Annotated in this window: 48 protein-coding genes and 1 pseudogene; 33 read left to right on the plus strand and 16 right to left on the minus strand. The window is 68.2% G+C overall.

Going from position 1 to position 57,671, the window contains the following annotated elements:
* The 21 genes and pseudogenes from QQK25_RS05595 to QQK25_RS05695 form a co-directional block, all read left to right on the plus strand.
* Positions 1 to 201, plus strand: a pseudogene (locus QQK25_RS05595) (TolC family protein); the annotation flags it as partial.
* Positions 198 to 1,349 carry an efflux RND transporter periplasmic adaptor subunit gene (locus QQK25_RS05600; protein WP_284187046.1) on the plus strand — a complete coding sequence of 384 codons (1,152 nt, stop codon included), beginning with the start codon at positions 198 to 200 and terminating at the stop codon, positions 1,347 to 1,349. The pseudogene QQK25_RS05595 and the gene QQK25_RS05600, both read left to right, overlap by 4 nt.
* Before the next feature lie 12 nt (positions 1,350 to 1,361).
* Positions 1,362 to 4,466 carry an efflux RND transporter permease subunit gene (locus QQK25_RS05605; RefSeq protein WP_284187047.1) on the plus strand — a complete coding sequence of 1,035 codons (3,105 nt, stop codon included), beginning with the start codon at positions 1,362 to 1,364 and terminating at the stop codon, positions 4,464 to 4,466.
* Positions 4,467 to 4,508: 42 nt separating this feature from the next.
* Positions 4,509 to 5,195, plus strand: a complete 687-nt coding sequence (locus tag QQK25_RS05610; RefSeq protein ID WP_153163164.1) for a response regulator — start codon at positions 4,509 to 4,511, stop codon at positions 5,193 to 5,195.
* Positions 5,176 to 6,567 (plus strand): sensor histidine kinase, encoded by a 1,392-nt coding sequence (locus tag QQK25_RS05615; protein WP_284187048.1) that lies wholly within the window; start codon positions 5,176 to 5,178, stop codon positions 6,565 to 6,567. Before QQK25_RS05610 ends, QQK25_RS05615 begins: the two co-directional genes overlap by 20 nt.
* A 42-nt stretch (positions 6,568 to 6,609) precedes the next feature.
* Positions 6,610 to 6,789, plus strand: coding sequence for a LiaI-LiaF-like domain-containing protein (locus tag QQK25_RS05620; RefSeq protein ID WP_284187049.1), 180 nt, complete (start codon positions 6,610 to 6,612; stop codon positions 6,787 to 6,789).
* A gap of 96 nt (positions 6,790 to 6,885) precedes the next feature.
* The gene (locus tag QQK25_RS05625; protein WP_284187050.1) at positions 6,886 to 8,715 is read left to right on the plus strand and encodes a sensor histidine kinase; all 1,830 of its coding nucleotides are present in this window, start codon (positions 6,886 to 6,888) and stop codon (positions 8,713 to 8,715) included.
* Positions 8,712 to 9,092, plus strand: a complete 381-nt coding sequence (locus QQK25_RS05630) for a response regulator (RefSeq protein WP_284187051.1) — start codon at positions 8,712 to 8,714, stop codon at positions 9,090 to 9,092. The genes QQK25_RS05625 and QQK25_RS05630 overlap by 4 nt, the downstream gene beginning before the upstream one ends.
* Positions 9,085 to 10,578 (plus strand): HD-GYP domain-containing protein, encoded by a 1,494-nt coding sequence (locus QQK25_RS05635; RefSeq protein ID WP_284187052.1) that lies wholly within the window; start codon positions 9,085 to 9,087, stop codon positions 10,576 to 10,578. The genes QQK25_RS05630 and QQK25_RS05635 overlap by 8 nt, the downstream gene beginning before the upstream one ends.
* 73 nt (positions 10,579 to 10,651) lie before the next feature.
* Positions 10,652 to 12,613 (plus strand): ATPase, T2SS/T4P/T4SS family, encoded by a 1,962-nt coding sequence (locus QQK25_RS05640; protein ID WP_284187053.1) that lies wholly within the window; start codon positions 10,652 to 10,654, stop codon positions 12,611 to 12,613.
* A gap of 4 nt (positions 12,614 to 12,617) precedes the next feature.
* The gene (locus QQK25_RS05645; protein ID WP_284187054.1) at positions 12,618 to 13,739 is read left to right on the plus strand and encodes a type II secretion system F family protein; all 1,122 of its coding nucleotides are present in this window, start codon (positions 12,618 to 12,620) and stop codon (positions 13,737 to 13,739) included.
* A gap of 128 nt (positions 13,740 to 13,867) precedes the next feature.
* The gene (locus QQK25_RS05650) at positions 13,868 to 14,380 is read left to right on the plus strand and encodes a prepilin-type N-terminal cleavage/methylation domain-containing protein (RefSeq protein ID WP_284187055.1); all 513 of its coding nucleotides are present in this window, start codon (positions 13,868 to 13,870) and stop codon (positions 14,378 to 14,380) included.
* Between the two features lie 10 nt (positions 14,381 to 14,390).
* Positions 14,391 to 14,963, plus strand: coding sequence for a pilus assembly FimT family protein (locus QQK25_RS05655; RefSeq protein WP_284187056.1), 573 nt, complete (start codon positions 14,391 to 14,393; stop codon positions 14,961 to 14,963).
* A 4-nt stretch (positions 14,964 to 14,967) separates the two neighbouring features.
* Entirely contained in the window at positions 14,968 to 15,381 is a 414-nt protein-coding gene (locus QQK25_RS05660) for a type II secretion system protein (protein ID WP_284187057.1), read from the plus strand.
* The gene (locus QQK25_RS05665) at positions 15,378 to 16,106 is read left to right on the plus strand and encodes a prepilin-type N-terminal cleavage/methylation domain-containing protein (protein WP_284187058.1); all 729 of its coding nucleotides are present in this window, start codon (positions 15,378 to 15,380) and stop codon (positions 16,104 to 16,106) included. The genes QQK25_RS05660 and QQK25_RS05665 overlap by 4 nt, the downstream gene beginning before the upstream one ends.
* On the plus strand, positions 16,103 to 18,265 hold the full coding sequence (locus QQK25_RS05670) for a DNRLRE domain-containing protein (protein ID WP_284187059.1): 2,163 nt from the start codon (positions 16,103 to 16,105) through the stop codon (positions 18,263 to 18,265). Before QQK25_RS05665 ends, QQK25_RS05670 begins: the two co-directional genes overlap by 4 nt.
* Positions 18,266 to 18,310: 45 nt before the next feature.
* Entirely contained in the window at positions 18,311 to 19,408 is a 1,098-nt protein-coding gene (pilM, locus tag QQK25_RS05675; protein WP_284187060.1) for a pilus assembly protein PilM, read from the plus strand.
* Between the two features lies 1 nt (position 19,409).
* On the plus strand, positions 19,410 to 20,006 hold the full coding sequence (locus tag QQK25_RS05680; RefSeq protein ID WP_284187061.1) for a DUF6752 domain-containing protein: 597 nt from the start codon (positions 19,410 to 19,412) through the stop codon (positions 20,004 to 20,006).
* Complete coding sequence (locus QQK25_RS05685; RefSeq protein WP_284187062.1) at positions 20,003 to 20,551, plus strand: hypothetical protein; 549 nt, start codon at positions 20,003 to 20,005, stop codon at positions 20,549 to 20,551. The genes QQK25_RS05680 and QQK25_RS05685 overlap by 4 nt, the downstream gene beginning before the upstream one ends.
* On the plus strand, positions 20,548 to 20,904 hold the full coding sequence (locus tag QQK25_RS05690) for a hypothetical protein (RefSeq protein ID WP_284187063.1): 357 nt from the start codon (positions 20,548 to 20,550) through the stop codon (positions 20,902 to 20,904). The genes QQK25_RS05685 and QQK25_RS05690 overlap by 4 nt, the downstream gene beginning before the upstream one ends.
* Positions 20,901 to 22,229 (plus strand): type II secretion system protein GspD, encoded by a 1,329-nt coding sequence (locus tag QQK25_RS05695; RefSeq protein ID WP_284187064.1) that lies wholly within the window; start codon positions 20,901 to 20,903, stop codon positions 22,227 to 22,229. The genes QQK25_RS05690 and QQK25_RS05695 overlap by 4 nt, the downstream gene beginning before the upstream one ends.
* A gap of 6 nt (positions 22,230 to 22,235) precedes the next feature.
* Here the strand turns inward: QQK25_RS05695 and QQK25_RS05700 are convergent, their stop codons facing one another.
* Together QQK25_RS05700 and QQK25_RS05705 are read right to left on the minus strand one after the other, a co-directional pair.
* Positions 22,236 to 24,266, minus strand: coding sequence for a ferrous iron transporter B (locus QQK25_RS05700; protein WP_284187065.1), 2,031 nt, complete (start codon positions 24,264 to 24,266; stop codon positions 22,236 to 22,238).
* Between the two features lie 164 nt (positions 24,267 to 24,430).
* Complete coding sequence (locus QQK25_RS05705; RefSeq protein WP_284187066.1) at positions 24,431 to 25,078, minus strand: response regulator transcription factor; 648 nt, start codon at positions 25,076 to 25,078, stop codon at positions 24,431 to 24,433.
* Positions 25,079 to 25,192: 114 nt separating this feature from the next.
* Between QQK25_RS05705 and QQK25_RS05710 the strand changes: the two genes are divergently transcribed.
* The 4 genes from QQK25_RS05710 (at position 25,193) to QQK25_RS05725 (ending at position 30,583) form a co-directional block, all read left to right on the plus strand.
* Complete coding sequence (locus tag QQK25_RS05710) at positions 25,193 to 27,286, plus strand: TonB-dependent receptor plug domain-containing protein (RefSeq protein ID WP_284187067.1); 2,094 nt, start codon at positions 25,193 to 25,195, stop codon at positions 27,284 to 27,286.
* A 6-nt stretch (positions 27,287 to 27,292) separates the two neighbouring features.
* Positions 27,293 to 28,222 (plus strand): ABC transporter substrate-binding protein, encoded by a 930-nt coding sequence (locus QQK25_RS05715; protein ID WP_284187068.1) that lies wholly within the window; start codon positions 27,293 to 27,295, stop codon positions 28,220 to 28,222.
* On the plus strand, positions 28,219 to 30,102 hold the full coding sequence (locus QQK25_RS05720) for a hybrid sensor histidine kinase/response regulator (RefSeq protein ID WP_284187069.1): 1,884 nt from the start codon (positions 28,219 to 28,221) through the stop codon (positions 30,100 to 30,102). Before QQK25_RS05715 ends, QQK25_RS05720 begins: the two co-directional genes overlap by 4 nt.
* Positions 30,103 to 30,169: 67 nt before the next feature.
* Positions 30,170 to 30,583 carry a PhaM family polyhydroxyalkanoate granule multifunctional regulatory protein gene (locus tag QQK25_RS05725; protein WP_284187070.1) on the plus strand — a complete coding sequence of 138 codons (414 nt, stop codon included), beginning with the start codon at positions 30,170 to 30,172 and terminating at the stop codon, positions 30,581 to 30,583.
* A gap of 44 nt (positions 30,584 to 30,627) precedes the next feature.
* Here the strand turns inward: QQK25_RS05725 and QQK25_RS05730 are convergent, their stop codons facing one another.
* From QQK25_RS05730 to QQK25_RS05785, 12 genes are all read right to left on the minus strand, one after another.
* Positions 30,628 to 31,527 carry an AEC family transporter gene (locus QQK25_RS05730; RefSeq protein ID WP_284187071.1) on the minus strand — a complete coding sequence of 300 codons (900 nt, stop codon included), beginning with the start codon at positions 31,525 to 31,527 and terminating at the stop codon, positions 30,628 to 30,630.
* Between the two features lie 113 nt (positions 31,528 to 31,640).
* Positions 31,641 to 32,876: a phenylacetate--CoA ligase family protein gene (locus QQK25_RS05735; protein WP_284187072.1), complete on the minus strand. Its 1,236-nt coding sequence runs from the start codon at positions 32,874 to 32,876 to the stop codon at positions 31,641 to 31,643.
* Positions 32,877 to 33,673: 797 nt separating this feature from the next.
* On the minus strand, positions 33,674 to 34,486 hold the full coding sequence (locus QQK25_RS05740; RefSeq protein WP_438696426.1) for an ABC transporter ATP-binding protein: 813 nt from the start codon (positions 34,484 to 34,486) through the stop codon (positions 33,674 to 33,676).
* Between the two features lie 181 nt (positions 34,487 to 34,667).
* Positions 34,668 to 35,990 (minus strand): ABC transporter substrate-binding protein, encoded by a 1,323-nt coding sequence (locus tag QQK25_RS05745; protein ID WP_284187074.1) that lies wholly within the window; start codon positions 35,988 to 35,990, stop codon positions 34,668 to 34,670.
* A 68-nt stretch (positions 35,991 to 36,058) separates the two neighbouring features.
* On the minus strand, positions 36,059 to 37,126 hold the full coding sequence (locus tag QQK25_RS05750; RefSeq protein ID WP_284187075.1) for a branched-chain amino acid ABC transporter permease: 1,068 nt from the start codon (positions 37,124 to 37,126) through the stop codon (positions 36,059 to 36,061).
* 20 nt (positions 37,127 to 37,146) lie between these two features.
* Complete coding sequence (locus tag QQK25_RS05755) at positions 37,147 to 37,572, minus strand: hypothetical protein (protein ID WP_284187076.1); 426 nt, start codon at positions 37,570 to 37,572, stop codon at positions 37,147 to 37,149.
* Between the two features lie 14 nt (positions 37,573 to 37,586).
* Entirely contained in the window at positions 37,587 to 38,513 is a 927-nt protein-coding gene (locus QQK25_RS05760; RefSeq protein WP_284187077.1) for a branched-chain amino acid ABC transporter permease, read from the minus strand.
* Positions 38,514 to 38,707: 194 nt separating this feature from the next.
* On the minus strand, positions 38,708 to 39,490 hold the full coding sequence (locus tag QQK25_RS05765) for an ABC transporter ATP-binding protein (RefSeq protein WP_284187078.1): 783 nt from the start codon (positions 39,488 to 39,490) through the stop codon (positions 38,708 to 38,710).
* A 12-nt stretch (positions 39,491 to 39,502) separates the two neighbouring features.
* Positions 39,503 to 41,473: an AMP-dependent synthetase/ligase gene (locus tag QQK25_RS05770; protein WP_284187079.1), complete on the minus strand. Its 1,971-nt coding sequence runs from the start codon at positions 41,471 to 41,473 to the stop codon at positions 39,503 to 39,505.
* Positions 41,474 to 41,649: 176 nt separating this feature from the next.
* On the minus strand, positions 41,650 to 42,429 hold the full coding sequence (gene blaOXA / locus QQK25_RS05775) for a class D beta-lactamase (RefSeq protein WP_284187080.1): 780 nt from the start codon (positions 42,427 to 42,429) through the stop codon (positions 41,650 to 41,652).
* A gap of 112 nt (positions 42,430 to 42,541) precedes the next feature.
* Complete coding sequence (locus tag QQK25_RS05780) at positions 42,542 to 42,883, minus strand: hypothetical protein (RefSeq protein ID WP_284187081.1); 342 nt, start codon at positions 42,881 to 42,883, stop codon at positions 42,542 to 42,544.
* Positions 42,884 to 43,101: 218 nt separating this feature from the next.
* The gene (locus QQK25_RS05785) at positions 43,102 to 44,067 is read right to left on the minus strand and encodes a hypothetical protein (RefSeq protein WP_284187082.1); all 966 of its coding nucleotides are present in this window, start codon (positions 44,065 to 44,067) and stop codon (positions 43,102 to 43,104) included.
* A gap of 198 nt (positions 44,068 to 44,265) precedes the next feature.
* Between QQK25_RS05785 and QQK25_RS05790 the strand changes: the two genes are divergently transcribed.
* From QQK25_RS05790 to QQK25_RS05805, 4 genes are all read left to right on the plus strand, one after another.
* The gene (locus tag QQK25_RS05790; protein ID WP_284187083.1) at positions 44,266 to 45,171 is read left to right on the plus strand and encodes a DUF2167 domain-containing protein; all 906 of its coding nucleotides are present in this window, start codon (positions 44,266 to 44,268) and stop codon (positions 45,169 to 45,171) included.
* A 130-nt stretch (positions 45,172 to 45,301) separates the two neighbouring features.
* Entirely contained in the window at positions 45,302 to 46,012 is a 711-nt protein-coding gene (locus QQK25_RS05795; protein ID WP_284187084.1) for a site-2 protease family protein, read from the plus strand.
* A gap of 87 nt (positions 46,013 to 46,099) precedes the next feature.
* Positions 46,100 to 46,426, plus strand: coding sequence for a hypothetical protein (locus QQK25_RS05800; protein WP_284187085.1), 327 nt, complete (start codon positions 46,100 to 46,102; stop codon positions 46,424 to 46,426).
* A complete protein-coding gene (locus QQK25_RS05805) occupies positions 46,423 to 47,073 on the plus strand; it encodes a hypothetical protein (RefSeq protein WP_284187086.1) in 651 nt (216 codons plus the stop codon). The genes QQK25_RS05800 and QQK25_RS05805 overlap by 4 nt, the downstream gene beginning before the upstream one ends.
* A 78-nt stretch (positions 47,074 to 47,151) precedes the next feature.
* Here the strand turns inward: QQK25_RS05805 and icmF are convergent, their stop codons facing one another.
* The gene (icmF, locus tag QQK25_RS05810) at positions 47,152 to 50,418 is read right to left on the minus strand and encodes a fused isobutyryl-CoA mutase/GTPase IcmF (RefSeq protein WP_284187087.1); all 3,267 of its coding nucleotides are present in this window, start codon (positions 50,416 to 50,418) and stop codon (positions 47,152 to 47,154) included.
* 190 nt (positions 50,419 to 50,608) lie between these two features.
* On the opposite strand from icmF, the gene QQK25_RS05815 reads away from it, so the two are divergent.
* Genes QQK25_RS05815 through QQK25_RS05830 form a run of 4 tightly spaced genes read left to right on the plus strand, consistent with a single transcriptional unit; the run spans position 50,609 to position 56,524 of the window.
* Positions 50,609 to 51,631, plus strand: a complete 1,023-nt coding sequence (locus QQK25_RS05815; RefSeq protein ID WP_438696427.1) for an AraC family transcriptional regulator — start codon at positions 50,609 to 50,611, stop codon at positions 51,629 to 51,631.
* A gap of 29 nt (positions 51,632 to 51,660) precedes the next feature.
* The gene (locus QQK25_RS05820) at positions 51,661 to 53,757 is read left to right on the plus strand and encodes a putative bifunctional diguanylate cyclase/phosphodiesterase (RefSeq protein ID WP_284187089.1); all 2,097 of its coding nucleotides are present in this window, start codon (positions 51,661 to 51,663) and stop codon (positions 53,755 to 53,757) included.
* Positions 53,754 to 55,805: a PAS-domain containing protein gene (locus tag QQK25_RS05825; RefSeq protein ID WP_284187090.1), complete on the plus strand. Its 2,052-nt coding sequence runs from the start codon at positions 53,754 to 53,756 to the stop codon at positions 55,803 to 55,805. The genes QQK25_RS05820 and QQK25_RS05825 overlap by 4 nt, the downstream gene beginning before the upstream one ends.
* Positions 55,802 to 56,524 carry a response regulator transcription factor gene (locus QQK25_RS05830; RefSeq protein WP_153160530.1) on the plus strand — a complete coding sequence of 241 codons (723 nt, stop codon included), beginning with the start codon at positions 55,802 to 55,804 and terminating at the stop codon, positions 56,522 to 56,524. Before QQK25_RS05825 ends, QQK25_RS05830 begins: the two co-directional genes overlap by 4 nt.
* 66 nt (positions 56,525 to 56,590) lie before the next feature.
* Here the strand turns inward: QQK25_RS05830 and QQK25_RS05835 are convergent, their stop codons facing one another.
* Positions 56,591 to 57,595: a cytochrome-c peroxidase gene (locus QQK25_RS05835; protein WP_284187091.1), complete on the minus strand. Its 1,005-nt coding sequence runs from the start codon at positions 57,593 to 57,595 to the stop codon at positions 56,591 to 56,593.
* Between the last annotated feature and the right edge of the window lie 76 nt (positions 57,596 to 57,671).

Raw genomic sequence — 57,671 nt, forward strand, 5'->3', positions numbered from 1 at the left:
CGCCTGCGCGACGTGGTGCTGCCCGCCGCCGAGCGGGCCGGCCGCGGCGCCGACGTCGCCATCCAGAAAGGCGGCATGAGCCTCACCGATTACCTCGACACCCAGCGCAACCTGCGCGCCGCGCGCATCGAAGCCGTCCAGGCCCGGGCCGATGTCGCCCGCGCCGCCCTGATGCTGCGTCTGGCCGGAGCCACCCCATGAAACGCACGCCCATCCTCATCGGCCTCGTGGCCGCCATCGCCGCCGGCGCCTGGTACCTGCGCCCGAGCGCCCCCGCCAAACCCGACGAGCCGGCCATCCAGCGCCCCTCCGCCGAACCCGGTGTGCTGCGCTTCCCCACCGCCGCGCCCCAGCTCGCCCAGATCAAGACCGAACGCGCCGCCCTCGCCCCGGTGCCGATGGACGAGCCCCTGGCCGCCCGCATCAGCTACGACGAGAACGCCACCGCCCGGCTGGTCGCCCCGATCGCCGGCCGGGTCGTCGAGATCCACGCCAACATCGGCGACACGGTGAAGGCCGGCACCGTGCTGGCCGTGCTCGACGCGCCTGAACTCGGCACCGCCGCCGCCGATCTGGCCAAGGCCCAGGCCGACGCCCAGCAGAAGAAATCCGCCCTCGACCGGGCCCGCAGCCTGTTCCAGGCCGAGGTCATCGCCCGCCGCGACCTGGAAGCCGCCCAGGCCGAGGCCCAGCAGTCCCAGGCCGAAGTGGAGCGCGCCCGGCTGCGCCTCGCCAACCTCAACCCCGGCGGCACCAGCGCAGCCGGCGGCCAGCGCTACCAGCTGCGTGCACCGATCAGCGGCGTGGTGGCCACCCGCAAGATCAACCCGGCGATGGAAGTGCGCCCCGACACCCCCGAGCCGCTCTTCGTCGTCACCGACATGAGCCGCCTGTCGGTGCTGGTGGATGTGCCCGAGCGCGACCTGCCCATCGTCACCGTCGGCAAATCGGCCCAGGTGGAAGTCTCCGCCTATCCCCACCGCAGCTTCACCGGCAAGGTGGTGCATGTGGCCCCGACCCTCGACCCCCAGACCCGCCGCATCCAGGCCCGCGTTGCCGTGGACAACCGGGAGGGCCTGCTCAAGCCCGAGATGTACGCCAAGGTCGGCATCCTCGCCGACGCCAAGGAAGAGCTGCCCAAGATCCCCACCGGCGCGCTGCTGGTCGAAGGGGTGAAGAACTACGTCTTCGTCGAGCGCGAAGCCGGCGTGTTTGAAAAGCGCGAAGTCACCCTGGCAGTGCAGACCCGCAGCTTCGCCTACGTGTGGAGCGGCGTGAAGGGCGGCGACAAGGTGGTCAGCGTCGGGGCCCTGCTCCTCAACGCCGAACTGGCCAGCAGTTCCCGCTGACGGGCCGCCGCCATGTTCGACACCCTCATCACCCTCGCCCTGCGCCAGCGGGCCTTCATCCTCATCGCCGCCGCGGTGCTGCTCGGCTACGGCCTGTACGCCGTCAACCAGATCTCCATCGAAGCCTTCCCGGACGTGCAGGACGTGCAGGTCCAGGTCGTCACCCAGGCCATCGGGATCGCCCCCGAAGAGGTCGAGCGCACCATCTCGCTCCCCATCGAGCGCGAGATGAGCGGCGTGCCGGGCATGACCCAGCTGCGCTCGGTGTCGATCACCGGCCTGTCGGTGGTCACCCTCACCTTCAACGAAAAGACCGCCGACTACTTCGCCCGCCAGCAGGTGCTCGAACGCCTGCAGAACGTCTCGCTGCCGCCCGGCTCCCAGCCGGTGCTGGCGCCGCTGACCACCGCCGTCGGCGAGATCTACCGCTACGTGCTCGACGCCCCGCCCACCGCCGACCGCGAGGAGATCCGCGCGATCCAGGACTGGACGGTACGCCCGGCCCTGCGCATGGTGCCGGGCATCGCCGACGTGGTGAGCTTCGGCGGCGCGATCCGCGAGGTGCAGGTGCGCATCGACCCCGAGCTCCTGCGCAAGTACGCGTTGAGCCTGGGCGATGTCACCCAGGCCCTCAACGCCGCCAGCGCCAACGGCAGCGGCGGCCTGCTCCCCCGCGGCGACGAAGCCCTGGTGGTGCGCACCCTCGGCCTGTTCCAGAGCCTCGACGACGTGCGCGACGTGGTGGTGGTGGCCCGGGAAGGCAAGCCGGTGCGCATCAGCGACGTGGCCGAAGTGGTGGCGGGTTTCCGCCCCCGCTCGGGGATCGTGGCCTTCAACGACCGGGACGACGTGATCGAGGGTATCGTCCAGATGACCAAGGGTGGCAACGCCGCCAAGATCGTCGAAGCCCTCAAGCTCAAGGTGGACGAGGTCAACGCCCGCCTGCCCGAAGGCTACCAGCTGCGCCCGATCTACCAGCGCACCGAACTCATCGGCCACACCGTGGCCACCGTGGCCGAGAACCTGCTGGTCGGCGCCGTGCTCGTCACCGCCATCCTGCTGGCCTTCCTGCGCAACCTGCGGGCAGCGATCATCGTCGCCGCGGTGATTCCCCTGTCGCTGCTGTTCGCCTTCATCCTGATGCACGCCATGGGCGTGTCGGCCAACCTGATCTCCCTGGGCGCGGTGGACTTCGGCGTCATCATCGACAGCGCGGTGGTGATGGTCGAGGCGCTGATGGTGCGCCTGGCGGTGGACGCCAACTCCGAACACCACGGGATCATCTCGCCGGTGGGCCGGCGCATCCACGCCCTCAAGCAGACCTGCGTCGAGCTGGGTTCGCCGATCATGTTCTCGAAGGCGATCATCATCGTCGCCTTCCTGCCGATCTTCACCTTCCAGCGCATGGAAGGACGGATCTTCACCCCGGTGGCGCTGACCCTCTCCTTCGCCCTGCTCGGCGGCCTGATCCTGACCCTCACCCTGGTGCCCACGCTGCTCTCCTACGCCCTCAACAAGGAGGACATGGCCGAGAAGGAAAGCCCCTGGCTGCACCGCCTGCAGGCGCGCTACCGGGATCTGCTGGTGAAGCTCCAGGCCCGCCGCCGGGCGGTGATCGCCGGTTCGCTGCTGTGCCTGGCTGCCGCCATGGGCATCGCCCCGCTGCTGGGCTCCGAGTTCCTGCCCAAGCTCGACGAAGGCAACATCTGGCTCACCATCAGCCTGCCCCAGTCGTCCGGCCTCACCAACACCAAGGAGGTGGAGCGCAAGGTGCGTGCGGTGCTGTCCACCTACCCCGAGGTGAAGGCGGTCATCACCCACGTGGGCCGCCCCGACGACGGCACCGACCCCAAGGGCCCCAACAACATCGAGATCCTGGTGGATCTCAAGCCCCGCAGCGAATGGCGCTTCGCCACCAAGGACGCGCTGGTGGACAGCATGTCGGGCCGTCTGGAAGCCATCCCCGGCCTGCCCACCAACTTCTCCCAGGTGATCCAGGACAGCGTCGAGGAATCCCTCTCCGGCGCCAAGGGCGAGATCGCGGTGAAGGTTTTCGGGCCCAACCTCGAGGTGCTCGAAGCCAAGGGCCGCCAGATCGCCGGGGTACTCAACCGCATCGAAGGCTCGGCCGACGTGGCCGCCCTGCCGGTGGGCGGCCAGAGCGAGGTGGACATCCGCCTGCGCCGCGAAGCCCTGGCCCGCTACGACATCAACGTCACCGACGTGAACGCGATGATCCAGACCGCCCTCGGCGGCAGCGCGGTCAACGCCTTCTACGAGGGCGAGCGCCGCTACGACGTCACCCTGCGTTTCGGGCCCCAGTTCCGCGACCAGGTGGACGACATCGCCAACCTGCCCGTGGCCCTGCCCGACGGGCATGGCAGCATCCCGCTGGGCGACCTGGCCGACGTGGAGCTGCGCCAGGGCGCCTCGCGCATCCAGCGCGAAGCCGGCAGCCGCAACGTGATCGTCAAGGCCAACCTGCGCGGCCGCGACCAGGGCAGCTTCGTCGCCGAAGCCCAGAAGAAGGTCGCCGCCGAAGTCAGCCTGCCGGCCGGTTACACCATCACCTGGGGCGGCCAGTTCGAGAACCAGCAGCGCGCCATGGCCCGCCTCAAGCTGATCGTGCCGATCACCCTCGGGCTGATCTTCTCGCTGCTGTTCTGGGCCTTCCGCGACATCCGCCCGGCCCTGCTGGTACTGTCGATGGTGCCCTTCACCCTGATCGGCGGCTTCGCCGGGCTGGGGCTGGCCGGGCTGCACCTGTCGGTGTCGGCGGCGGTGGGCTTCATCGCGGTGGCCGGCATCTCGGTGCAGAACGGCGTGATCATGGTCGAGCAGGTCATCGAGATCGCCCGGCGTGGCGCGACGCGCTCCGAGGCCATCCTCGACGGCGCCATGCTGCGCCTGCGCCCCATCGTGATGACCGCCCTGATGGCCGGCCTGGGCCTGCTGCCCGCCGCCCTGTCCCACGGCATCGGCTCCGAAACCCAGCGCCCCTTTGCCGTCGTGATCGTCGGCGGCATCGTCAGCGCGACCATCTTCACCCTGCTCCTGCTGCCGGTGCTGCTGTCCTACGGCGGCGCCAGGGAGCGGGTGAAGAAGGAAGACGTTTAAGCTAGCGTCCCCCTCAACCCAACCGCCCAGGCCCAACCGCCCATGCGCATCCTCATCGTCGAAGACGACCCCCTGCTTGCCGACGGCGTGGCCCAGCTGCTGCGCGGGGCCGGCTTCACTGCCGACTTCGTGGGCAGCGCCGAGCTGGCCGAGGCCGCCGTCGCGGCCGAGAAGTTCGACCTGATGGTGCTCGACATCGGCCTGCCCGGCATGGACGGGCTGGAGCTGCTGTCGCGCCTGCGGGCCCGCCACAACCCGATCCACGTGCTCATGCTCACCGCCCGCGACGCCCTGAACGAGCGGGTGCGCGGCCTCAACCTGGGCGCCGACGACTACCTCACCAAGCCCTTCGCGGCTGTCGAACTCCTCGCCCGGGTCAATGCCCTCGTGCGCCGCAGCCGTGGCCAGAGCGGCCAGCGCCGCGAGTTCGGCCCCCTTGTGCTCGACGAAGAAGCCCACCGGGCGTGGCTCTCCGGCCAGCCCCTGGAGCTGCCCCAGCGCGAATGGGCGATCCTCCAGTTCCTCCTCGACAACCTGGAGCGCGTCCTCAGCAAGGAGCGTATCGTGGCGGCCGTATGCAGCTGGGACAAGGACATGAGCGAGAACGCCGTCGAGGTGTACGTCTCGCGCCTGCGGGCCAAGCTCGAGCCCGCCGGCATCCGCATCCGCACCGTGCGCGGCCTGGGCTACATGCTCGAAGACCTGCCCCATGACGCGAAGCCTGCGTAAATCCCTGCTGCTGTGGCTGCTGCTGCCGGCAGCCCTGGCCATCATCACCTTCCTGCCGCTGGCCTACCACCTGGTCCACCAGCCGGCCATGGAGGCCCTCGACCAGGCACTCGCCGACGCCAGCCTGGCGCTGGTGCCGCACCTCGAGGTAGTGGACGGCGAACCCCGCTTCGTCTTTCCGCCCGCCGCCGAGCAGGTGCTGCGCACCGACCGGGTGGACGACATCTACTACCTCATCCTCGGCCCCAACGACCGCTTCATCGCCGGCGACGCCGGCCTGCCCCACGAAGCCGGCCCCGATGACGAGGTGCGGGGCGAGCGGACCAGCTTCGACTCCCACTTCCGCGGCCATCGGGTGCGCGTCACCGCCATCCACCGCACCATCGCCGAAGAACCCTTCATCTTCGTCACCGCCGAAACCACCCGCAAGCGCGACCAGCTCAAGCTCGACCTCGCCGTCGCCCTGCTGCTGCCGCTGATGTTCTTCGCGGTGGCCACCGGCATCACCATCTGGTTCGGCGTGCATCACGCCCTGCTGCCGGTCGAGGGCATCCGCCGCGCGCTGCACGGCATGGAACACCGGGCCCTCCAGCCCCTAGACGAGGGCGCCGCGCCCATCGAGATCCGCCCCCTGGTCACCGAATTCAACCAGGTGCTCGACCGCCTGGAAGAAGCCGCCGAAGCCCAGCAGCGCTTCGTGGCCAACGCCGCCCACCAGCTGCGCACGCCGCTGGCCGGCATCCGCACCCAGCTCGAGCTCCTCCAGCGCGAACCCGACGCCACCGAGCGCGACGCCCGCACCCGCCACTGCGTGGGCGCCATCGAACGCCTCGGCCACCTCATCAACCAGATGCTGGTGCTGCTCTCCGCCGAGCCCGGCGGCCGCCACACCAACCTCGCCGCCACCGTCGACCTGCCCGAACTGATCCGCGACCGCAGCCCCGAATGGATCCGCCTCGCCGAAGCCCGCAGCCTCGACCTGGGCTTCGAGCTGCAGGCCGCCCGCGTCAACGGCGACCGCCTGCTGCTGGGCGAGATGATCGCCAACCTGGTCGCCAACGCCCTCAACTACACCCCGGCGCCGGGCGAGGTGACCATCCGCTGCCGCACCGAAGGCAGCCACAGCCTGATCGAAGTCGAAGACACCGGCCCCGGCATCCCCGCCGCCGCCCGCCAGCAGGTCTTCGAGCGCTTCTTCCGCCTTCCCGCCGCCAGCCACCCGGGCAGCGGCCTGGGCCTCGCCATCGTCCGCGAGATCGCCCGCGGCGCCGGCGGCGAAGTGGACATCCTCGACACCGCCGACGGGCGTGGCGTGCTGTTGCGGGTAAGCCTGCCGGCCTTGATCGACACCCCCGACGAAGAACCCGCATAACGCGCTAAGATCGGCATCCCCGGTATTTCCACGGAATTTCCCATGCGCGGCCACTTCGCAGCCATCTCCCTCATCCTCATCGGCGTCGTCGCCCTGGGGATCAACCTCGACCTGTTCGAGCTCGACATCGTCCGCCTGGCCCGCACCTGGTGGCCGCTGGTGCTGATCGCCCTCGGCATCGGGCTGTTCCTCACCCCGGGCGAGGGGCGCAAACCCGACTGACCCGCCCAGCAGGCAGGGGAGGAATCCGCCCGGCCCGCTAAAGTACGCTGGCGTGAGACCGTTATCCGGGAATAACCCGCTCAGATAACGCGCCCCGTGATTCCCGCCCGCTCCAGTTCCGCCGATCGCGCCGGACTCTTCGTCCTCGTCGCCGGCCTCGCCGCTGCCCTGCTCGTCGCCTTCCTGGCGGTGCGCAACCAGACGGAGCAGCGCGCCACCGAGCTGGTCGACCAGGGCTCGCGCCTCGTCAAGGCGCTGGCCGCGATTCCCAAGGATGGCCTGGTGCCGTCCCCCGGCCGCCCCAATCCCCTCGCTGCGGTGCTCCGCGCCCACGGCAACGCCGATCTGGCCTACGGCCTCGTCACCGACCCCCAGGGCCAGCCCCTGTCCGAAGTCACCGCCCCAGGCCTCACCCCGAGCGTACTGCCGCTGGCCGCCGACAAGCCGGCCGAATGGTTCGGCCACCGCCCGGTCGATAGCGGCGCCGCCGGGCTCGAACTGATCGAATTCCACGGCCCGCTCCTCCATGACGGGCGCCTCGAAGGTTTCGTGCGGGTCGCCTTCCGCGCCCCGACCCTCGGCTTCGACGCCCGCCAACTGCCCTTCCTGGCCGGGCTGGCGCTGCCCATCCTGCTCCTCGTGCCGCTGTTCTTCTTCATGCTGCGCAGCCAGCTGCGGCCACTCCAGGAGGTCAGCCAGCGGGTCGAACAGCTCGCCGCCAGCGCGCCGGCCGATCTCGCGGGCGACGCCACCGCCCGGGATCTGGTGACCCGCTTCGGGCGCTTCCTCGACGCCACCGAAAAGCGCATCCGCGAACTCGAAGCCGGCCGCGGCGACGCCGAGACCGCCATCAAGCTGCTGGGCTACAAGCGCGAGAAGGTCGAGAGCGCCCTCGAGACCCTGCCCGAAGGCGTGCTGGTGCTGGACGAAGGCAGCCTCACGGTGTTCGCCAACACCAAGGTCGGCCCGCTGCTGTCGGTCGATCCCGCCGCCCTCGTCGGCAAGCAGCCCACCGAATGGCCAGTGGAGGGCGGCGTCCTGCGGGCGCTCAGCCCGCTGCTGGGCGGCGCCTCCACCAGCCAGACCGCCGACTTCCACCCCGACGGCAACGAAAGCCGCCGGGTCAGCGTGTGGGCCCTGCCCCTGTTCGCCCCCCGCGACGCCACCCGCCGCCTCGGCTCGCTGATCGTCCTGCGCGAAACCACCGACCAGATGCTCGCCGCCCAGGCCCGGGACGAGTTCATCGCCCACGTGGCCCACGAACTGAAGACGCCGCTGGCCAACATCACCCTTTACGGCGAGCTGCTCCGGGACGACCCGAATCTCGCCGCCGACACCCGCGTCGAGGCCATCAACACCGTCTGCGACGAATCCCGGCGCGCCGCCGCGCTCATCAACAACCTGCTCAACATCTCGCGCATCGAGGCCGGCAGCATCGTCATCGACCGCCAGCGGGTGCGCCTGGCCGAACTGCTCGCCGACTGCATGGAGCAGCTCCAGCACACCGGCGCCAGCCGCGACCTGCGCCTGCAGGTGAGCGTGCCGCCCGAGCTGCCGCCGGTCGAGCTGGACAAGGATCTGCTGCGCATCGCCCTGAACAACCTGCTCACCAACGCCGCCAAGTACAACCGGACTGGCGGCGAAATCATCCTGTCGGCCGAAGAGACCGACGAGCGCATCGTGATCACCGTGCAGGACAGCGGGATCGGCATTCCCGCCGCCGATCTGCCGCGCATCTTCGACAAGTTCTACCGTTCCGCCGACCGCGAAGCCGTCGCCCGCGGCGGCCACGGGCTGGGCCTGTACCTCGCGCGGCAGATCGTCGAGCTGCACCAGGGCCAGATCGAGGTCACCAGCCAACCCGGCCAGGGCACCCGCGTCACCCTGAGCTTCCGCAAACCCCATGTATTGCTGAGGGCCGCATGAAACGTCTCCTCGTCGTCGACGACGAACCCCACGTGGCCCGCGTGCTGCGGGTCAGCCTGGCCAAGGAAGGCTGGCAGATCGACCTGGCCCACGACGGCCACGAAGCCCTCGCCGCCATCGCCAGCAACCCGCCGGACGCCCTCATCACCGACATCCAGATGCCCGGCATGGGCGGCGAGGAGTTGTGCCGCCGCCTCCACGCCGACGACACCCGCCCCGCCTTTCCGGTGCTGGTGATGACCTCCATGACCGCCCGCGACCAGCGCAGCTGGGCCCAGGAGCTGGGCGGCATCGAATTCCTCGAAAAACCGGTGAGCCCCCGGCGCATCGCCACCCTGCTCGGCCAGCTGGTCGCCCGGGAGCGCACCGATGACTGACACCCGCGCTGCCGACCTGGCCCGCTACGGCCGCTGGCTCAAGCGCGGCGTGGGCGAAGCCTTCAGCGCCGCCATCGGCACAGCAGCGGGCGATCTGCTGTGGGCCGACGGCGACCCGGCCCCCCTTGGCGAAGCCCTCGCCGCCTGCAACGCAGCGCCTCCGGGCGGCGACGGCATGCGCCGCCTCAAGACCGGCCTCGGCGTCACCTACGCCAGCCCCGCCCTGCTGCCCGACGGCCCCGGCTGGCTGATCGCCGTGCCCCGGGACGACGCCGCCCCCTTCGGCATCGACCTCGACACCGTCGCCGAGACCATGGCCGACGTGGCCGCCACCCTCGCCGACCGCAACAGCCTGGGCGCCGAGATGGACGTGCTGGCCGCCGAACTCGCCGAACGCTACGAAGAGCTCCACCTTTTCTACGACATCGACCGCCACCTCACCAAGCAGGATCTGGGCGCCGAAGTCCTGCAGGACCTGCTGAAGAGCTGCGCCGAACAGCTCAACGCCGACGTGGCCTGCTTCGTCCGCCCGGCCGAGAACCTCACCGTCTCCGCCACCAACCTCAGCAAGCCGATCCACAACCTGGATCTGGTGCTGGTGGAGATGCGCGGCGACCTGTTCCGCTTCGTCTCTTCAAGCCGCGCCACGGTCGTCCTCAATGACATGAAGGACTCCCGCCGGCCCTACATCTTCACCGACATGCCCTACAAGGTGCTGGCCTGCCCGGTGTTCCAGGGCCTCGAGATGCCGGCCATGCTCACCCTCCTCAACCACCAGGAGAAGCCCGACTTCACCAACAGCGACCGCCGCCTCGGCGAGGTGATGGCGCACCAGATCTCCAACGTGATGCACATGGGCGAGATGTTCGCCGAGATGCGCCGCTTCACCGAGCAGATGGCCGCCGCGCTGATCGAGGCCGTCGAGGCCAAGGACCCGTACACCCGCGGCCACTCCGAGCGGGTGCACCTGCTGTCGATGCGCCTGGGCCAGGCCCTGCGCCTGCGCACCGAGGAGATGGAGAACCTCCACTGGGGCTCGCTCCTCCACGACGTGGGCAAGATCGGCATCCCCGACGCCGTGCTGTGCAAACCCGGCCGGCTCACCAACGACGAATACACCTTCATCAAGGTGCACCCGGAGCGCTCCTACGAAATCCTGCGCCACGTGGACCGCCTCAAGGGCGCTCTCGCCGGCGCCCGCCACCACCAGGAAAAATTCGACGGCACCGGCTATCCCCACGGCCTGCGCGGCTCCGACATCCCGCTGCTGGCGCGGATCATCGCCGTGGCCGACACCTACGACAGCATCACCAGCTCGCGCGCCTACCGGGCCGGCAGCACCCACGAGGCGGCAGAAAGGGAGATGCGCCGGGTCAGCGGCACCCAGCTCGACCCGGAGCTCCTCGACATCTTCCTGCGCCTGTGCGACGACGAGCCGGCCATGCTGCTGAAGATGGGCATCCGGCGGGAGTGCGACGATCACTGACAACGTCGTCCGCACCCGTGCGGGCACCCTCACCTACCTCGCTCCCGAAGGCGCGCTGCACGACACCGACGCCGTGGGCGCCCTCGGCAGCGCCATCGACACCTGCGCCGCCGAATACGAACTGCGCATCGTCCTCGACCTGGGCAAGGTCTCGCTGCTCTCCAGCCAGGCCCTCGCCCAGCTCCTCGTCGGCAGCGCCAAGCTCGCCGGACTTGGCGGCTGGCTGCGCCTCACCGCCCCTAACCCGCTGATCCACGACATCCTGGTGGCCACCGGGCTCAACCGGCGCATCGAGATCTTCGACAGCGGCGGCCCCGAATCCCGCCCCCTGCCGCCGCCCCTCGCCCCCAGCGGCCAGCGCCTCGGCGACATCCTCACCGAACGCGGCCTCGCCAAGCCCGAGCAGATCGCCGAAGCCGCGCGCCTGCAGCGCCAGCTCGGCCTGCGCATCGGCCGCATCCTCATCGAGAAGGGCTGGGTGCCCGAGCACGAGCTGCTCCAGGCCCTCTCGGCCCAGCTCGGCGTGCCCTACCTGGCCATGCGGCCGGGCCTCTTCGACCCGGCCATCGCCGAAGCCCTGCCCCAGGACATGGCCCGCCGGCTGGGTGTGCTGCCCATGTTCCGGATCGGCAACGAGCTCACCCTCGCCACCACCGACCCGCAGTCCATGCCCGTGGCCGACGAGATCGAGCGCGCCAGCGGCTGCCGCCTGCGCTGGGTGCTGGCCGGCGCCGACGCGATCCAGAAATGCCTGTTCGAGGCCTACTCCGGCTCCGCCTACGATCCCGACCTGATCGACGGCAACACGATGGACCTGGAGGTCATCGAGAACACCAGCCAGGCGGGCGACACCACCACCATCGACGAGCTCGCCGCCGGCAGCCCGGTGATCAACCTGGTCAACTCGATCATCCAGCGGGCCATCCACGACAACGCCAGCGACATCCACCTGGAGCTCTTCCGCACCAAGGCGCGGGTGCGCTTCCGCATCGACGGCGTGCTGTACGAGGTGATGAACCCCCGCGCCGACCTCTTCCCGGCCCTCGTCTCGCGCCTCAAGGTGATGGCCAACCTGGACATCGCCGAACGCCGCCTGCCCCAGGACGGGCGCATCCAGGTGTCCACCAAGGGCCGCACCGTGGACCTGCGCTTCTCGTCGCTGCCCGGCATCTACGGCGAGAAGGTGGTGCTGCGGGTGCTCGACAAGGGCACCACGGTGCTCGACCTGCACCGCCTGGGCCTGGCCGATGGCAACCTCACGCGCTTCCGCCGCCTGCTGGCGCGCAGCCACGGCCTGCTCCTCGTCACCGGCCCCACCGGCAGCGGCAAGACGACCACCCTCTACGGCGCCATCGACCACCTGCGCAGCATCGAGAAGAACATCGTCACCATCGAAGACCCGGTGGAATACCAGCTCGACATCATCAACCAGAACCAGGTGAACGAAGCGGTGGGCCTCACCTTCCCGCGCATCCTGCGCCACGTGCTGCGCCAGGACCCGGACATCATCATGGTGGGCGAGATCCGCGACCGCCAGACCGCCGAGATCGCCGTGCAGGCCGCCCTCACGGGCCACCTCGTGCTGTCCACGCTCCACACCAACGACGCCGTGGGCGCCGTGGCGCGGCTGGTGGACATGGGCGTCGAGCCCTACCTGCTGTCGTCGGCGCTGATCGGCGTGATGGCCCAGCGCCTCGTGCGGCGCATCTGCCCCGAATGCCGCAGCACCTACATCGCCCCGCCGGAGCTCGTCGAACGCTTTGGCTGGGAAGCCCGCGGCCAGGTGATGCTGGCCCGCGGCCGCGGCTGCCGCAACTGCTACGACAGCGGCTACAAGGGCCGGCTGGCGATCCACGAGCTCATCGAGATCGACCGCCCGCTGCAGAGCCTGATCGTCGCCGACGCCGGCTACGAAGCCCTCAGCGATCACGTGCGGCGCGGCCCCACGCCGGGCCTCTTCGACGACGGGCTCGACCGGGTGCTGGCCGGCCACACCACGCTGGAGGAGATCTCCCGCGTGGTGCTGCTGGAGTAAACCGATGGCCATCGAACTCGGCCCCTCCAGCGGCGCGTCCGCCCCCACCGCCGCCAGCAGCGCGAAGGCCGCCTTTGCCGGCTGGAGCCAGCGCATCCAGGTAGCCGACCGGATCGCCTTCACCGAACAGCTGGCGCTGCTGCTGGAAACCGGCGTGCCGCTCCACACCGCGCTCAGCGAACTCCACGCCCAGTCGCGCCGCCCGCCGGTGAAGGCGGTGCTGGCCGCGCTCCACCACGACATCCTCGAAGGCAAGCCCCTGTCCCAGGCCCTCGCCGCCCAGCCGGCGATGTTCCCCGGCACCTACACCCACCTGGTCGCGGCGGCCGAGGAAGGCGGCTTCCTGCCCGACGTGCTGGCCCAGCTCAAGGATCTCGACGAGAAGGCCCAGAACCTGCGCGTCGCGCTGGTCTCGGCCCTCACCTATCCGGCGGTGCTGCTGGGCCTGTCGGTGATCGTCGTGGCCTTCATCCTGCTGTGGGTGTTCCCGCGCTTTGCCGACCTCTTCGCCTCCATCCACGACCGCCTGCCCGTCACCACCCTGGTGCTCATGGCCCTGTCGGACTTCCTGCACAAGTACGGCGCGCTGGTGGTGGTGGGCATCGGCGTGCTCGCGCTGGTGGGGCGGCGCGTCGCCACCTCGCCGGAAGGCCGCGCCGCCATCGAGCGGGCAGTGATGGCCACCCCGGCCCTCGGCAACATCGTGATGGGCATCCACATGGTGCGGGTGTTCCGCATCCTGTCCCTGTCGCTGTCCCGGGGCGTGCCGCTGCTCAAGGCCCTGGCCGCCAGCCAGGACATCGCCTCCACCCGCGCCCTGCGCGAGGCCATGGAGCGCATGCGCGTGAGCGTCGAGGAAGGCCGCGGGCTTTCGGCGGCGCTCGCAGACACCGAGTTCATCCCGCCCCTGGCCCGGGAGATGCTCGCCACCGGCGAGCGCAGCGGCCACCTGGCCAAGGTGCTGGAGCGCCTCGCCGAGCACTACCAGCGCAAGCTCGAACAACGCCTCGCCACCCTCGCCAAGGTCATCGAACCGGTGATGCTGCTGTTCATGGGCGGCCTCGTCGCCACCATCGTCAGCGCGCTGATCCTGCCCATCTTCAAGCTGTCGGCGGCTGTTCATTAGGCGGACGGAATTCACGGTGAAGGCAAACTTGCACCTCAACTTTCGGCCGCTCTGGCCGTAACAGGGTCCATACCTGCTCACCGGGCGGAGTGCTCCCGCCCATTGCACTACAAGAACCGGAGTCCGCAATGAAGATTCGCCGCCCCCGCCTGCAAGACGGCTTCACGCTTGTCGAACTGCTGATCGTCGTGGTCATCCTCGGCGTGCTGGCCGCCATCGCCATTCCGCAGTTTTCCGCCTCCACCGACGACAGCAAGGCCGCCGCGCTGGACGCCACCCTGAGCAACCTGCGCACCGCCATCGAGCTGTACTACCAGCAGCACGGCAGCTACCCTAGCGCCGTGGCCGCCGGCGGCTCCTTCGGGGCGATCGACACCGAAGCCGCCTTCGTTTCTCAGCTGGTCAAATTCACCAGTGCTACCGGCGCCGTCAGCAACACCAAGGACGCCACCTACAAGTACGGCCCCTACCTCAAGAAGAGCACCATCCCCGCCGATCCGATGAAGAACGTCGCCACCGTCGAAGTCATCAACCTCGGCAGCCTGGGCATGACCGCCACCTCTGGTGATCCCGGCGGCTGGAAGTTCGACAACAAGACCGGCCAGCTGATCGTCAACATCGCCGCCTACCAGTCCCGCTGATCTTGCCGCCGTGGCAGCGCCCGGCATCCGCCCCGCCCGTTGCGGCGGGGTGACCCTCATCGAACTGCTCATCGCCGTCGGCATCCTCGCCATGCTTGCCGCCTCGGCCGCCCCCCTGATCTCCGCCACCAGCCGCCCGGCCCAGGCCGCCAAGGCCGCCGAGCAGCTCGCCGCGGCCCTGCGTTTCGCCCGCGACGAGGCCCTGCGCACCCAGAACCCCTGCGGCGTGATCTTCGCCGCCGGCAGCGCCAGCGACAGCTACAAGGTTTACACCCTCGACACCAGCAGCGCGCCGCCCACCCCGCTCTACACCGTCCGCCACCCGCTCTCCCGCCAGCTCTACGCCGAGACCCTCGGCAGCGGCAGCCGCCATCCCGACACCCGCCTCGACAGCAATCTGGTCGTGCTGCCTTCGGGCACCGCGAGCGCCCTGTCCTTCCTCGCCGACGGCGCCCCGGCGACCACCCAGGGCAGCGCCCTGCAGCGCCTCGCCAGCGGCAGCGCGCGGGTGCGCGTCCAGGCCGGCAGCCACACCCGCGACGTGCTGGTGGCCGCAGAGACCGGCCGCATCACCTTCCAGTAAGGCCATGAAACGCCAGCGCGGATTCGGCTACATCGAAGCCCTGGTGGCGGTGGTGCTGCTGGCGATCGCCATCGTCCCGGCCCTCGACGCCCTCTCCAACGCAACCCGTGGCGCCCCGACCGCCGACCGGGACGACGACCTGTGGCAGGCCGTCGCCAACAAGCTCTCCGACGTCGCCGGCGCCCGCTTCGACGACCTGGACACCGCCGCGTCGCTTGCCGGCAGCGCCACCACCGCGAGCCTGTTCTCCGACGCCAGCGGCGCCACGCCGCGGGTGATGATCTACCTCAGCCGCTACGACGGCGACAACGCCGACGGCGACAACAACCCCTTCACCGGCACCGACGCCGACCTGATCTGGGTCCGCGCCGCCATCACCGACCCGCCGGTCGAGATGACCACCCTGGTGACCCGATGAAGCCGCAGCGGGGTGTCGCCCTGGTCGAGCTGCTGGTCGCCGCGCTGATCGCCGCGCTGGTGCTGGGCAGCCTCGCCGGCATGCTCGGCGGCCTGCGCCAGAGCGACGCCGTGATCGAAGAGCGCGCCGTGCTCCAGCGCGACGCCCGCCTGGCCCTGGAGCGCATTGCCGCGATGGTCGAAGCCAGCACCCGCCTGATGGTGCCCCTCGAAGTCACCACCACCGCCCGCGACGTGCTCGCGGTGGCCCTGCCCCCCGGCGTCGACCGCAACGGCGACGGCTACGCCGATGCCGACAACGACAAGAACGGCGTCGTGGACGACGACCTGCCCGCCGACGAGACCAACGACGGCGGCGCCGGCATCATCGGCATCGACGACGACGGGGACGGCCTGGTGGATAACGGCGCGAGCTTCACCGACAACGACGAGAACGGCACCATCGGCAGCGCGCCGGTCGCCCCCAGGACCGGCGCCGACTGGATCGACCCGGTGGTGTATTACCGGGTCGGCACCCAGCTGGTGGAGCGCCTGCCCAACATCGCGCCCTTCAACGGCAACGACTACTCCGTGCGCCCCATCGCCGACAACGTGACCGCCTTCAGCGTCACCCGCGTCGCCACCGGCAACCGGCGCTACCGGGAAGTCCTCGTCCAGCTCACCCTGACCGGCCCCGGCGGCGAAACCGGCAGCTGGTCGCGCCGCCTGCGGGTGGGGGCGCGATGAGCTGCCGCACCCGGGGCTTCCTGCTGCTGCCGGTCAGCCTGCTGCTGATCGTCATCGGGGTGGTCACCTTCGGCCTCGTGCAGGACATCGGCACCGGCGCCCGCAGCAACCTGCGCGAAACCGAGCGGGCGCGCCGCATCGCCGAGGCCGGCATCGCCCACGCCACCTGGAAGCTCAACCAGCTCGCCACATGCAGCGGCTACACCGACCTGCCCGCCACCTCGATGGGCAGCGACAGCTACAAGGTCAGCGTCAGCCCCACCTCCGGCAGCCCGGTCACCCTCACGTCCACCGCCACCCTGGCCAGCGGACTGCCGGGCGCACGGGCCACCGTCAGCCGGCAGGTGCCCAAGACCGCCGGCAACACCCTCACCTACACCGTCAAGACCGACAGCAGCGGCGCCGACACCTACCTTGACGCCGCCAATACGACGAAGAACTATGGCGCTTCCGCCACCCTTCAGCTCCAGCAGGGCGCCAGCTACCCCCTGCTCCAGTTCGACCTCTCCACACTCCCGAAGGGCAGCCGCATCGTCGACGCCCAGCTCGTCCTGTACCGGGAGAATGCCGGCAGCCTGTCCCTGTCTGGGCGCGTCGTGAACGCCCACCGGGTGCTCGAGCCCTGGGTGCCCGGCACCAAGAACGGCAGCACCTCCGCCGACGGCGCCACCTGGCTGACCCGCGACGGCTTCAAGGCCTGGCAGATGGCCGGCGCCACCATCGAGTCGACGAGCGCGCTCGATGCGCCCCACACCCACTACTACCTGTCGGGCTACACGATCACCTGGGGCCTCACCAACCTCGTCCAGGGCTGGGTTGACCAACGCTATCCCAACTACGGCGTCCTGCTCGTCCCCACCTCCAGCTTCACCGAGGCCTACGCCTCGGCCGAGGCCTCCGACGCCACCCGTATCCCCAAGCTGGTCATCAAGTACATCGCCCCCTGCGGTGCGCTCAACCCACCCCAGGACGGCATCAGCGGCCGGGTCGCCTGGTGGAAGCTCGACGAGACCACCGGCGCCTCCGCTGGCGACGCCATCGGCGGCCACACCGGCAGCGTCACCGGCGGCAGCTGGAGCAGCGCCGGCGGCGTGGCTGGGGGCGCGCTCAGCTTTGCCTCTGCCGGCAAGGTCACGGTCACCCACACCAGCGACCTCTCCATGAGCGGAGACTTCAGCCTGGCCGCCTGGATCAACATGAGCGACCGCAACGGCAAACGCCCCGTCCTCTACAAGGGCACCGCCGCCAACGAGGCCAACTACGCCATGGGCACCCGCGACGGCGAAATGTACTTCGAGTACTTCGCCAACAACGCCTGGCGCACCTACACCACCACCGGCCTCAACCTGAAACCCGGCACCTACTACCACCTGGCCGCCACCTACAAGGACATCCTGCGCCAGATCAAGCTCTACGTGGATGGCAATCTCGTCGGCACCTTCACGGCAAGCTTCGGCAACACGCCTGTCGTCAACACCCGCAACCTGCTGATCGGCAACACCCCCTACAACGAGAACTTCCTGGGGCGGCTCGACGACGTGCAGATCATCGCCTCCACCCTCGACGCAACCGGTGTGCTCAGCGCGATGGGCGGCAGCGTGCGCCTGCCAGTGGCCGACGCCTACGTCTCCAGCAACCTGCCCGGCAACGTCAACTACGGCACCACCACGCCCCTGCAGCTCGCCTACGTGCCTGACAACCGGCCGATCCTGCGCTTCGATCTCTCCAACGTGCCAGCCGGCACCGTCATCAAGCGCGCCATCCTGTCCTTCCACGTGGAGAACTCACTCATCCTCAGCCTCTCCCTCAGCGCCAAGCTCTACCCGCTCACCGAAAGCTGGGTCGAAGGCACCCAGAACGGCGCCATCTCGAGCGGCGGCGTGAGCTGGAGCAAGCGCCAGAACGCCCCGGACCTCGCCTGGACCAACGCCGGCGGCACCTTCGCCAACAGCCTCGCCGGCACCCTCTCCCTGCCCCTGGGCGCCTCGCCCCAGCGCTACTGGGAGGTGAACATCACCACCACGGTGCAGGAATGGGTCGACGGCGTGCGGCCCAACAACGGGCTGGTCGCCCTGATGACCTTCGGCGTGGACACCGCCACGATTTCCAGCCGCGAAAGCCTGCGCCAGGAACCCCGCCTCGTCATCACCACCAATTAGGCCTCGATGCTCAAGGAATGACCGGCGCCCGCCGATATGGGTGCCATGGAGTACAACGCACTCTGGACATCCCTGAAAGGCCGCCTCGCCGGCCTCAAAGCCCCGTGGCCCGCCATCCGGCGGAACACGCCCATCGGCTTTGATCTCGCCAGCGAGCGTCTCAATCTCGCCCAGATCACCCGTGCCGGCACCGAGCTGCGCTGGCAGGCGGTGGCCGGGCTGCCCTACCCCACGCCCCGCGCCGAGCTGCTCGCCGATCCGGCGGCCTTCCGCAGCTTCGTCCGCGACGGGTTCAAGCGCCACGGTTTTCGCGGCCGTCGCGTGGTCAGCGTGCTGCCGCCGGGTGAGCTGCAGGTGATCTCGGTGGACTACACCACCCCCAACGGTCAGGACGACACCGCCACCCTGCTGCGCACCCTCAAGGAACGCTTCAAGAGCGGCCTCGACGACGCGGTGGTGGACGTGCTCCCGATCCGCCGCCCGCCCGAAAGCAACCTGCGCTCGGCGGTGGTCGCCGTGGCCCCGCGGGAGCGGGTCATCGCCCATCTCGATCTGCTCCAGTCCGCCGGGCTCGAGCCCGTGGCCGTGGACATCGGCCCCGCCGCCCTGGCCCGCGTCGCCCGGGCGCTGGTCACCGGCGATCCACGGGCCAACCAGCTCATCATCAACTTCGGCGCCCGCCACAGCTACCTCACCCTGCTGTGGGGCCGCCGGCTGATGTTCGACCGCAGCCTCGACTTCGGCGAAGCCCATCTGGCCGACACCCTCGCCCGCAACCTCGACCTGCACGCCGAACGGGCCCTCGCCCTGCTGCGCAAGCACGGCCTGCCCAGCCGTGGCGACGAGATCAGCAGCACCATCGTCGAGTTGCTCCAGCCGGATTTCCAGCAGCTCGCCCACGAGGTGGCGCGGGTGCTGATCTACTTCGCCTCCCAAACCCACGGCGGCTCGGTGGATGGCATCTACATCTGCGGCAGCATCGCCCGCCTGGGCGGCGCTGCCGAATTCATCGGCCGCCTGCTGGCGATGCCCGTGCAGGTGCTCGACCTGTGGAAGATCCCCGGCAACGAGGGCGTGCCCATCGTCGAACCACCGGCCGGGATGACCGTCGCCGCCGGCCTCGCCCTGCGCGCGACCGCCTGACATGGCCGACATCGACCTGATCCCCGCCTCCTGGCGTGCTGAACAGCGGGCGCGACGCACCCTGCGCGGCGGGCTGGTCGCCGTCGGCTGCGCCATCGCCGCGGTCGCCGCAGTGCGCATCGGGCTCGAGATCACCAACCGCCAGGCCACCACCGCGCTGCAGACGCTCCAGGCCCAGCGCCGCGACAGCGAACGCATCGTGGCCCGCCTCACCGCCCTCAACGCGCGGGTCGATGAAGCCCGCGAGCTGTCCCGCAAGATCGCCGCCCTGCGCGGCACCGACGTGGTGGGTGGCGTGCTCGTGCCCATCGACCAGGCCCTGGGCGAGTCGGTGTGGTTCGACGAGCTGATCTACACCCGCATCCCCGCCCTGCCCCAGCCCGGCACGCCCATCGCCCCGGCCGACGCCAGCCTCGCCATCCACGGCAAGGCGCCGGACCCGGCCACCATCGGCGCGTTTGCCGAGGCCCTCGGCAGCGCCGGCCCCTGCGCCAAGCCCCGGCTGGTGCCCGGCAACGTCAAGCAGTACAACCGCTTCGAGCTGATGGAGTTCGCCCTCAACTGCCCGCTCACGCTGCGTGGTGGAGACAAATCGTGAAGTTTCCCCGCGCGCTCCTCGCCCTCGACATCCGGGTGCTGCGCCTGGTCGCCGGCGCCCTGTCGGCGGTGATCCTGCTCGTCGGCTGGGGCCAGATCCTGCGGCCGGCGTGGCAATCGCGCCAGGCGGTGCTCACCCAGACAGCGGGCATCCGCGAGGCCATTGCCAGCCTGCCCGACCAACAGGCCCAGGCCGACGCCCTGGCGGCCGAAGCCGCCCGCCTCGAAACCACCCTCGACGCCGCCGACACCGCGCCGGCGCGCCTGCCCGGCGTGCTCGACAGTCTGGCCCGCAGTCAGGGCGTCGAGCTGCTGCCGGTTTTCCCCGGCCAGCAGAACGAATCCGACGGCCTCGTCGAAACCCGTTACGACCTGGAAGCCAGCGGCAGCTACCCGCAGCTGGTGGGATGGCTTGCCGCCATCGAGGCCCGCCTGCCCAACGCCGGCCTGCAGGAGATCCGCTTCACCCGCCAGGTGAGCAGCGGCAGCGTGAACCTGCGCCTGCGCCTCGCCGTGTATCGCCGCCCGGCCACCCGCCAGCCATGAAGCACCGCCTGCTGCCCGCCCTCCTGCTGCTCATCGCCACGGCGGCCCCAGCTGCCGAGCCACCCGCCGCACCCAGTCTGCACCACGACCCCTTCCGCCGGCCCGGCGGCACGCTGCTGGCGCCCGTCGCCGGTGATGCCCCCGCGCCCGTCGAATGGCAGCCCCGCCTGCGCGGCGTGCTGCTGTCGGGGGCCGCTTCCCTCGCCAACGTGGACGGCCAGATGGTCGCCATCGGCGAAAAGATCGACGGCCACCGTCTGCTGTCGGTCACCGAATATCAGGCCGTTTTCGAAAAGGACGGGCGCCGCGTCACCCTCGACATGCGCCGTCCGCCCCGGGAGTCCAGACCGTGATCCGCCATCGCCTCGCCACCGCCCTCGTGGCCTGCGCCCTCGCCGCCACCGGCCAGCCGGCCGCCTTCGCCGCCGATCCAGCGCCACGGCGCATCACCGTCAATCTGCGCGACGTGCCGGTGGGCGACGTGTTCGAGATGCTCTCCCGCAACGAGAAGATCAACGTGCTGGTGGGCAAGGGCGTCACCGGCAACGTGTCGGTCAACCTCTACAACGTGAGCGCCGACGAGGCCGTGCGCACAGTGGCCGAGGCCGCCGGCTACGTGGCCGAGCGCCGCGGCGACACCTTCCTGGTGGTCGAGCGCAAGGACGCCGGGCTGGATGGCCTCTCTGGCAACACCCGGCTGCGCACCTTCAAGGTCCAGTACTCCAACCCCAAGACGGTCGCCGACATCCTCACCAAGCACATCTCCCGCTACGGCAAGATCACCCCGCTGCTCGAACGCAACCTGATCGTCGTCGAAGACCAGCCGGCCTTCGTCGATCGCATCGAGACCCTGCTCCAGCAGGTGGACGTGCAGCCCCGCCAGATCCTCATCGAGGCCAAGATCCTCGAGGTACGGCTCGACCGCAGCGAAGCCTTCGGGGTGGATTGGTCGAAGATCGTGGGCGGCAGCGATCGCAGCTACAGCGTGGGCACCAAGGGCCTCGCCGACCGCACCGGCAGCGGGCTGTTCTTCAGCGTGGTGAGCGACAACCTGAACATCTACCTGAGCGCCCTGGCCAGCAAGGGCCGGGTGCATACCCTCGCCACGCCCAAGCTGCTGGCGCTGGAGAACCAGCAGGCGATCACCTCCATCGGCGACCAGACCGGCTACAAGGTGACGACCACCATCAACCAGGTCACCACCGAATCCATCCAGTTCCTCGAATCCGGGGTGATCCTGCGGGTCACGCCGTCCATCGACGAGCGCGGCCGCATCCTGATGAAGATCCACCCGGAGGTGAGCACCGCCAGCGTGAACAACAGCATCCCGTCGAAGAACAGCACGCAGGTCAACACCACCCTCATCGCCGAGGACGGGCAGTCGATCTTCATCGGGGGGCTGATCCGCAACAGCGCCAACTACAAGCGCTCGGGCATTCCGGTGCTGGGCGAGATTCCGGTGGTGGGCGCGGCGTTTTCCCGCTGGGAAGATGCGGGCACCAGCACCGAGACGGTGGTGGTCATCACCCCGCGCATCGTGCGCGAGCCCGAGGTCGTCGCCACGCCGGCAGCCGCGCCGGGCAACCCGGCCGCCCGGCTGGAGGACAGCGAACCGCCGCTGCTGCGCAGCGCCGCCGGGCTGGACGAATCCCTCGAGCGCCTGCGCCCGCGGGACTGACCGGCTTCAGAACAGCAGATTGACACCCTGCAGGGCGATCCGGCACACCGCCGCGATGCCCAGCGCCACGGCCACCGACAGCCCCACCGAGAACACCGCATCGCGGCGCCCGATGGTTTTCAGCATTACCGCGAAGGTGGACACGCAGGGCACGTAGAAGGTCAGGAAGACCAGGAAGGTGGCGATCTGCACCCAGTTCAGCTGGAGCGCGATGTCCTGGGTGCCGAGGGCCTGGTAGACCATCAGCAGCGACAGCTCCTTGCGCAGCACGCCAAACAGGATCGGCACCCCCAGTGCCACCGGCAGGCCCAACCACCAGCTCGTCACCGGCAGCAGCAGCATGTTGATCACTTCATCGGCACCGAAGTGGGCCAGCAGCGCCAGCACCACGCTGCCCAGCACCAGCAGCGGCGTGACGATGGTCAGGATGTCGCTGGTGCGCTCCCAGGTGATCGCCAGCAGACGCCGCCACTGGGGCAGCGCGTAGGACGGGATCGCCTGGATCAGGCCCGGGCTGGCCTTCACGTAGCGGCGGGTGAGCAGTTTGCCCGCCACCGCGATGATCAGCATCGTCAGCAGGAAGATCCCCAGCACCCCTTCCCAGCCCAGATACTTGCCACCGATCGCCAGCACGATGGCCGAGCGCGCCGAGCACGGCACGAAGGTGATGAGCAGCGACGCCACGATGCGCTCGCGCCCGGACGAGCTGGCCGCCACCGCCGACAGCGCCGGCACGTTGCAGCCCAAGCCCAGCAGGAAAGGCACCGCCACCCCGCCGTGCAGGCCGATGCGGTGAAAGCCCCGGTCCACCACGAAGGCGACCCGGTGCATGATCCCGGATTCCTCAAGGCTCACCAGCAGCAGCACCAGCGGCAGCATGTAGGGCACCACGATGCCCACCAGCCCCACCAGCCCGTCGGCCACGGCGCGCCCGATGACGCCGGCGGTGGTGTCCGGCTCCCACTGGCCGACCCACGCCGCAAGCGGCGCCGAGGTGAGCGCGTCGAGGGCGGTGCTCACCTCGAAGACCATGAACAGCACCAGCGCAAACACCGCCAGGGTACCGATCAGGCCCCAGCGGGGATGGAGGAACAGCCGGTCGAGGGTGCGTTTCCAGCCGGCCTTTTCGGCCGCATGGCCCAGCCGGCTGACCTGCTCGTGGAGCGCCGCAGCCCGGTAGTGGCGGTCGGCGAAGAGCTCTTCTGCCAGCGGGCGCGGCAGCACCCGGGTGGCGTCGGCACGGGCGGCCTCGACGGCCGGCACCAGATCAGGGAAATGCCGGGCCAGCTCGGACGCAAACCACGTATCGCCCCGCGCCACCTGGGTGAGCAGCAGCGTCCGCGGCACGCGGAAGGCGGCCTCCACCGCCGGCATGTCGAGGATCGCGTTGAGGGGTGCCAGCGCCTTGCGCAGGTGCGGGCTGGGCAACTGCGGCAGCGGGCAGCGCTTGGCGTGGAGCAGCTGGAGCGCCGTCTCGAAGACAGTGGTGATGCCCTTGCCCATGTGAGCCACGGTGGGCACCACCGGCACGCCGAGCGCTTCGGACAGCGCCGCCACGTTGATGTAGACGCCCTTCTCACGGGCCTCGTCGAGGCGGTTGAGGGCGATCACCAGCGGCTTGCCGAGTTCGCAGAGTTCCTGGGCCAGGGCCAGGCTGGATTCGAGGGCGGTGGCATCCACCACCTGGATCAGCAGGTCGGGCGTCTTGAAGCCCGCCTCGCCCCGCCGGGCCGGCTGACCGCCGAGCAGCGCCATCAGCAGCAGGCGGTCGGCCTCGTCGAGATCATGCAGGCTGCGCAGGGGCGGCAGATCGACCAGCGCGGCCTCTTCGAGCCCCACATTGACCTGACAGGTGGAGAAACCCAGGCTGCTGCCGTCGAGCTGGCCGGCTTCGACCGCGGTGCTCGAGGCCGCCTGGAAGATGGTGCTCTTGCCGGTGCGCGGCAGGCCCACCAGGGCAATCTGTGGCCGGCGCTCGCCCCTGAGCAGGCTGCGCGGCAGTGAAACCGTTGCGACGACCGGCGCTGCAGCACCCATCAGCAGTCACCTCGCCCTTCAATCCGACTCATCGACAATCGCCCGGCAGTGATCCATTGCGCCCGATTATAATCAGTAATAAGAATTGTTCGCAAAAAGGTGGTGCATACATCCCTGCTCGCCCGGACGTCGCGGAAGCGACCGGGCGCAATACCGCCAGAACCTCAGACCCGCAGACCGGCCCGGGTCATCATCAGCAGGGCCTGCGCCCGGCTGGTCACCCCCAGCGCCCGCAGGATCGCCGAGACGTGCACCTTCACGGTGCCTTCCGACAGGCCGAGGAATTCGGCGATGTCGCGGTTCGACTTGCCCTGGGCCACCAGTTCGAGCACCCGGCCCTGGGCCGCGGTGAGCTGGAAACGTTCGGCGAAGGCCTGGCTGGCACGCCGGCTGCGATTGCCGCCGTCACTGCCGGTGGCCGCCTCGGGGGTGAACACCCCGCCGGCCAGCACGGTGCGCACGGCTTCGATCAGGGTGTTGCTGGGGCTCGCCTTGGAGACGAAACCGGACGCACCGGCCTTCATCGCCCGCTGCACCGACTCCCGGTCGTCCAGCGCGGACACCACCAGGGCCGGCACGTCGGGAAAGCGCTTGGCGATCACGCCAAGCAGGGAAAAACCATTGATTTCGGGCAGCATCAGGTCGACGACCAGCAGGTCACAGTCCGGATCGGCCTCAAGGAGCGCGAGCGCATCGGTGGCATTGCTGGCCTGCTGGCAGTGCACCCCTTCTCCCACCTGGGCAAGGGTCAGAGCCATGGCTTCCCTCACCAGCACATGGTCTTCGATAATCAGAATACGTGTCTGCATCATGGCCGCCAATTCATTGCGGATAAGTCGGTTTTCGATTCGCCCTGGCAGTTTAGCCTACCCAGCCCTGCCCAAAACGTACAAAATCGTGGTTTGCTAGCCAATTCGGCAAAAACCATGCCGCCCATCAAGATTACACATCACCTCTCTGCGCCCCTGCGCACGCTCCCCCTGCTGATCACGCTCCTGCCGCTGACAGCGCTTGCCAACCCCGATGACATCAGCGAGGCCGGTCACCTGAGTGACCTGCCGGTCGTGCTGTCTGCCACGCGCCTGTCCCAGGCGCCGGCCGATGCACCGGGCGCCGTCACGGTGCTCGACCGGGAGATGATCCGCGCCTCCGGCGCGCGCAACATCTACGAGCTGTTCCGCCTCGTGCCCGGCTTCCAGCTCGGGATGCACACCGGCAACCAGCCGCTGGTCACCTATCACGGGCTGTCCGACGAAGCGCCCCGGCGGATGCTGGTGCAGGTGGATGGCCGCTCGATCTACTCGCCCTACCTGATCTCCGGGGTCGAGTGGAACCAGATCGGCGTGGACATCGACGACATCGAGCGCATCGAGGTCTTCCGCGGCTCCAACTCGGCGACCTACGGCAGCAACGCCTTCCTCGGCGTGGCCAACATCATCACCCGCTCGCCGTCCGAGACCCTCGGCGGTGCGGTGCGCTACCGCGCTGGCGACAACGGCATCAACGACATCGGCGCCCGCATCGGCCACCAGTTCAACGACGTGTCCATGCGCCTCACCGTCTCGCGCACCTACGACCACGGTTTCGGCAACTACGACAAGGGCGCACAGAACATCAACGACTGGCGTTACACCCAGCTCGCCACCCTCAACACCGAATGGCGCGCCGACAGCACCAACAGCGTCGATTTCCAGACCGGCTGGACCGACTCCCACGAAGGCACCGGCAAAGCCGACAACGCCACCGACCCGGAGCGCCCGATGCGCATCTACACCGGCTTCGGGCTGCTGCGCTGGCGTCACGCCCCCGCCCCCGGCGAAGAGCTGACCGTCACCTACTACCACCAGGAAGAAAACGGCCGCGACAACTACAACCTCGACGTGCCGGCACGCGTCACCCTCGGCGGCGCAACCCGGACCATCTACGTGCCGGTGCGCTTCGACTACGACTTCAAGGCCACCCGCGACGACCTGGAACTCCAGCGCATCACCACCCTGGCCCCGTCGCTGCGGGCCGTGATCGGCGCCGGCTGGCGCACCGACCTGATCGCCGCGCCCTCACGCTTCAACACCAACGAGCCGGTGCGCAGCACCGTGACCCGCGCCTTCGGCACCCTCGAGTGGCGCGCCAGCGAGCGCTGGCTGTTCAACGTCGGGACGATGATCGAGGACAACTCCCTCACCCGGGTGGCACTGGCACCGCGCGCGTCAGCCAACTATCATATGACGGAAAGCCAGACTTGGCGCTTGTCGGTCAACCGCTCCCATCGCAACCCGATGGCGTTCGAGCAGAGGTCCAGCATGATCTTCAGCAACTCGGCGCCGTTCTCGATTCCCGGGCGGACCATCCCGGCGGGCACCCCGATCAACCAGACCTTCCGCCCGTCGCCCGATCTCCATGCCGAGCGGATCACCACCTATGAGCTGGGCTATCTGGCCGAGCTGCGCGAGATCGCCACCACCATCGACGCACGCCTGTTCCTCGAACGCGCCCGCGATCTGGTCGAGATGAAGCTCGAGCCGTCCACCGTCGGCCTGTTCTCCCGCAGCAACACGCGCTACTTCACCAACAGCGGCGAGGCCAACATCCGCGGCCTGGAGATCTCGGCCACCTGGCGCCCGTCCCCGCGCACCTGGCTGACGGCCCACCACACCGCCCTGCGCATCGACAACCCCAACTTCAGCGCCACCGAAGCCAAAACCAACTCCAGCGGCTGGATCGAATACACCGCGCCCAAGCAGAGCTCCACCCTCTTCGGCGCGTGGGAGTTCCTCCCCGGCTGGCAGTTCAGCTTTGCCAAGCACTGGATCGGATCGATGAGCTGGTACCAGGACAACTGGCACAAGACCGCGCCCTACCGCCAGCTCGACCTGCGCCTCGCCCGCCGTCTCCCGGCCAGCATCGCCCGGGGTGAGGTCTCCATCACCGCCCGCAACGTGGACGGCCCGGATCAGACCTACGCGCCGGACACCTCGTGGTGGGCCCGCACCATCTTCGCCGGCGTGAATCTGGAACTCTGACGCCTGATGAGGCTGATCCGGCGCGCCTTCGTCGTCACCCTGCTGGCCCTCCTGGCCTGCGGGGTGCCGCTGCACGCGCTCGCCGCATCGGTGGTGCTCGTGATGTCCGAAGAGAGCGCCGCCTTCAGCGAGGCCGCCGAGGCCCTCACCGCCGAGCTGCGCAACGCCGGCCACCGCCCCCAGACGCTGATGCTGCCGCTGCGCGCCGAAGACGCCGCCGCCCTCGGCAACACCGGGCTGGTGGTCACCTTCGGCACCCGCGCCGCCCAGACCATCGCCAACCTCGCCCCCCGCACCCTGATCCTCCACACCCTGCTGCCGCGCAGCGCCTACGAGCGCCTGCCCAACCGGGGTGACGACACCCGGCGGGTGTCGGCGGTGTTCATCGACCAGCCCGCATCGCGGCAGATCGAACTGCTGCGCATCGCCCTGCCCGACTGGCCGCGGGTCGGCCTGGTGGTCGGCCGCGAGAGCACCGAGCTGGGCAGCCGCCTGCAGGCCAGCGCCCGGGACAAGCGGCTGCGCCCGGTGCTCGAATACGCCAGCGAGGAGAGCGATCTCTACCCCGCCCTGCAGCGCATGCTGGCCGAGCCCACCGTGCTGCTGGCGGTACCCGACACCCAGCTCTTCAACAACCGGACCATCTCCAACATCCTCCTGACGGCCTATCACCACCGCTCGCCGGTGATCGGCTTCTCGCCCGCCTACGTCAAGGCCGGCGCCCTGTTCGCCCTCTACAGCACGCCGGCCCAGATCGGCCAGCAGGCCGGCGAGGCCGCCCGGATCGGGCTCGTCAGCGGCAGCCTGCCGCCGCCCACCGCGCCACGCCAGTTCCGGATCAGCACCAACACCTACGTCGCCCGCTCCCTGGGCATCACCCTCGAAGACGCCAACGTACTGCGCGAGCGGCTCGAACGTGCGGAGAACCCGCCATGATCAGCGAACGCAACCTCGACATCCGGGCCCGGACCATCCTCATCGCGGTGCTGCCGACGATGGTGATGGCGTCACTGCTGATCGGCTACTTCACCTCATCCCGGCTGTCCGACCTCGAAGAAGTCCACCGCCAGCGGGGCAAGGCGCTGGCGCGCCAGCTCGCCGCCGCCAGCGAGTACGGCGTGTTCTCGGGCAACCTCGAAAGCCTGCGCAAGCTGAGCAACGCCATCGTGGTCGAGAAGGACGTGGTGCGCGTGGTGGTCTTCGGCCCCCAGCAGCAGGTGCTCACCGAGCTCTCCACCCCGGATCCTCGCCCTCCGGGGAGCGACGATCCGCCCCAGCGCTTCCGCGAACCGGTCACCGGGGTTGGCGTGAACATCGAGGACGCCTTCCTCGGCAACGGCAATGGCAACGCCCCCACCGGCACCGAGCAGCGCGGAGAGGTGCTCGTCGAGATGACCCAGGATTCCCTGCGCGCAGAAGAGCGCCACCTGCTCTGGCACGCCTTCCTGATGGTGATCACCGTGCTCATCGCCAGCGTGGCCCTGGCCCTGCGGATGAGCCGCGGCATCTCCGGCCCGATCCAGCGCATCGCCACCACCGTCACCCGCTTCGGCCAGGGCGACCTCTCCGCCCGGGTGCCCGTCGAAGGCGGGCGCAGCCTGCGCATGCTCGCCGAGGGCGTCAACGACATGGCCGACAAGCTCGGCGCCTCGCGGGAGGATCTCGAACGCCAGATCGAGGCCGCCACCCGCGAGCTCCTCGAAAAGAAGGAAGAAGCCGAACGGGGCAACCGGGCCAAGACCCGCTTCCTGGCCGCCGCCAGCCACGACCTGCGCCAGCCCATGCACGCCCTCGGGCTGTTCGTCGCCGAGCTCGGCCAGAAGCCCCACGCCCCCGACACCCACCGGCTCGTCGAGCAGATCGCGGTGTCGGCCGAGACGATGGAAAACCTCCTCGACAGCCTGCTCGACATCTCGCGGCTCGACGTGGGCGTGCTCGACCGCCAGATCAAGCCCTTCCCGCTCCAGCCGCTGCTCGAACGCATCGAGGTGGATTACCGCCGCGAAGCCGAGATGCGCGGTCAGCGCCTGCGCCTGCGCCCCACCAGCCTGTGGGTCGAGAGCGACCCGCTGCTGCTCGAACGCATCCTCCACAACCTCATCAGCAACGCCCTGCGCTACGCCCCGGGCGGCACCATCCTGCTGTGCTGCCGCAAGCGCGGCCGGCGGGTGCGCATCGAGGTGCGCGACAACGGCCCCGGCATCGCCCCCGACGCCCAGGAGGCGATCTTTCAGGAGTTCGTCCAGCTGGACAACCCGGAGCGCAACCGGGCCAAGGGCCTCGGGCTGGGCCTCGCCATCGTGCGCCGCCTCACCGACCTGCTCGACCACCCCCTGTCGCTCAAGTCCAGCCCCGGCCGCGGCGCGGTGTTCGCGGTCGAGCTACCCACCGCCGCCCCCGGGGTCGTCGCCGAAGGCAGCCACCCGGTCGCGAGCCAGGCCCTCAACGGGCTCCACGTGGCGCTGGTGGACGACGACGAACTGGCCGTCGCCAGCACTGTCGGGCTGCTCGAATCCTGGGGCTGCCAGGTCAGCGCCGCCGACAACCAGGCCGACATCCTCACCGCCCTCGAGGCCGCCGGCACGCCGCCGGACATCATCCTGTCCGACTACCAGATCGCCGGCGCCGCCGACGGGCTCGAAACCATCCAGCGCCTGCGCGCCCACTTCGGCAAGCCGATCCCGGCGATCATCCTCAGCGGCGACACCTCGTCGGCCACCGCCAACGCCGCCCAGCAGGCCGAGATCCCGCTCCTGCACAAGCCCGTCCGCCCGGCCAAGCTGCGGGCCCTGCTGCAACGAAAAACCCAAGGCTGATGCGGGCGGAGTACGCTTCGGTTAAGATCAATCACTGATTCCACAACCAGACAAAAGGGGGAGAGCAATGAGCACCGAAAACAATGCACAGGATCCGCTGGAATTCATGCGCAGCATGTGGGGCAAGATGGGCTTCAGCCTGCCCGGCATGGTCACCCCGACCCTCGACGTGGATGAGCTCGACAAGCGCATCGCCGACATGAAGGCCGTCGAGAACTGGCTCAAGATGAACCTCAGCTCCCTGCAGATGGCCACCCAGGGCCTCGAGATGCAGCGCGCCACCATCGCCACCATGCAGGCCATGAGCAAGATCGCCTCGGAAGGCGGCAGCACCCCCGAAGCCGCCCAGCCCAACCCCTTCGCCAGCGGCATGTGGCCGTGGAACCTGATGCAGGGCGCCGCGGATGCATCCAAGGCCGCCCAGGCCGCGCCGGCCCCGGCCCCCGCCCCGACCAAGTCCAGCCGCAGCAAGGACAAGTAATCTCCCCGCAACCCCGGCGCCCGCCGGGGTTTTGCCATTGGGCCTCAGGCCGCGCGCAGCAGCGTCAGCCAGGCGGTCAGCGTCACCGCCGCGGCCACCGTGGTGGCCGAGATCAGCCGCGCCACGCCGGGGCCGTCGCCCCCCAGGCGCATCGCCAGAATGTAGGCCGACGACGCCGTCGGCAGCGCGGCAAACGCCACTGCCACCTGGAAGGCCACGCCCTCAAGGCCCAGCGCCCGCCCCAACCCCCACGCCACTGCCGGCAGCGCCACCAGCTTCACGGCGCACAGATACACGGTTCCGAAACGTCCGCCTTCGCTGCGCCCCAGCCGCAGCGCCGCGCCCACCGCCAGCAGGCCGAGGGTCACCGCAGCATCCGCCAGCCGCTGCAAAAAAGGCACCACGGGCGCCGGCAGCTGCGCACCCGAGAGGTTGAACGCCAGCCCGGCGAGGGTGGCAATGATCAGCGGATTCTTCGCCAGTTCCTGCCACAGCCGGCCCTGGCCGTGACGCACCAGCATCGCCACCGCCGCCATGTTGGCAAACGGCACCATCGCCCCGCACAGGGCGCCCATGGTCGCCACGCCGGCCGACCCCGCCAGCTTGCCGGCCACCGCAATGCCGATGTAGGTGTTGAAGCGGTAGGCGCACTGCAGGCGCGACGCGAAGGCCATCGCGTCCAGCCCCATCAGCGGCCGCCCGACGAGACCCAGCACCAGCCCCGACGCCATCGTGACCAGCCCGACCACGAACAGCGGGCCCATCGCGGCGATGTCGATCGTCGCCCGGGCCAGGGCGTGGAACAGCAGCGCGGGAAAGAAGATGAAGTAGACCAGCTTCTCGACACCGGTCCAGAAGGCGTCCGCCAGCCCGAAAAAACGGCGCAGGAGGGCGCCCATCGCGATCAGCGCGAAGTCGGGAAGGAGCAGCAGCAGGCTCTGCATCGCTCAGAAAAATGGCGTGACGGGCAGCATCACGCCAGTGTGCCTGAAGGCTGGGCCCGGTTCGATCCGGGCTTTCCGCAAGGGGCCGCCGGGGATGCCGGCCGCCCGGCGGCTCACTCGTACTTGCGCTGGTCGTCGATCACCTTGCCGTCGTTGGCGAGGCTGCCGGGCGCGCAGAAGGTGACTTCGCCGCGCAGCTTGGTGAGCTCGCGGATCGAGCTGGCCACCGCCTCGGCAAGGCCTTCGGCCGGCGCGGCGAGTTCGCAGTGGAGGGTCATCCGGTCGGCGAGATCCGGGTTGTCCACCACCAGCCGGCCGCGGCCGATCTCCGGGTGGCGCTTGAGCACCGCCGCCACCTGGCCCGGATGCACGAACATGCCCTTCACCTTGGTGGTCTGGTCGGCCCGCCCCAGCCAGCCCTTGATGCGCGTGTTGGTGCGGCCGCAGGGCGAGATGCCGGGCAGGATGGCCGACAGATCGCCGGTGCCGAAGCGGATCAGCGGGTAATCGGGGTTGAAGGTGGTCACCACCACCTCGCCCACCTCGCCGGGCGCCACCGGATCGCCGGTGCCGGGGCGGACGATCTCGAGGATCACGTCTTCATCCAGCACCATGCCTTCCCGGGCCGGCGTCTCGAAGGCGACGAGGCCCAGATCGGCTGTGGCGTAAGCCTGGTAAGCCTGGATGCCGCGGGCGGCGAGGGCCTCCCGCTGGCTGGGCGGAAAGGCCTCGCCGGAGACAAAAGCCTTCTTCAGGCTGTCCAGCTTCACGCCCTGCTCGTCGGCTTTCTCCAGCAGGATGCGCAGGAAGGACGGCGTGCCGGCGTAGGCATCGGGGCGCAGGTCGAGCATCGCGGCAAGCTGCATCTCGGTCTGGCCGACGCCCGCCGGGAACACCGTGCAGCCCAGCGCGTGGGCGGCGGTTTCCATCATTGAGCCGGCCGGCGTGAAGTGATACGAGAAGGTGTTGTGGACCAGATCGCCGGCGCGGAAACCCGCCGCGTAAAAGGCCCGGGCGAGCCGCCAGTAATCCTTGCGCGCGCCCTCGGGCTCGTAGATCGGCCCCGGCGACGCGAACACCCGCGCGCAGGCGCTGCCCCACCGCACCGCCGCCAGCCCGCCAAAAGGCCGCGCGGCCTTCTGCAGTTCGGAGAGCTCGGACTTGCGGATCACCGGCAACGTGGCGAGCGCCTCGCGGGTGGTGATGGCGGCCGGGTCCACGTCCTTCAGCAGCGCCGCAAACGCCGGCGCGTGGGCTTTGGCGTGAGCCACCTGGGCGGGCAGCCGGGCGAGGAGTTCGCGCTCGCGATCAAGGGGATCGCGGGTTTCACGGGCGTCGTAGTAGTTCATTGGGTCTCCGCGTCCTTCTGGTTTTTTCGTCCGTCCGTTTGGCGGACGGTTTGTCCTGTTCTCAACGTACCGTTGGCCGGAATCGCCCCCCGGCCCCCCTGCCAACCAAAGGCACCGTGTAGGTCGGACTTCAGTCCGACATCAATGCCACATCAACCCGGGCGTGTCGGACTGAAGTCCGACCTACAGCATGTTCGTTGGCCGGGACTCACCCCGGCGGGCGACCTACTCTCTTGCTTCACCCAGTTCGCGTAGGTCGGGTTAGCGCAGCGTAACCCGACACCCGAACCCGCCGGACCAACACGCGCTGGCACCAAGCCACCTCGGGTTAGGCTGCGCTAACCCGACCTACCCAAAACCGCGTCGTTTCCCAAACCTCATCTCGACTCCACATCCACTCCAGCAAGCGCTCGGTGCTTCCCCGGAGCCCGTCTGAACCGCTGAGCAGCGCAGCGGCAGGCGGTGGGGTTCCGGGGTCGCTGTCTGAGCCCGCAGGGCGAGTTCGCGACACCGGCCGCCTGCTGTGAGCAGCGCAAGGGAGTCGGCCGCAGGCCGACCGGTGAAGCCGGGTCGCCTTTCTTGCCTACTTCTTTGGCGAAGCAAAGAAGTAGGTCGCCCGCCGGGGGCGGAAGCGGGGTTTCGCGGAGCACTGCTCCGCGCCGCTGGAGCCGGCCGGGTGTGCAAACCCGGCCGTGGAACGAACTCCCCGGCCAACCCCTGCCAACCGAAGCCACCACCGCATCAACCCGCGATGTCGGACTGAAGTCCGACCTACAGGGAAGCGCCCCGCAGCCCCCTTAGGACAACCAGCGCTTCCGCCGCCGGTAGTGCTTCACTTCCCGGAAACTCTTCCGCCCCTCGGACGACAGCCCCAGGTAGAACTCCTTCACATCCTCATTCGTCCGCAGGTCGGCGGCGTCGCCTTCCATCACCACGCGGCCGTTCTCGAGGATGTAGCCGAAGTCGGCGTAGCGCAGGGCGACCATGGTGTTCTGTTCGGCCAGCAGGAAGCTCACGTTTTCCTTGCTGTTGAGATCCTTCACGATCTCGAAGATCTCCTCGACGATCTGCGGGGCGAGGCCCATCGACGGTTCGTCCAGCAGGATCATCTCGGGCTTGGCCATCAGGGCGCGGCCGATGGCGCACATCTGCTGCTCACCGCCCGAGGTGTAGCCGGCCTGCGAGGTGCGGCGGGTCTTCAGGCGCGGGAAGTAGGCGTAGACCTTCTCCAGGCTCTCCTTCAGCTCGGCGCGGGACTGGCTGCGGGTGTAGGCGCCGGTGAGGAGGTTCTCCTCGATGGACAGGTGGCCAAAACAGTGACGGCCCTCCATCACCTGGATCACGCCCTGCTTCACCAGATCGGCCGGCGTGAGCTGGTCGATGCGCCGGCCCTTGAACTCGACGCTGCCCTTGGTCACGTCACCCCGCTCGGCCCGCAGCAGGTTGGAGATCGACTTGAGCGTGGTGCTCTTGCCGGCGCCGTTGGCACCCAGCAGCGCGACGATCTTGCCCTGGGGCACCTGCAGCGAGACGCCCTTGAGCACGAGGATCACGTGGTCGTAGATGACCTCGATGTTGTTGATGCTGAGGTAAGACATGGCGTCGGCCATCCTCCAGTGCGGGGCGGCGCGGGCCACCCTCGGTCGTTCTTGTTCTTGGGATGTCGGGATTCGGCAACTCGGACTGTAGGTCGGACTTCAGTCCGACATCACCTGATCAATACGGCAGTGTCGGACTGAAGTCCGACCTACAGGGACGGGCGCCGATCTTGGCCGGCGCCCGAAGCCCCGATCAGCCCTCCTTCGAGCAGTCGCGCGGCTTGATGCCCTTTTCCTTGGCGTAGGCGGCGGCGGATTCTTCGATCATGCCGCGCACCAGCGGACGGTCGGAGTCGATCCAGTCGGTGATGACCTTCCACTGGTTGCCGTCCCATTGCTGGAACTTCACCTTGCCCGGGCCTTCGTGATCGGCACACGACAGCTTGAGCGGCGGCATGAAGCCGGTGGCGCCCAGGGCCTTCAGGCGGGCGTCATCCAGGTTGAGGTTCTCGAAGCCCCAGCGCATCTGCTCGCCGGTCATCGCCTTGCCCTTGCCGAACTTCTCCTGAGCCTTGCGGATCGCCTCGACGGTGATGATCCCGTGCACCACGCCGCGGTTGTAATACACCGAGCCGATGCGGGTCTTGTCTTCCATGTTGCCCTTGTCCTTGCCGTACACGTGCTTCTTGATGTCGGCGACGACCGGGTAGTTGGCGCCCGGCACGTTGAAGCCGGCGGCGATGAAGCCCTTGGCGGCGGGGCCGGCGGGGATGGTGTCTTCCTCGGCACCAGACCACCACACACCGAGCAGCTTCTCGCGGGGGAAGCCGGTCTTGGCCGCCGCCTTGATCGCCGTCGGGTTCATCACGCCCCAGCCCCACAGGATCACGTAGTCGGGCTTGGCCTGACGGATCTGCAGCCACTGGGACTGCTGCTCGTTGCCCGGGTGAGCCACCGCGATCTTCAGGACTTCAAAGCCGTGCTTGGCGGCCAGCTTGTCCATGATCGCGTGGGATTCCTTGCCATAGGCGGAGTCGTGATAGAGCAGGCCGATCTTCTTGCCCTTCAGCTTGTCCATGCCGCCTTCCTTCTGGCCCATGAAGTTCACGATGGCCGAAGCCTGGGACCAGTAGGTGGTGATCATCGGGAAGACCCACGGGAACACGCGGCCGTCGGCGGCATCGGTGCGGCCGTAGCCGATGGTGACCATCGGGATCTTGTCCTGGGCAACCTTCTCGAGCACCGAGTAGGTGATGCCGGTGGAAACCGGCTGGAACACCGAGTTGCCGGTGGAGCCTTTCTTCTTCAGACGCTCGTAGCACTCGACGCCGCGGGCGTTGTTGTATTCGGTCTCACACTCTTCCCAGGTGAGCTTCACGCCATTCACGCCACCGTCGCGCTCGTTGATGAGCTGCATGTAGTCGATCCAGCCACCGAAGATCCCGGCGCCGCCGGCCGCGTAGGGGCCGACGCGATAGCTGGGCAGGCCGATGAACTGTTCGTCGGCGCTCGCCACGGCACTGCCCAAGAGGCCGGCGATGGCAGCACCCAGCAGAACGGTGTGCTTGAGTTTCATGGTGTGTCTCCTTTATTGGTGTGGGTGCTACGACGAAACAGGGTTACGTACGTTCGTGAAGAAGGCGCTTAGTGGGGGAAAGGCCACAGGCGGAGCTTCTCCTTGGCGATCTGCCACAGGCGGGCGAGGCCGTGGGGTTCGACGATCAGGAAGAAGATGATCAGCCCGCCGAACACGATCAGCTGGAAGTTGGACACGAAGCCCGCCCCCAGGGACTGGCCGAAGATCATCGGCACAAAGTTGTCCAGGAAGATCGGCAGCAGCACGATGAAGGCCGCCCCGAGGAAGGAGCCCATGATCGAGCCGACCCCGCCGATGATGATCATGAAGAGGATCTTGAACGACAGGTCGAGGTTGAAGGCTTCAGGCTCGACGGTGCCGATGTAGGTGTAGGCGTAGAGCGCGCCGGCCACGCCGCAGTAGAAGGAGCTCACCGCAAAGGCCAGCAGCTTGGTGCGCATCAGGCGGAAGCCGATCACCTGGGCCGCCACGTCCATGTCGCGCACCGCCATCCAGGCCCGGCCGGTGGAGGAGCGGACCATGTTCTTGGCCAGCAGCGCCATCACCACCACGATCAGGAAGGTGAGGATGTACTTGGCCTCCGGCGAGGCGAAGGTGTAGCCGAGGATGGTCACGTCCTGGGCGGTGACGACGCCCGACGACGAGTTGTTGGAGAACCACGGAAACTTCACCAGCGCCCACACGATGAAGAACTGCGCCGCGAGGGTCGCCACCGCCAGGTAGAAGCCCTTGATGCGCAAACTGGGTAGCCCGAACAGGATGCCCACCAGCGCCGCCGTGGCCCCGGCAAGCACCAGCGCCACCAGAAACGGCATGCCGTCGATGCGCAGGATGAAGTTGTAGGCCGCGAAGGCCCCCACGGCCATGAAGGCCGCCGACCCGAGGGACAACTGCCCCGCGTAGCCGGTGAGGATGTTCAGGCCCAGCGCGGCGAGGGAGAAGATCAGCACCGGAATGAGGATGGCCTTGAGCCAGTACTGGTCGGCGAGCAGCGGCACCGCCACGCCGAACACCAGCATCAGCACCCAGAACCCGATGCGGTCCTGGCGGATCGGAAAGATCCGGGCATCTTCGGCATAACTGGCCTTGAACTGGCCGGCTTCACGGTAAAGCATGGGTGGGTCTCCTTCTCCGCTCAGGCAGCGGTCCGCTGCTGGCTGACAGTCTTGTTATGGTGTTCGGCAATGGCCTCTGCGGGGCGCGCGGGCTGGGATGCATCAACACGCAGGAAGCATGCAGGCTGGCGAGGACGCTGTTGCGCGCTCAAACCCTTTGTTTCGGTGCTGCGAAGAAACACTTCGTCGCTGCTAAGAAAGGTTGCAGCGCTGCGAAGAAACGTCGCGTCGGTGCGAAGAAAGGTTTCAGCCTCAAACATAAGGGTTTCGCTCGCCAAACCTTTATGTTGACGGTCGAACATAAACACTTCGCCCTCGAACATAAGCAGTTCACCCTTAAACAAAGACCTTTCGCCCGCCAGCATCGACTGTCTGATCGCGGAAGAAGGCTTCGCGGCGGCCAGGCCCTTCATCGTCGCGGCGCCAGAGGCATGAAATCGGTTCATCGCCTTGCTCCTGGTCACACGCGGTCGATGTGCTTCTCGCCGAACAGCCCTTCGGGGCGCACGAGCAGGAAGGCCAGGGCCAGCATGTAGGGGAACCAGCCTTCGATGCCGCCTCCCACGAACGGGCCCACATACACTTCGGCCAGCTTTTCGGAGGCGCCGATGATGAGGCCGCCGACGATGGCGCCGGGCACCGAGGTGAAGCCGCCGAGGATGAGCACCGGCAGCGCCTTGAGGGCCGTGAAGGTGAGGGCGAACTGCACGCCGTTGCGGGCGCCCCAGATCATCCCGGCCACCAGCGCCACGAAGCCCGCCACCGCCCACACCACGCGCCAGATGGTCTGCAGCGGGATGCCGATGGACAGCGCGGCCTGGTGGTCATCGGCCACCGCCCGCAGGGCCCGGCCCACCTTGGTGTATTGGAACAGCAGGGCCAGCAGCGCCACCAGCGAGGCGGCCACGCCCGCGGCGAAGAGGTCGAACTTGGAGACGCCGATCTCGTAGTTGTCCATCAGCCAGGCGATGGGCTCATCGACGATGCCCAGATCCAGCCCGCGCACGGTGGCGCCCCAGGTCATCTGGGCGAGGCCCTCGATCACGTAGGTGAGGCCGATGGTGGCCATGAAGAGCGTGATGTGCGGCTGATTGACGAGGGGCCGCAGCACGATGCGCTCGGTGAGCGAACCGAGCACGATCATCGCGATGAAGGCCAGCAGGAAGGCCAGCCAGAACACCCCGCTGCTGTCCGCCTCCAGCCCCAGCCAGCCGGGCAGCACCTCCTGAAAGCCGACGAAGGTGAGCGCGGCGAAGAACACCATCGCCCCCTGGGCGAAGTTGAACACCCCCGAGGCCTTGTAGATCAGCACGAAACCGAGGGCCACCAGGGCGTACATGACGCCCGACAGCAGGCCGCCGATCAGTACTTCGATGAAAAATTGCATCTGCCTCTCTCCTCTGCGGCGGGTCGGGCCGGATTGCCCGCTGCCGCTTCTTCTGTCGTTCGGTGTCGGGTTACTGCGCCACCCCGACCTGCGGTGCTTCAGATGTCGGGTTACGCTGCGCCAACCCGACCTACGTCGGCATCGCTCCTTGCGTAGGTCGGGTTGGCCCGAAGGGCGTAACCCGACATCCCCGGCTAATGGGACGTGCCCAGGTAAGCCTTGATCACTTCCGGGTTGTTCTTCACTTCGTCCGGTGCGCCATCGCCGATCTTCTTGCCGTAGTCGAGCACCACCACGCGGTCGGAGATGTCCATCACCACGCCCATGTCGTGCTCGATGAGGACGATGGTGGTGCCGTAGTGGTCATTCACGTCGAGGATGAAGCGGCACATGTCCTGCTTCTCTTCCACGTTCATGCCGGCCATGGGTTCGTCGAGGAGCAGGATGTCCGGCTCGGCGGCGAGCGCCCGGGCCAGCTCGACGCGCTTCTGCAGGCCATAGGGCAGGCGGCCCACCGGCGTCTTGCGGATGTTCTGGATCTCGAGGAACTCGATCACCTCTTCCACCTTGATGCGGTGCGCGATCTCTTCCTTCTGCGCGGCGCCCCAGTAGAGCGCGTGCTGCAGGAAGTTGCACTTCATCTTGAGGTTGCGCCCGGTCATGATGTTGTCGAGCACGGTCATGCCCTTGAACAGCGCGATGTTCTGGAAGGTGCGGGCGATGCCCTGCTCGGCCGCCTCGTGGGGCTCCATCTTCTTGCGCAGCGCACCCTTGAAGAAGATCTGGCCTTCCTGGGGGTGATACACGCCGTTGATGACGTTGAGCATCGAGCTCTTGCCGGCGCCGTTGGGGCCGATGATGGAGCGGATCTCGTGCTGCTTCACGTTGAAGCTGATGTCGGTGAGCGCCTTCACGCCGCCGAAACGCAGGGAGATGTTCTGGAGGTCGACGATCACGTCGCCAATCTGTCTGGCCATGGTCGCTCTCCGTCAGGCCGCTTTCCGCGCGGGCGGAAAGATCTTGGCGTCCTCGATACGCAGGTCGGCGGACACCTTGTTGGTGCGGCCGTCCTCGTAGGTCACCTGGGTTTCGATGAACTGGCTCTTCTTGCCGCCGTAAAGGGCGTCGATGAGTACCGCGTACTTCTCGGCCACGAAGTTGCGGCGGACCTTGCGGGTGCGGGTCAGCTCGCCGTCGTCGGCGTCGAGTTCCTTGTGGAGCACGAGGAAGCGCTTGATCTGCGAATCACACATCTTGGGATCGGCGGCGAGATCGGCATTCACCTGCTCGACGCACTCGCGGATCAGGTCGTACACCTGCGGCTGACAGGCGAGGTCGGTGTAGCCCGAGTAAGCCATGCCCTTCCGCTCGGCCCAGTTGCCCACGGCTTCCAGGTCGATGTTCACAAACGCGGTGACGAAATCACGGCCGTTGCCAAAGCACACGACTTCCTTGATGTGCTGGAAGAACTTGAGCTTGTTCTCGATGTAGTTGGGCGCAAACATGCCGCCGCTGGTGAGCTTGCCCACGTCCTTGGCGCGATCGATGATCTTCAGGTGGCCGTCGGCGTCGAAGAAGCCTGCGTCGCCGGTCATGAAGTAGCCCTCGGCGTTGATGGATTCGGCGGTGGCATCCGGGCGCTTGTAGTAGGCCTTGAGCAGCATCGGGCCACGCACCAGGATCTCGCCGTTGTCGGCCAGCTTGACCTCGACATTCGGCGCCGGGGTGCCGACGGAATCGAGCTTGATCTGGCCATCGGGCTGCAGGCACACGTAGGCGCAGGTCTCGGTCTGGCCGTAGAGCTGCTTGAGGTTGATGCCGATGGAGCGGTAGAAGCGGAACAGATCGGGCCCGATGGCCGCGCCGGCGGTGTAGGCCACGCGGATGCGGCTCATGCCGAGCACGTTCTTGAGCGGGCCGTAGATCATCAGGTTGCCGAGCCAGTACTGCAGGCGGTCGCCGCCGGAGACCGGCTTGCCGTCGAGGATGTCCGCGCCGCAGCGGCGGGCCACGTCCATGAAGTGGGCGAACAGCTTGCGCTTGATGCCGCCGGCGTCTTCCATGCGGATCATCACCTGGGTGAGCAGGTTCTCGAAGACTCGCGGCGGAGCGAAGTAGTAGGTGGGGCCGATCTCGCGCAGGTCGTTCATCACCGTCTCGCCCGATTCCGGGCAGTTGATGGTGAAGCCGGCCACCAGCGCCTGGGCGTAGGAGAACAGGTGATCGCCCACCCACGCCATCGGCAGGTAGGAGAGGATGTCGTCCTCGTCCGAAAGCTTGTCGAACTGGCAGCCGCCCTGGGCCGCGGCAATGAAGGCACCGTGGGTCTGGCACACGCCCTTCGGCTTGCCGGTGGTGCCCGAGGTGTAGAGCATCACCGACACGTCGTCGGGGCTGCCCTTGTCGATCTCGTTGCCGAGGAAGTCCGGGTGGTTGCGGTCGTGGATGCGGCCCATCTCGAGGACTTCATCCAGGCCGTGCAGGAAGGTCTGGTTATAGTGGCGCAGGCCGCGGGGGTCGTCGTAGATGACGTGCTCGAGGAGGGGCAGGCCCTCCTTGATCTCGAGCATCTTGTCCACCTGCTCCTGGTCCTCGACGCAGGCGAAGCGGATCTCCGCGTCCTGCATCACGTAGGACATCTCCTGGGCTACCGCGTCCTGGTACATCATCACCGGGATGCCGCCCAGGCACTGGCAGGCCGCCACCGACCAGTACAGCCGCGGCCGGTTGTCGCCGACCACCGCCAGGCGGTCGCCGCGCTTGAAGCCCAGCTCGGCCAGCCCGCTGGCAATGGCGCGCACCCGCTCGGCCACTTCGGCCCAGGTGTAGGTTTGCCAGATGCCGTATTCCTTTTCGCGCATCGCCGGCCGATTGGGCCGCTGCCGGGCGTGGTGCATCAGCAGGCGCGGAAAGGTATCCAGGCTGCCCATCTCGGCCGAACTCTCGCCGGTGTTTGCCATCCCCATCCTCCTCCGGTCTTGTCTCGCGTCGTGCCCGCAGTCCGGAAACGGCCGCGGATAGTGTGTTTTGTGACGTGAGGACAGTCTGGCAAACCATGTTTGCTCAACTGTTTTTCAAATGTACGGAATTGTGAGTGAGGTACGGCGAGGTGTAATTCGGCCAGCCGGCCCGGACGTCAGGGCGTGCCCGGAAGAATGCCGAGGGCCTTGAGGGAGGCCTTGGTCAGCGCCGGTCGCAAGGCCAGATCGGCCGGATTGCGAACAGTGATGTTGGTCGCGAAGACCCAGGTGTCGTCCGGGGTTTCCACGTAGCCCACGTACCAGCCGATCTGCGGCGTGGCGCGGGCGGCCCAGCCGGTCTTGGCGTAGAGGGCGTAGGCCGGCGTGCGCTCGGCGAGCATCACGGCCTTGAGGGTGGCGTAGTGCCCGGCACTGAAGGGCAGCTGCTGGCGGATAACCTGCTTGAGAAAGGCCACCTGCTCCTGCGCGCTGATCTGCAGCGAACCATCCAGCCAGAAGGCCGTGGTGTCGAAGGGCTCGGTGAGCTGGCCGTAGCCGGCGTCGCGGATGTAGCGGCGGTAGGCGTCGTCGCCGACCCGTGCGGCCATCTGCTGGTAGCACCACACGCAGGACACCCGGAAGGCGCTGGCGAGGGTCTGGTCGCGGTTCCAGTCGGGGATGTCGTGCGGCTGGCCGTCCCACTTGAGCACGCTGTCGGCGGTGATGGCCTTTTCTTCCAGGGCGATCAGGGTATTGAAGACCTTGAAGGTGGACGCACAGGCAAAGCGCTGCGCCGCCCGGGCGTCGCCGTGGATGAAGCTGTGGCCGTCGCTCAGCGCGCTCACCACCAGCGTCCCCTCGACTTGCTGGCCGGCAAACACCGCAGCGATGCGCGTGTCCTCGGCTGAGGCGCTGTGGGCGAAGGCGAAAAGGGCAGCACAGACGAGTCGTTTCACGGGACGGGCGCAGGCGTGGCTGGCCCATCATTCTAGCGGTGCGGCGCCCGATGTCGGCCATGAAAACGCCGCGGTCAGGCGGCGTGGGGTGAAACGACGATCGGGCTGGCGGTCAATTGGTGTCGCGGCCTCCGATCGGGCCAAGCTGCTGGTTCAGATCGGACCAGGCCGACCCGCCGTAGTAGCTGCCGTAATACGAGCCCGGATAGGTGTCGCCACTGCGGTAAGCCGCGTCGTCCTTCATCATGTCGCTCCGGACCGGGCCTTGCGAGCCGCCTGCAGCAGTGGGCTCCATGCTGTCGTAGGGATCACTCCCCATCGCCCGATGCTGGCTCATTTCGTAAGAAAAGGCCTGCAGGCTGTCATAAAGATCGGCTGCGCCGGCGGGCGCGACGGCCAGAACGCTTCCCATCAGGAATCCGGCACCGATTTTCGCCAAGAGACTCTTTTTCATGTTGTCCTCCGTTGAGTGTTCCTCCCTGAAAAAGAGTGGTGGAACGACCCCCGGATCACCCCGGAAACCGCTCCGGACCGCGGACGGGCAGGTTGATGCCCACCCGCGGTGACCACCGGATCATGCCGCCCGAGGGGCTGGCCTGGATCGGCTTCGGTCACTGTTTCATCATAGTCGACGGATTTACTCAACAAAGGAGAATCGCCACGCCGGGGCGATCACTTGGCGGCGGTGCGCAGCGGGCCGCTGCCCCGCTCGGGCGGCACCACGTCGTCCAGTGCCAGCAGGGCCAGCACGCCGGCCACCAGCGAGCGGTGCGCCAGCGGGGTGTTGGCGTACCAGCGGGAGAGATAGCTGCGCAGGCTGCTGCGGGCGTCGTCGGGGTCGAGGTTCATGTAGCCGAGGGCCTGCCAGTTTTCCGGGTTGCGCTCGAAGAGGGGCAGCAGCAGGTTGGCCAGCACCTCGTTCTTCTCGCGCAGATAGGGGTTATGGCGCAGCTCGTCCTCGTGGGCCTGCAGCCAGGCGGCCAGCGGCGCGTCGGGGGGCAGGCGGCGGTGGCCTTCGGAGACCAGCAGGTCGAAGAAGCGCCGCAGCCGGTCGGCCTCGCCCGCCCATTCGGGCCCCGGCGGCTCGGCCTCCCAGCGCTGGGCGAGATGGCGCAGGGTGAACAGGGAGGCCGTCTCGCAGAGGGTTTCCTCGAACCACTGGTTGTCCCGCCGGGGCGGGCTGCCTGCCGGGTGGGCGTCGTGGTTGGACATCACGTGACACAGCTCGTGGGCGAACTCGTAGGCGTAGAGATGCCAGTTCTCGTCCCGGGCGTGCAGGCGGATGCGGAACTCGCCGCCGGGCCCGCGGCCGTAGAGCGCCATCGGCGGGCCGTCGGTGTGGGTGACGACGATGGGCGCGGTGAGCCCGCTCGGCAGGCGCGGCAGCAGTTCGTCGGCGACGGCGTTCAGCACCGTCTCGATGGATTCCTTGCGCCCGCGCCCCCAGCCGCCGCCCTGCACCTGAATGCTCAGGCCGAGCTTGCGGCCTTGGGATTTCTTGACCGGCACCTCGCCGCCGTCAGCCCAGGCCAGGGAGCACATCACCGAGGCCAGGATGAAGGGCACGCGCATGCCCCGCCGCAGCCAGTCGGCCGTGACGGCATCACGGAAGAACGAGCGTCTGCGCTTCCTGTTCATGTCACCCGCGATCCGGCGACGGAGCCGGCCGGATGCCCGCCCCTCGTTCCATCATAGATCGCCCCGAAAGAATGCCAAGACGACCGGCAATCCGCCCTCCGAGTGCCAATTAGCACACAAAGTCTCACCCACCGTGGGCGTTATCATCGGATGTGATCCGTTCTCGTCACACTTTTTCACCTCCGGATCGGCCCCTAGATGATGATCTCCGCCCTTCGCCGCTCCCTTGTCACGCTGGCGCTCTGCCTTCCCTGCCTGTCCACGGCCCTCGCCGTCGATGCCCCGCCGACGGCTGCCGAGGCACGCATCGAGGCCGCGGCCCTGGCCGCCCAGGCTGCCGTGCAGATGGGCCCGCGGGAAATCGAGCTGGGCGACCAGGGCGTGCTCAAGCTGCCCGAAGGCTTTGGCTTCATCCCGAAGGCCGAGGCCCAGGCGCTGATGGAAGCCCAGGGCAACAAGAACGGCGGAAAGGGTTTCCACGGGCTGGTGGTGAGCCCCGATCTGGCCGGCTTTGTGGCGGTGGAATTCACCCCCGCCGGTTACGTGAAGGACGAGGAAGCCCGCGACTGGAACGCCGACGAGCTCCTCAAAAACCTCAAGGACGGCACCGAAGCCGCCAACGCCGAGCGTCGCAGTCGCGGCCTGCCTGAATTCAACGTGGTCGGCTGGGTCGAGGTGCCGAGCTACGACCCCGCCACCCACCGGCTGGTGTGGTCGGTGGCTGCCCGCGCCAAGGATCCCCAGGGCCGCGGCGACGGGGTCAACTACAACACCTACGTGCTGGGCCGCGAGGGCTACTTCTCGATGAACCTCGTCACCAGCATGGATCGGGTCGAACTGGAAAAGCCCGCCACACGCGAACTGCTGGCCGCCCTGACCTTCAACGAAGGCAAGCGCTACGCCGACTTCAACGCCGCCACCGACCGCATGGCCGAGTACGGCCTGGCCGCGCTGGTGGGCGGCATGGCCGCCAAGAAGCTCGGGCTGTTCGCCAGCCTGGGGCTGTTTGTCGCCAAGTTCTGGAAGGTCGGCCTCCTGGCGATGGTCGGTCTGGGCGCCGGCGCCAGCCGCGTGCTGGGCCGCAAGAAGGACACCACGCCCTGATGTGAGCGATTTCGCCGCCAGTCGAGAACTTGCCCGCAAGCGGCATGTCCAGGAGAATCCACTGGCAAACTAATTCGGCATCTCGGATGAACGGCCCTGCACGGGCCGTTTTTCATGGATGCGCCCGGTCATGAAACTCCTCCTGCTTCTCCTCGGCGGCGCCAAGTTCGGCAAGCTGCTCACCACCGCCGGCACCATGCTGCTGTCCATCGGCGCCTACGCCCTGATCTGGGGCTGGCGTTACGCCGCCGGCTTCGTCGCGCTGATCTTCTGCCACGAGATGGGCCACTACCTGGCCGCCCGCCGGCGCGGCCTCAACGTGGGCGCGCCCACCTTCATCCCCTTCCTCGGCGCGTGGATCGAGCTGAAGGAGCAGCCCATGAACGCCGAGACCGAAGCCTACGTGGCGATGGCCGGCCCCCTGGCCGGCACCGCCGCCTCGCTGCTGTGCTATTTCGTGGCCCGCTCGGAAGGCAGCGACCTGCTGCTGGCACTGGCCTATTCGGGCTTCTTCCTCAACCTGTTCAACCTGATCCCGGTGCCACCCCTCGACGGCGGGCGGATGACCGGCGTGGTGTCGCCGAAGTTCTGGCTCGTCGGCGCGCCGGTGCTGATCGGGATCTTCCTGTGGCGCCCCAGCCCGATGCTGGTGCTCGTCGCCCTGCTGGCCGCCCCCCACATGTGGCGCGCCTTCCGCGGCGAGGCCGCGCCAGCCCCCGGCTACTACGACACCCCACCGGCCAAGCGCATCGAATACGCCGTGCTCTACCTGGGCCTGACCGCCTGGCTGGCCGTGATGACCCACGACGTGCACGAGATGCTGGCCGCCGTGCGCGGCTGACACCTCACCGCTGCTCGATGGACGTGGACTAAGCAAGGCCCCGATCCTATGCTGAACGGAAGACATCCCGTCTTCCGAGGATCGCCCATGCAAGCCCGCCGCCGGCCCTCCGCCGGCCTCGTCGCCATCGCCCTCTCCTGCTCCGCCGCCCTGCTTGCGGGCGGCTGCACCACCGTCGTGATCCACAGCGACGGAGTGGTGAAAAGCGAATCCCGCTTCGGCATCCTCCACCTGAATCTCGATCCCGGACGCACCACCGCCGTTGCGGTGACCAGTGTCGGCATCGCGTCCCTTCCCGGCAGCACGGCCATCGGCTACACCCGGTGGCGGGGCGTCGGGCTACCGGCAGTGGAAGGCGATCGCTGCCTGCTGGTCACCTTTGACTCACCCCAACAGTCTGGAGCGGAAGAATGAACACAAGAATCCCGCAATCCCCCCTCACCCTTGCCGCCGTAACGCTATGCCTCGCCGGCTGCGTGAGCGTGCCGATGGCCCCGCTGGTGTATGGCTCGAAGACGGTGGGCGGGCTGGATATTTCAACCACCACCAGCACAACCAACCCGGGCGTGAGCATCTCCATCGGCTACAAACGCGACGACGTGGCGCTGGTTCCGGTGGCGGTGCTGAAGAACAAGGGGCAGCCGGTCGGCAGTGATGGCAAGGGCGGCGAGCATATCCTGATCGTCCACGGTGACGACGCCAACGCCGACGCTTCCGATGGCGGCAAGGACACCAAAGGAGCTTCCGATCCCGGCAACCGGAAGAAGGATTCCATGTCGGTGTTCGGCAGTTTCGAGGGCCGCGGGATGGCGAGCGCTGACGCCACCAGCGCCCAGGCCGTGGCCGCAAACTACTTCTCGACAGGAATCGCCGCCCAGCACCTGGCCGCCGGCATTGGTCGCGCTGCGGCAGCCGACCAGATCCGGCGGTGTTTCGAGGCGGTGCGGGACATCGCGGACAAGCTCCCCGCTGATAAACAGGACACCTTCCGTGAGAAAGGGCTGACTGCCTGCAGCGAGGCCGGCAAGCCGCCCTCCACCGCGGAGACGGGCAAGAAGTAGGCGTCCGCCAACGACAAACGGCGCCGAAGCGCCGTCTGTCGTGTCTCCCCCTCCCGGAAGCGGGGAGGGCGTGGCGGCTTACATGCTCCGCCGGTACTGACCACCCACGTCGTACAGCGCGGTGGTGATCTGGCCCAGGGAGCAGTACTTCACCGCATCCACCAGCACCGCGAAGACGTTGCCGTTTTCGATGACTGTCTGCTTGAGCTTGGCGAGCCACTTGGGCGCTTCCTCGGCGTTGCGGGCCTGGAAGTCGGCCAGGCGCTGGAGCTGGCTCTGCTTTTCGTCTTCACTGGAGCGGGCCAGCTCGATTTCCTGCTGGGCCATGCCCTTCGGGTTGAGGAAGGTATTGACGCCGATGATCGGGTAGGAGCCATCGTGCTTCTTGTGCTCGTAGTAGAGCGACTCTTCCTGGATCTTGCCGCGCTGGAAGCCGGTTTCCATCGCGCCCAGCACGCCACCGCGGGAGCTGATGGCCTCGAACTCCTTGAGCACCGCTTCTTCGACGAGGTCGGTGAGTTCCTCGATGATGAAGGCGCCCTGGTTGGGGTTCTCGTTGTTGGCGAGGCCCCATTCGCGGTTGATGATGAGCTGGATCGCCATCGCCCGGCGCACGGATTCCTCGGTCGGGGTGGTGATCGCTTCGTCGTAGGCGTTGGTGTGCAGCGAGTTGCAGTTGTCGTAGATGGCGATCAGCGCCTGCAGCGTGGTGCGGATGTCGTTGAAGTCCATCTCCTGGGCGTGCAGCGAGCGGCCGGAGGTCTGGATGTGGTACTTCAGCTTCTGGCTGCGCTCGTTGGCGCCGTACTTGTTCTTCATCGCCACGGCCCAGATGCGGCGGGCGACGCGGCCGATCACCGAGTATTCCGGGTCCATGCCGTTGCTGAAGAAGAAGCTCAGGTTGGGCGCGAAGTCGTCGATGTGCATGCCGCGGGCGAGGTAGCTCTCGACATACGTGAAGCCGTTGGACAGCGTGAAGGCCAGCTGGCTGATCGGGTTCGCGCCGGCTTCGGCGATGTGGTAGCCGGAGATCGACACCGAGTAGAAGTTCTGCACCTTGTTATGGACGAAGAACTCCTGGATGTCGCCCATCATCTTGAGGGCGAACTCGGTCGAGAAGATGCAGGTGTTCTGACCCTGGTCTTCCTTCAGGATGTCGGCCTGCACGGTGCCGCGCACGGTGGCGAGCACCCATTCGCGGATCTTCTGGTATTCGTCGTCGGTGGCGTCGCGGCCGTTCTGCGCCTTGAACTTGGCGAGCTGCTGCTCCAGCGCGGTGTTGAAGAACATCGCCAGAATGATCGGCGCCGGGCCGTTGATGGTCATCGACACGGAGGTGGTCGGGTTGACCAGGTCGAAGCCGTCGTACAGCACCTTCATGTCGTCCAGCGTGGCGATGGACACGCCGGAGTTGCCGATCTTGCCGTAGATGTCCGGACGCGGATCCGGGTCGCAGCCGTACAGCGTGACCGAGTCGAAGGCGGTGGAGAGGCGATGCGCGGGCATGCCTTCGGAAACCTTCTTGAAGCGGCGGTTGGTACGGAAGGCGTCGCCTTCGCCGGCGAACATCCGGGTCGGGTCTTCACCTTCGCGCTTGAAGGCGAACACGCCGGCGGTGAAGGGGAAGGAGCCGGGGACGTTTTCCTTCATCAGGAAGCGCAGGGTCTCGCCGTCATCCTCGAAGCGCGGCAGGGCGACCTTGCGGATCTTGCTGCCCGAGAGGGATTCGGTGGTGAGGACGGTGCGGATTTCCTTGTCGCGGATCTTCACCACGTACTCGTCGGCCGAATACAGCTCGACGGTCTTCGGCCACATGTCGAGGAGCTTGCGGCTGGTGGCGGTGAGCTCGCCGTCCTTCCACTCGATGAGTTCGGCAAAGCTGCCGGCGTCCTTCTTGCAGCCTTCGAAGAGCTGCTTGGAGATGCGCAGGGCCTGACGTTCGCGGGCGACGCGGGCCTGCTCCGACGTGTGCTTGTGGTAGCCACGCACGGTGTCGGCGATCTCGGCCAGGTAACGGGTGCGCTCGGCCGGGACGATGGCACGGCCGCGGCTGGAGGCCTTCACCGCCACGATGGGCAGCTTGGCGCCGTGCAGCTTGAGGCCCTTGGCGGCGAGCGCCGGGGCCAGCGCCTGGTAGAGCGCGGTCACGCCGTCGTCGTTGAAGCGGGCAGCCATGGTGCCGAACACCGGCATCTCGTCGGTGTTCTGGTTGAACAGCTCGCGGTTGCGCTGGTACTGCTTGCGTACGTCGCGCAGGGCGTCTTCCGCGCCCTTGCGGTCGAACTTGTTGATGGCCACGAAATCGGCGAAGTCGAGCATGTCGATCTTCTCGAGCTGGCTGGCAGCGCCGAATTCGGGGGTCATCACGTACAGCGACACATCGACGAAGGGGACGATGGCGGCATCGCCCTGGCCAATGCCGGAGGTTTCGACGATCACGAGATCGAAACCGGCCAGCTTGGTGGCGGCGATGACTTCGGGGAGGGAGACGGAAACTTCCTTGCCGGTGTCGCGGGTGGCCAGCGAACGCATGAAGATGTTCGGATGCTCGATGGCATTCATGCGGATGCGGTCGCCCAGCAGCGCCCCGCCGGTGCGCTTGCGCGACGGGTCGATGGAGATGATCGCAAGCTTGAGCTGGTCGTTCTGGTCGAGGCGGAAGCGGCGCACCAGCTCGTCGGTGAGGCTGGACTTGCCGGCGCCGCCAGTGCCGGTGATGCCCAGCGCCGGGGTCTTGAGGCTCTTGGCGGCCTCGATGACCGCGGTCTTGACGGCGTCCGGGTAGGCGCCGTTTTCAAGGCCGGTGATGATCTTCGCGAGCACGCGGCGATCGCCCGACTTGAGCGCGGCCACCACGGCGTCGGCGCCTTGCGGGCCGGAGTGGGACAGGTCCTGGTCGCACTTCTCGACGAGGTCGTTGATCATGCCCTGGAGGCCCAGCACCGCGCCGTCTTCGGGCGAGTAGATGCGGGTGACGCCGTAGTCGTGGAGCTCCTTGATCTCGGCCGGGACGATCACGCCGCCACCGCCGCCGAAGACCTTGATGTTCTCGCCGCCGTTCTCGCGCAGCAGGTCGATCATGTACTTGAAGAACTCGACGTGGCCGCCCTGGTACGAGGTGATGGCGATACCCTGCACGTCTTCCTGGAGCGCCGCGTTGACGATCTCGCCCACCGAGCGGTTGTGGCCGAGGTGGATCACCTCGGAGCCGGTGGACTGGAGAATCCGCCGCATGATGTTGATGGACGCATCATGTCCATCGAAAAGTGCTGCGGCAGTGACGAAACGCACCTTGTTCTTGGGCTTATAGGCGACGAGTTTCTTGGCAACGCTCAGGTCGGTCATGCTGTCTCCCCCAACTCATGTTTATCAGTCCTTGAATGGTAGAAGGCCGCCCACGCCTTTGCCATTGCCGTTGTCGACGGGATTCGTGCAAAATCCGCCAAACGGCAGGCAGCGTCGCCAGCCCTGACTCCACCGGATCGGAGAACCCCCTTTGGCAAGCTCCGCAGCCCGCAAACGCACAAGCGTATCAATGGGTTTCGTCACCGGAATGCTTTCCGGAATGCTGCGTCGCAATATCGACCCAGCCCCTCACCTTGCCGGACTCGACATCGATCTTGCAGACGCGGCCAGTCGGGTGCCGGTCGACCGCTACGCGACCCTCTACAACCGGATCATCGCCGCCCTCGATGACGAAGGCTTCGGGCTGTTTTCCGGCAGCATGCGGCCGGGCAGTTTCGAGTTCCTGTGCCGGGGCATGCTCGGCGCCCCGACCCTCGCCGACGCCCTCGACCGGGCCCGGCGTTTCCTGTCCATCGTGCTGCCCGATCTGGCGGTGAGCATCGAACGCCGCGACGCCCGGGCCGAGCTGCACATCGTCGAGTCCGCGCCCCTCACCGCCCACCCGGACGACCCGGCGCGGGTGTTCGCCTTCGAGTGGCTGCTGCGCCTCCTCCACAGCCTGTCGTGCTGGCTGGCCGGGCGTGGGCTGGCGCTGGATTCGGTGGATTTCCCCTTCAGCCGCCCGGACCACGCCGACGACTACGTGCTGGTCTATACCGAACGCTCCAGCTTCGTCGGCGGGCAGCGCCTCACCGCCCACTTCAACGCCACCCTGCTCGACCTGCCGATCCGCCGCGACGAGGCCGCCCTCGCCAGCTTCCTCGAAGGTGCGCCGGGCCGCATCAGCATGCTCTACCGGCGCGACCGGGCCACCGTGCTGCGGGTGCGCGACCTGATCCGCGACGCCCTGCCGGCCAGCCTGTCCCAGGACGACGTGGCGAGCCGCCTGCACATGTCGCCGCGCACCCTGCACCGTCGCCTCGAAGAAGAAGGGGCGAGTTTCCGCGGCATCAAGGAAGCCCTGCGCCGGGACATCGCCCTGGCCCGCCTCACCAAGACCCGCCAGCCCATCGCCCAGGTGGCCGCCGACCTGGGCTACGCCGACACCTCGGCCTTCTACCGCGCCTTCACCGGCTGGACTGGCATGTCGCCCGAACGCTACCGACGGCAACTCGCCGGCCAAAGCCACGAAAAACGCGGCGACCCGTCCTAGAATTGCGTCATCCGTCCGTCCGCCACATCATGCCCCCTCCCCCACCTCTGACCGACGCCCTCGTCCGCGAAGCGGAGTCGCTGCTGCTCGGCCTGCTGCGCAACGACCTCATCGGGGTCTACGTCATCCAGGATCACGTGATCCGCTACGCCAACCGGCGCTTTGCCGAGATGTTCGGCTACACCCCGGACGACATCAGCAACCAACCGGCGCTCGAGCAGTTCGTCGCGCCCCACGACCGGGAGCGGGTGCTCGCCAACGTGGCCCGGCGCATCCGCGGCGAAGCCAGCACGGCCCACTACACCTTCCGCGGCCAGCACCGCGACGGTCGCACCCTGGAGATGGAGGTCTTCGGCAACCGCACCCAGCTCGAAGGCCGCCCGGCGATCATCGGGCTGATGCTCGACATCACCGCCCGCAAGGCCGCCGAGCAGACCACCGTCGAGCAGCTGCACTTCATCGGCCAGCTGCTCGAGGCCATCCCCAGCCCGGTGTTCTTCAAGGACGAGCAGGCCCGCTACCTGGGCTGCAACAAGGCCTTCGAAACCTACATCGGCCGCCAGCGGGGCGAGCTCATCGGCCGTTCGGTGTTCGACATCTCCCCGCCCGAGCTGGCCGCCCGCTACCACGAGGCCGACCAGCAGCTCTTCGACCACCCCGGCGTGCAGACCTACGAAGCCTCCGTCGAATCCACCGACGGCATGCGCAAGGAGGTCATCTTCAACAAGGCCACCTGGCTGCGCTCCGACGGCAGCGTGGGCGGGCTCGTGGGCGTGATCACCGACATCACCGACCGCAAGCAGACCGAAGCCCTGATCTGGATGCAGGCCAACTACGACCCGCTCACCGGCCTGCCCAACCGGCGCCTCCTCAACGACCGCCTGGCCGAGCAGATCAAGCGCGCCCAGCGCGACCAGGGCAGCCTGGCCGTGCTCTTCATCGACCTGGACCGCTTCAAGGAAGTGAACGACGCCCTCGGCCACGAAGCGGGCGACCAGCTGCTGATGGAAGCCGCCCGCCGCGTGGTGGGCTGCGTGCGCGGCACCGACACCGTGGCCCGTCAGGGCGGCGACGAATTCACCGTGCTGCTGCCCGGCCTCTCCGAGCGGGCCCCCATCGAGCGCATCGCCGAAGACATCATCCTGGCCCTCACCGAGCCCTTCCAGCTGGGTAACGAGCAGGCCTACGTCTCCGCCAGCATCGGCATCACCCTCTTCCCCCAGGACGCCGACAACCCCGTCGCGATCCTCAAGCAGGCCGATCAGGCCATGTACCACGCCAAGGAAGAAGGGCGTAACCGCTTCTCGTACTTCTCGCCCGCCATGCAGGAGCGCGCCATGCTGCGCGTGCAGCTGGGCAAGGACCTTCGCGCAGCCCTCGCCGAGCGCCAGCTCAGCCTGCACTTCCAACCCATCCCCAGCCTGGGCAGCGGCAGCATCCACAAGGCCGAAGCCCTGCTGCGCTGGACCCACCCCCAGCGCGGCCCGGTGCCCCCGGCCGAGTTCATCCCGGTGGCCGAAGAGCTCGGCCTCATCGACGCCATCGGCGCCTGGGTGTTCCGCCAGGCGGTGGCCACCGTCGCCCGCTGGCGCGACATGCAGCCCGCGGGCGCGACCGACGAGGTGCAGATCACCGTCAACGCCTCGCCCCGCCAGTTCGCCACCGGCACCTCGCTCGAGGTGCTGCTCGACGAGCTCGACCGCCGCCAGCTGCCCGGCAGCTGCATCGCGCTGGAGATCACCGAAGGCCTGCTGCTCGACGAGCGCCCCACGGTCACCGCCCAGCTCGCCCGCCTTTCCGCGGCCGGCATCCAGACTTCCCTTGACGACTTCGGCACCGGTTACTCGGCGATGGCCTACCTCAAGCGGATGGACATCCACACCCTCAAGATCGACCGCTCCTTCATCCGCGACCTCACCACCGACCCCAGCGACCTCGCCATCACCGAGGCCATCATCGCCATGGCCCACAAGCTCGGGCTGGAAGTGGTGGCCGAAGGCGTCGAGACCGAAGCCCAGCGCGACTGCCTCATCGCCGCCCACTGCGACTACGGTCAGGGCTACCTGTTCGCCCGCCCGATGCCCGAGGACGCCTTCCTCGAACTCATCGCCTGCCAGCCCGCATGATCGCCCGCATCGCCACGCCGTTCATCAAGCCCAGCTCGCCCGAAGAGCTGCGCCGCTACGACCTCCTCCTCGCCGGCTTCGACCTGCTCGACCAGGCCATCGCGGTGTTCGACGCCACGCCCAAGCTCGTCACCTGGAACAAGGCCCTGCTGCGCCTGCTGGATTTCCCCGAGGATCTGGTGCGCGTCGGCACGCCCTTCGAGGAGTTCCTGCGTTTCAACTTCCAGCGGGGCGAATACGGCAGCGGCGACGTGGAGCGCCTGATCGCCGAGCGCATGGCCTCGGTGCGCGCCTTCCAGCCCCACAGCGCCGAGCGCACCCGCCCCAACGGCCAGGTGCTGGCGATCCGCGGCGTGCCCATCCCCAATCTGGGCTTCGTCTCCCTGTGGACCGACATCACCGAACAGCGCCGCTACGAGCGCCTGATCGAGAGCCAGAACGCCGAACTCGAAACGCGCGTCCGCGCCCGCACCGCCGAGCTCGAAGCCGCCACCGCCCGCCTCGACGCCCTGGCCGGGCAGCTGTCCCGCAGCGAAGAGCGCCTGCGCCTCATCATGGACGCGATTCCCGCGCTCATCGCCTACGTGGACGCCGGTGAGCGCTACCGCTTCGCCAACCGCGGCTACACCGAATGGTTCGGCTTCAACCGGGACGCCATCGTCGGGCGCAGCATCGAGGAAGTCTTCGGCCCCGAGGCCTACGCCCAGATCAAGCCCTACCTCGACCAGGCCGCCACCGGCGAGCAGGTCAGCTACGAATACTCCCGCACCAACGCCGCTGGCAAGCAGGTATATGCCCGCAGCGCGGTGGTGCCGGAAGCCTCGGTGGCCGGCGGCGTGCAGGGCTACTTTGTGCTCTCCATCGACATCACCGAGCAGAAGGCCAGCCAGGCCGCACTGATCCAGGCCCAGAAGATGGAAGCCGTCGGCCAGCTCACCGGCGGCCTCGCCCATGATTTCAACAATCTGCTCACCATCATCACCGGCAACCTCGCCACCCTCAAGGACAAGCTGCCCGCCGGCCAGGGCTTCGACGATTTCCTCGACCCCGCCCTCTCGGCCGCCCGCCGCGGCACCGAGCTGATCCGCCGGCTGCTCACCTTCTCCCGCCAGCAGCCGCTGGAGCCCAGCCCGGTGGAAGTCGGCGCCCTGGTGCACGGTATGACCCAGCTGCTGTCGCGCTCCCTCACCGAGCGCATCGCGATCCACCTGGAGCTCCCCACCGAGAAGCTCTACGCGCTGGTGGACCCGCACCAGCTCGAGAACGCCCTCCTCAACCTCGCCATCAACGCCCGCGACGCCATGCCTGAAGGCGGCGAGCTGCGTATCGCCGTGGCCCGCCGCCATGTGTCGGCCAGCCTCGCCCTGCTGGTCGAGGTGCCCGCCGGCGAATACGTGCAGTTCGACGTCTCCGACACCGGCACCGGCATCCCGCCCGAGCTCCTGCCGCGGCTCTTCGAGCCCTTCTTCACCACCAAGGCCTTCGGCACCGGCAGCGGGCTCGGGCTGGCGATGGTGTATGGCTTCATCCGCCAGTCCGGCGGCAACATCCGCATCCTCAGCACCCCGGGCAAGGGCACCAACGTGCGCTTCATCGTGCCGATGACCGACGCCCCCACCGCCAGGCCCGCCGCGCCGCCGCCCGAGACCATCGACCTCGCCGCCGAAAGCCGCCTCGTGCTGCTGGTCGAGGACGAGCCCGAGGTGCGCAAGGTGATCCGCCAGCAGCTCACCGAGCTCGGCTTTCCGGTGATCGAGGCCGCCAACGGCTTCGAGGCCCGGGCCATGCTCGAGGCCGTCGAGGACATCGCCCTCCTCGTCTCCGACACCGTGATGCCCGCCATGGGCGGCCGCGAATTGGCCGCCGCCGCCCGCAGCCTTCGGCCTACACTGCCGATACTGCTGATCACCGGCTACGCCACCGGCGACGCACCGCCGGGCACGCCCGACATCCCGACCCTGCGCAAACCCTTCGACCGGGCCGCCCTCGCCGCCGCCATCCGCGGCGCCGTGGCGCCCTTCGCCCCCTCGGAGCCCACCGCCCCATGACCACACCCGACAAGGACACGCCGCTCATCTTCGTCGTCGAGGATGAAGCCGACATCGCCCGGCTGATCGCCGGCACCCTCGCCGAATACGGCTTCCGCAGCGAAACCTTCGGCACCGGCCGGGCTCTGCTCTCCCGCGCCCGCCGGGAGCAGCCCGAACTCGCCATCCTCGACCTGGGCCTGCCCGACATGGACGGCCTGCAGGTGCTGCGCGAACTGCAGGAGAACCACCCCTGCGCGGCGCTCATCCTCACCGGCCGCGACGGCCTCACCGACCGGGTGCTGGGCCTCGAACTCGGCGCCGACGACTACCTCGTCAAGCCCTTCGAGCCCCGCGAGCTCGTCGCCCGGGTGCGCTCCATCCTGCGCCGCTACCAGAAAGCCCCGGCCAGCGAGCCCGCCGGCCACAGCGCCGTGCGCTTCGCCGGCTGGCATTTCGACATCGGCCGCCTCAGCCTCACCCACGAAGACGGCCGCGAAGTGAGCCTCTCCGCCGCCGAAGCCGCGCTCCTGCAGACGCTCCTCAAGCGCCCCAACAAGATCCTCACCCGCGAGCAGCTCATCGGCGAGCGCGAGCTCGACCCCTTCGACCGCAGCATCGACGTGCGCATCTCCCGCCTGCGCCGCAAGCTCGAAGACGACCCGCAGGATCCGAAGATCATCAAGACGGTTTATGGCGCCGGCTACCTGCTGTGCGCCAGCGTCGAGTGGCTGGGCTGATCCGCCAACAAAAAACCCGCCCCGCCTGAGGGCGGAAGCGGGTTCTGGTTCGACGCGAAAACGCCCTCAGTCGAAGGGCTTGGGCCGCGGCGTGGCATCGGCCGACGGCGGCAGGATCGGCATCGCAAACTGCGGCTGCTTGCCGGTCAGCGTCTTCAGGAAGGCCACGATACGGGCGTTCTCCTCGGCGCTGAACTTGCGGCCCAGCTGCACCCGACCCATGGTGTCCACCGCTTCAGGCAGGGTGTTGGCGGCGCCGTCGTGGAAGTACGGATAGGTGAGCTCGACATTGCGCAGGGTCGGCACTTTGAAGTTGAAGCGGTCGGCGTCCTGGCCGGTCACCGCCACGCGGCCCTCGGCCGGGCTGCTGGCCTTGTACGGCTCCACCACGCCCATCTTCTGGTATGAATTGCCGCCCACCGCCGGGCCGTTGTGGCAGGCCACGCAGCCGCTGTCCTTGAACAGCTTGTAGCCGGCCAGCTCGTCGGCGGTCAGCGCCTTCTTGTCGCCCTTCAGCCACTTGTCGAAGCGCGAATCCGGCGTCACCAGGGTTTCCTCGAAGGTGGCGATGGCCTGGGTCACGCGGTCGATGGTCACCTCGTCGGAGCCAAAGGCCTTCTTGAAGGCGCCGCGGTAGCCGGGGATGGTCTTCAGCGTGTTCACCGCCAGCTCATGGCTGTAGGCCATCTCGCCCGGGTTGGCGATCGGGCCGCCGGCCTGGGCCTTCAGATCGGCCGCGCGGCCATCCCAGAACTGGGCCAGGTTGAAGCGCGAGTTGAGCACCGTCGGCGCGTTGATCGGGCCCTTCTGCCAGCCGTGGCCGATGGACGACTTCAGGTTGTCGCTGCCACCCATCGACAGGTTGTGGCACGAGTTGCACGAGATGAAGCCGGACTTCGACAGACGCGGATCGAAGAACAGCATCTTGCCCAGCTCGGCCGTGGCCGGGCTGGCGACGCGGGCGGGGGCGATCGGCTGGATGGGCTCGCCACCGGTGGCAGCATTGGCTGCCGACAGCGGGGCAAGCAGGCAGGCAAGCAGCGCAAGGCCGGGCTTGAATTCGAATTTCATGGGACGCTCCAGTGGGTGATGACGGCGCCCGACATGCCCGCCGAAAGCTGCACGACAGGCTGGGCCGGACAGCCTT

Origin of the sequence: Zoogloea oryzae (genome assembly GCF_030161255.1) — a bacterium.
Taxonomy (GTDB): domain Bacteria; phylum Pseudomonadota; class Gammaproteobacteria; order Burkholderiales; family Rhodocyclaceae; genus Zoogloea; species Zoogloea oryzae.

Bases quoted from the DNA above. Each gene is read 5' to 3' on its own strand.
- QQK25_RS05770 (WP_284187079.1), bottom strand. From the start codon at position 41,473: ATGGCAAACACCGGCGAGAGTTCGGCCGAGATGGGCAGCCTGGATACC.
- QQK25_RS05790 (WP_284187083.1), top strand. From the start codon at position 44,266: ATGATGATCTCCGCCCTTCGCCGCTCCCTTGTCACGCTGGCGCTCTGC.
- QQK25_RS05725 (WP_284187070.1), top strand. From the start codon at position 30,170: ATGAGCACCGAAAACAATGCACAGGATCCGCTGGAATTCATGCGCAGC.
- QQK25_RS05815 (WP_438696427.1), top strand. From the start codon at position 50,609: ATGGGTTTCGTCACCGGAATGCTTTCCGGAATGCTGCGTCGCAATATC.
- QQK25_RS05745 (WP_284187074.1), bottom strand. From the start codon at position 35,990: ATGAAACTCAAGCACACCGTTCTGCTGGGTGCTGCCATCGCCGGCCTC.
- QQK25_RS05730 (WP_284187071.1), bottom strand. From the start codon at position 31,527: ATGCAGAGCCTGCTGCTGCTCCTTCCCGACTTCGCGCTGATCGCGATG.
- QQK25_RS05615 (WP_284187048.1), top strand. From the start codon at position 5,176: ATGACGCGAAGCCTGCGTAAATCCCTGCTGCTGTGGCTGCTGCTGCCG.
- QQK25_RS05650 (WP_284187055.1), top strand. From the start codon at position 13,868: ATGAAGATTCGCCGCCCCCGCCTGCAAGACGGCTTCACGCTTGTCGAA.
- QQK25_RS05780 (WP_284187081.1), bottom strand. From the start codon at position 42,883: ATGAAAAAGAGTCTCTTGGCGAAAATCGGTGCCGGATTCCTGATGGGA.
- QQK25_RS05735 (WP_284187072.1), bottom strand. From the start codon at position 32,876: ATGAACTACTACGACGCCCGTGAAACCCGCGATCCCCTTGATCGCGAG.
- QQK25_RS05670 (WP_284187059.1), top strand. From the start codon at position 16,103: ATGAGCTGCCGCACCCGGGGCTTCCTGCTGCTGCCGGTCAGCCTGCTG.
- QQK25_RS05715 (WP_284187068.1), top strand. From the start codon at position 27,293: ATGAGGCTGATCCGGCGCGCCTTCGTCGTCACCCTGCTGGCCCTCCTG.
- QQK25_RS05835 (WP_284187091.1), bottom strand. From the start codon at position 57,595: ATGAAATTCGAATTCAAGCCCGGCCTTGCGCTGCTTGCCTGCCTGCTT.
- QQK25_RS05720 (WP_284187069.1), top strand. From the start codon at position 28,219: ATGATCAGCGAACGCAACCTCGACATCCGGGCCCGGACCATCCTCATC.
- QQK25_RS05665 (WP_284187058.1), top strand. From the start codon at position 15,378: ATGAAGCCGCAGCGGGGTGTCGCCCTGGTCGAGCTGCTGGTCGCCGCG.
- QQK25_RS05620 (WP_284187049.1), top strand. From the start codon at position 6,610: ATGCGCGGCCACTTCGCAGCCATCTCCCTCATCCTCATCGGCGTCGTC.
- pilM (WP_284187060.1), top strand. From the start codon at position 18,311: ATGGAGTACAACGCACTCTGGACATCCCTGAAAGGCCGCCTCGCCGGC.
- QQK25_RS05785 (WP_284187082.1), bottom strand. From the start codon at position 44,067: ATGAACAGGAAGCGCAGACGCTCGTTCTTCCGTGATGCCGTCACGGCC.
- QQK25_RS05635 (WP_284187052.1), top strand. From the start codon at position 9,085: ATGACTGACACCCGCGCTGCCGACCTGGCCCGCTACGGCCGCTGGCTC.
- QQK25_RS05680 (WP_284187061.1), top strand. From the start codon at position 19,410: ATGGCCGACATCGACCTGATCCCCGCCTCCTGGCGTGCTGAACAGCGG.
- QQK25_RS05700 (WP_284187065.1), bottom strand. From the start codon at position 24,266: ATGGGTGCTGCAGCGCCGGTCGTCGCAACGGTTTCACTGCCGCGCAGC.
- QQK25_RS05645 (WP_284187054.1), top strand. From the start codon at position 12,618: ATGGCCATCGAACTCGGCCCCTCCAGCGGCGCGTCCGCCCCCACCGCC.
- QQK25_RS05825 (WP_284187090.1), top strand. From the start codon at position 53,754: ATGATCGCCCGCATCGCCACGCCGTTCATCAAGCCCAGCTCGCCCGAA.
- QQK25_RS05710 (WP_284187067.1), top strand. From the start codon at position 25,193: ATGCCGCCCATCAAGATTACACATCACCTCTCTGCGCCCCTGCGCACG.
- QQK25_RS05660 (WP_284187057.1), top strand. From the start codon at position 14,968: ATGAAACGCCAGCGCGGATTCGGCTACATCGAAGCCCTGGTGGCGGTG.
- QQK25_RS05605 (WP_284187047.1), top strand. From the start codon at position 1,362: ATGTTCGACACCCTCATCACCCTCGCCCTGCGCCAGCGGGCCTTCATC.
- QQK25_RS05805 (WP_284187086.1), top strand. From the start codon at position 46,423: ATGAACACAAGAATCCCGCAATCCCCCCTCACCCTTGCCGCCGTAACG.
- QQK25_RS05800 (WP_284187085.1), top strand. From the start codon at position 46,100: ATGCAAGCCCGCCGCCGGCCCTCCGCCGGCCTCGTCGCCATCGCCCTC.
- QQK25_RS05765 (WP_284187078.1), bottom strand. From the start codon at position 39,490: ATGGCCAGACAGATTGGCGACGTGATCGTCGACCTCCAGAACATCTCC.
- icmF (WP_284187087.1), bottom strand. From the start codon at position 50,418: ATGACCGACCTGAGCGTTGCCAAGAAACTCGTCGCCTATAAGCCCAAG.
- QQK25_RS05755 (WP_284187076.1), bottom strand. From the start codon at position 37,572: ATGAACCGATTTCATGCCTCTGGCGCCGCGACGATGAAGGGCCTGGCC.
- QQK25_RS05630 (WP_284187051.1), top strand. From the start codon at position 8,712: ATGAAACGTCTCCTCGTCGTCGACGACGAACCCCACGTGGCCCGCGTG.
- QQK25_RS05750 (WP_284187075.1), bottom strand. From the start codon at position 37,126: ATGCTTTACCGTGAAGCCGGCCAGTTCAAGGCCAGTTATGCCGAAGAT.
- QQK25_RS05740 (WP_438696426.1), bottom strand. From the start codon at position 34,486: ATGGCCGACGCCATGTCTTACCTCAGCATCAACAACATCGAGGTCATC.
- QQK25_RS05610 (WP_153163164.1), top strand. From the start codon at position 4,509: ATGCGCATCCTCATCGTCGAAGACGACCCCCTGCTTGCCGACGGCGTG.
- QQK25_RS05690 (WP_284187063.1), top strand. From the start codon at position 20,548: ATGAAGCACCGCCTGCTGCCCGCCCTCCTGCTGCTCATCGCCACGGCG.
- QQK25_RS05795 (WP_284187084.1), top strand. From the start codon at position 45,302: ATGAAACTCCTCCTGCTTCTCCTCGGCGGCGCCAAGTTCGGCAAGCTG.
- QQK25_RS05600 (WP_284187046.1), top strand. From the start codon at position 198: ATGAAACGCACGCCCATCCTCATCGGCCTCGTGGCCGCCATCGCCGCC.
- QQK25_RS05760 (WP_284187077.1), bottom strand. From the start codon at position 38,513: ATGCAATTTTTCATCGAAGTACTGATCGGCGGCCTGCTGTCGGGCGTC.
- QQK25_RS05705 (WP_284187066.1), bottom strand. From the start codon at position 25,078: ATGATGCAGACACGTATTCTGATTATCGAAGACCATGTGCTGGTGAGG.
- QQK25_RS05820 (WP_284187089.1), top strand. From the start codon at position 51,661: ATGCCCCCTCCCCCACCTCTGACCGACGCCCTCGTCCGCGAAGCGGAG.
- QQK25_RS05830 (WP_153160530.1), top strand. From the start codon at position 55,802: ATGACCACACCCGACAAGGACACGCCGCTCATCTTCGTCGTCGAGGAT.